The sequence below is a fragment of the Paenibacillus sp. T2-29 genome (assembly GCF_052921365.1).
The window spans coordinates 1-57,671 of sequence record NZ_JBREVE010000018.1 but is presented as its reverse complement, the minus strand read 5'-3'; the positions used below and the strand labels follow the sequence as shown (position 1 = coordinate 57,671).

At 48.0% G+C, this 57,671-nt stretch carries 32 protein-coding genes and 1 rRNA gene (1 of these 33 running past the window's edge); 32 read left to right on the top strand and 1 reads right to left on the bottom strand.

Going from position 1 to position 57,671, the window contains the following annotated elements; translation table 11 throughout:
- The 31 genes from spoIIE to ACU1JV_RS27205 all read left to right on the top strand — a co-directional run.
- Positions 1–887, top strand: the final stretch of a protein-coding gene (gene spoIIE, locus ACU1JV_RS27355) for a stage II sporulation protein E (RefSeq protein WP_165083893.1). Its footprint begins 1,621 nt before the window's first position; only the last 887 of its 2,508 coding nucleotides appear in the window; its start codon lies off the left edge, out of view; it ends in the stop codon at positions 885–887.
- Between the two features lie 126 nt (positions 888–1,013).
- A complete protein-coding gene (locus ACU1JV_RS27350; RefSeq protein ID WP_165083891.1) occupies positions 1,014–1,763 on the top strand; it encodes a vWA domain-containing protein in 750 nt (249 codons plus the stop codon).
- Positions 1,747–2,685: a protein kinase domain-containing protein gene (locus tag ACU1JV_RS27345; RefSeq protein ID WP_013368691.1), complete on the top strand. Its 939-nt coding sequence runs from the start codon at positions 1,747–1,749 to the stop codon at positions 2,683–2,685. Before ACU1JV_RS27350 ends, ACU1JV_RS27345 begins: the two co-directional genes overlap by 17 nt.
- A 66-nt stretch (positions 2,686–2,751) precedes the next feature.
- Positions 2,752–4,200, top strand: a complete 1,449-nt coding sequence (tilS, locus tag ACU1JV_RS27340) for a tRNA lysidine(34) synthetase TilS (protein WP_413987277.1) — start codon at positions 2,752–2,754, stop codon at positions 4,198–4,200.
- Between the two features lie 47 nt (positions 4,201–4,247).
- Positions 4,248–4,787: a hypoxanthine phosphoribosyltransferase gene (hpt, locus tag ACU1JV_RS27335; RefSeq protein WP_013368693.1), complete on the top strand. Its 540-nt coding sequence runs from the start codon at positions 4,248–4,250 to the stop codon at positions 4,785–4,787.
- A 97-nt stretch (positions 4,788–4,884) separates the two neighbouring features.
- Positions 4,885–6,924, top strand: coding sequence for an ATP-dependent zinc metalloprotease FtsH (gene ftsH / locus ACU1JV_RS27330; RefSeq protein ID WP_013368694.1), 2,040 nt, complete (start codon positions 4,885–4,887; stop codon positions 6,922–6,924).
- Between the two features lie 236 nt (positions 6,925–7,160).
- Positions 7,161–8,774, top strand: a complete 1,614-nt coding sequence (gene nadB, locus ACU1JV_RS27325; RefSeq protein ID WP_413987278.1) for an L-aspartate oxidase — start codon at positions 7,161–7,163, stop codon at positions 8,772–8,774.
- Positions 8,764–9,654 carry a carboxylating nicotinate-nucleotide diphosphorylase gene (nadC, locus tag ACU1JV_RS27320; protein WP_413987279.1) on the top strand — a complete coding sequence of 297 codons (891 nt, stop codon included), beginning with the start codon at positions 8,764–8,766 and terminating at the stop codon, positions 9,652–9,654. Before nadB ends, nadC begins: the two co-directional genes overlap by 11 nt.
- Positions 9,655–9,660: 6 nt before the next feature.
- On the top strand, positions 9,661–10,428 hold the full coding sequence (locus tag ACU1JV_RS27315; protein WP_413987280.1) for a type III pantothenate kinase: 768 nt from the start codon (positions 9,661–9,663) through the stop codon (positions 10,426–10,428).
- Positions 10,429–10,646: 218 nt separating this feature from the next.
- Positions 10,647–11,531: an Hsp33 family molecular chaperone HslO gene (hslO, locus tag ACU1JV_RS27310; protein WP_025674491.1), complete on the top strand. Its 885-nt coding sequence runs from the start codon at positions 10,647–10,649 to the stop codon at positions 11,529–11,531.
- Positions 11,532–11,551: 20 nt separating this feature from the next.
- Complete coding sequence (locus ACU1JV_RS27305) at positions 11,552–12,502, top strand: peptidyl-prolyl cis-trans isomerase (RefSeq protein WP_413987281.1); 951 nt, start codon at positions 11,552–11,554, stop codon at positions 12,500–12,502.
- Positions 12,503–12,743: 241 nt separating this feature from the next.
- The gene (gene cysK / locus ACU1JV_RS27300) at positions 12,744–13,682 is read left to right on the top strand and encodes a cysteine synthase A (RefSeq protein WP_016818901.1); all 939 of its coding nucleotides are present in this window, start codon (positions 12,744–12,746) and stop codon (positions 13,680–13,682) included.
- Positions 13,683–13,810: 128 nt separating this feature from the next.
- The gene (locus ACU1JV_RS27295) at positions 13,811–15,433 is read left to right on the top strand and encodes an anthranilate synthase component I family protein (RefSeq protein ID WP_413987282.1); all 1,623 of its coding nucleotides are present in this window, start codon (positions 13,811–13,813) and stop codon (positions 15,431–15,433) included.
- Positions 15,434–15,438: 5 nt separating this feature from the next.
- Entirely contained in the window at positions 15,439–16,014 is a 576-nt protein-coding gene (gene pabA, locus ACU1JV_RS27290; RefSeq protein WP_013368702.1) for an aminodeoxychorismate/anthranilate synthase component II, read from the top strand.
- 3 nt (positions 16,015–16,017) lie between these two features.
- Complete coding sequence (locus tag ACU1JV_RS27285) at positions 16,018–16,905, top strand: aminotransferase class IV (protein ID WP_413987283.1); 888 nt, start codon at positions 16,018–16,020, stop codon at positions 16,903–16,905.
- Positions 16,902–17,768 (top strand): dihydropteroate synthase, encoded by an 867-nt coding sequence (gene folP, locus ACU1JV_RS27280; RefSeq protein WP_129548507.1) that lies wholly within the window; start codon positions 16,902–16,904, stop codon positions 17,766–17,768. The genes ACU1JV_RS27285 and folP overlap by 4 nt, the downstream gene beginning before the upstream one ends.
- Positions 17,769–17,873: 105 nt before the next feature.
- The gene (folB, locus tag ACU1JV_RS27275; protein ID WP_013368705.1) at positions 17,874–18,236 is read left to right on the top strand and encodes a dihydroneopterin aldolase; all 363 of its coding nucleotides are present in this window, start codon (positions 17,874–17,876) and stop codon (positions 18,234–18,236) included.
- Between the two features lie 9 nt (positions 18,237–18,245).
- A complete protein-coding gene (gene folK, locus ACU1JV_RS27270; protein ID WP_013368706.1) occupies positions 18,246–18,794 on the top strand; it encodes a 2-amino-4-hydroxy-6-hydroxymethyldihydropteridine diphosphokinase in 549 nt (182 codons plus the stop codon).
- On the top strand, positions 18,746–18,946 hold the full coding sequence (locus ACU1JV_RS27265) for a helix-turn-helix domain-containing protein (protein WP_013368707.1): 201 nt from the start codon (positions 18,746–18,748) through the stop codon (positions 18,944–18,946). The genes folK and ACU1JV_RS27265 overlap by 49 nt, the downstream gene beginning before the upstream one ends.
- A gap of 45 nt (positions 18,947–18,991) precedes the next feature.
- Positions 18,992–20,020 (top strand): tRNA dihydrouridine synthase DusB, encoded by a 1,029-nt coding sequence (gene dusB / locus ACU1JV_RS27260; RefSeq protein WP_013368708.1) that lies wholly within the window; start codon positions 18,992–18,994, stop codon positions 20,018–20,020.
- A 214-nt stretch (positions 20,021–20,234) separates the two neighbouring features.
- Positions 20,235–20,711 (top strand): transcription elongation factor GreA, encoded by a 477-nt coding sequence (greA, locus tag ACU1JV_RS27255; RefSeq protein WP_013308160.1) that lies wholly within the window; start codon positions 20,235–20,237, stop codon positions 20,709–20,711.
- A gap of 112 nt (positions 20,712–20,823) precedes the next feature.
- Entirely contained in the window at positions 20,824–22,350 is a 1,527-nt protein-coding gene (lysS, locus tag ACU1JV_RS27250; protein ID WP_040102441.1) for a lysine--tRNA ligase, read from the top strand.
- A gap of 87 nt (positions 22,351–22,437) precedes the next feature.
- The gene (locus tag ACU1JV_RS27245) at positions 22,438–23,775 is read left to right on the top strand and encodes a TrkH family potassium uptake protein (protein WP_413987284.1); all 1,338 of its coding nucleotides are present in this window, start codon (positions 22,438–22,440) and stop codon (positions 23,773–23,775) included.
- Positions 23,776–24,063: 288 nt separating this feature from the next.
- Complete coding sequence (locus tag ACU1JV_RS27240; protein WP_013368711.1) at positions 24,064–24,597, top strand: hypothetical protein; 534 nt, start codon at positions 24,064–24,066, stop codon at positions 24,595–24,597.
- Positions 24,598–25,020: 423 nt separating this feature from the next.
- Positions 25,021–25,791, top strand: coding sequence for an enoyl-ACP reductase FabI (gene fabI, locus ACU1JV_RS27235; RefSeq protein WP_413987285.1), 771 nt, complete (start codon positions 25,021–25,023; stop codon positions 25,789–25,791).
- A 12-nt stretch (positions 25,792–25,803) separates the two neighbouring features.
- Positions 25,804–27,264, top strand: a complete 1,461-nt coding sequence (locus tag ACU1JV_RS27230; protein ID WP_013368714.1) for a class I adenylate-forming enzyme family protein — start codon at positions 25,804–25,806, stop codon at positions 27,262–27,264.
- A 44-nt stretch (positions 27,265–27,308) separates the two neighbouring features.
- Entirely contained in the window at positions 27,309–28,532 is a 1,224-nt protein-coding gene (locus tag ACU1JV_RS27225; RefSeq protein WP_413987286.1) for an aldehyde dehydrogenase family protein, read from the top strand.
- The gene (locus tag ACU1JV_RS27220) at positions 28,529–30,229 is read left to right on the top strand and encodes a thiamine pyrophosphate-binding protein (protein ID WP_058831386.1); all 1,701 of its coding nucleotides are present in this window, start codon (positions 28,529–28,531) and stop codon (positions 30,227–30,229) included. The genes ACU1JV_RS27225 and ACU1JV_RS27220 overlap by 4 nt, the downstream gene beginning before the upstream one ends.
- Before the next feature lie 20 nt (positions 30,230–30,249).
- On the top strand, positions 30,250–31,494 hold the full coding sequence (fabF, locus tag ACU1JV_RS27215; protein WP_013368717.1) for a beta-ketoacyl-ACP synthase II: 1,245 nt from the start codon (positions 30,250–30,252) through the stop codon (positions 31,492–31,494).
- Between the two features lie 4 nt (positions 31,495–31,498).
- On the top strand, positions 31,499–31,906 hold the full coding sequence (locus ACU1JV_RS27210; RefSeq protein ID WP_013368718.1) for a 3-hydroxyacyl-ACP dehydratase FabZ family protein: 408 nt from the start codon (positions 31,499–31,501) through the stop codon (positions 31,904–31,906).
- A gap of 95 nt (positions 31,907–32,001) precedes the next feature.
- Positions 32,002–55,731: a non-ribosomal peptide synthase/polyketide synthase gene (locus ACU1JV_RS27205; RefSeq protein ID WP_413987287.1), complete on the top strand. Its 23,730-nt coding sequence runs from the start codon at positions 32,002–32,004 to the stop codon at positions 55,729–55,731.
- Positions 55,732–55,845: 114 nt separating this feature from the next.
- On the opposite strand, the gene ACU1JV_RS27200 is transcribed toward ACU1JV_RS27205, so the two are convergent.
- On the bottom strand, positions 55,846–56,880 hold the full coding sequence (locus ACU1JV_RS27200; protein WP_058831385.1) for an alpha/beta hydrolase: 1,035 nt from the start codon (positions 56,878–56,880) through the stop codon (positions 55,846–55,848).
- A 611-nt stretch (positions 56,881–57,491) separates the two neighbouring features.
- Between ACU1JV_RS27200 and ACU1JV_RS27195 the strand changes: the two genes are divergently transcribed.
- A 16S ribosomal RNA gene (locus tag ACU1JV_RS27195) occupies positions 57,492–57,671 on the top strand; the annotation flags it as partial.

The following is a 57,671-nucleotide window of genomic DNA, read 5'->3' as shown; positions in this document are numbered from 1 at the left end:
TTGAAATTGAGATTGTCCACGCCTATACAAGGGGATTTGATGAATGTCGGAAAATTATTGCTCCACTGCTGTCGGACATACTAGACGAGCATATAGCTGTCATGCGCGAAACGGCGGCAGATCGCCGCCAAGGCTTGGCTACAGTCATGTTCGGCTCTGCCAAAACATATGAGATTGCTACAGGAGTAGCTAGTGCCGCCAAAGGAGGCGATTTCTTCTCAGGAGACAGCTACAGCATGATGGAGCTAGGGAATGGGACTTTCGCAGTCTCTTTAAGCGATGGTATGGGGAACGGAGAGCGTGCGCAGCAAGAGAGCAGTGCAGCACTTAACATTTTGGAAGAACTACTGCAATCGGGTATGGACGAAAAATTGGCGATCAAGTCGGTTAACTCTGTCCTGATGCTCCGATCACCTGAGGAAATGTATGCTACGGTGGATATGGCGCTGATTGATCAGTATACGGCCCGGACAACCTTTATGAAGATTGGATCTACACCGAGCTTTATTAAAAGAGGAGAGGAGGTCATTCCCGTATCTGCCAGCAATTTACCGATTGGCATTATACAGGATATCGAAGTTGATTTGGTTTCGCTGCAACTCCAGCCGGGGGATATTCTCATTATGATTACAGACGGTATATACGATTCACCGGGTTATGCAGTCAATAAAGAGATATGGATGAAACGCATGATTCAGGAAATTGAAAGTGAAGATCCACAGCAATTGGCTGACTGTTTGCTAGAACGGGTTATTCGATACCAACAAAATCAAATCTATGATGATATGACTGTAGTTGTTAGTAAAATAGATCATTTTCACCCAGAGTGGGCAACTCTCCATGTACCCGGCATGAGGTGGTTAGAACGTCCACGGACGGTGAGCTAGACTGACATTGCCCGGGAAATTCCTTATACATTTTTAAAAATCCGCATCCTTCGTTTGAATCGTTCCGGATTAGGCAAAGATAGAATCTATCGGAATAGATTAAGAGGAAGCGGAGGTCAAAAAGCGATGAAGCAAATTTTGATCATTACAGATGGATGCTCTAACGTAGGTGTTAGCCCAGTTATGGCGGCTGCCCAAGCTTTACGGGAGGGAATTACAGTGAACGTCGCTGGAGTCATAGACTACGGAACCATCGGCGAGCTTGGGAGCGTAGAGATTCAGGAAATTGCTAAAGCAGGGGGAGGGTTTAGCCAAATCGTCGGTACGAAGCAGTTAGCGCAAACCATGCAGATGATGACGCGCAAAACAGTGGTTCAAACGATTCAGCAGGCGGTTAATAGAGAGTTAACGCACATTTTGGGTGAGGGCGGTGCCCGGCATATCGGTGAACTGCCTCCGGCCAAACGAGCCCAGGTAGTTGAGGTAATGGATGAATTGACAGAAACAAGCCCTCTGGAAATTGCTTTACTCATTGATGCAAGTGCAAGCATGAAGCCCAAGCTACCTGCTGTAGAGGACAGTATCCGCGATTTGCTGCTCAGCTTACAGTCCAGAAGCGGACTCAGCCGTATATCTGTATTTCATTTCCCGGGCGGACGAATGGGAGAAGACGCAGTCATGGATATCGGGTGGACCTCTGAGCTTGACCAGATCAAATCGATATTCGGACGCTTGCGGATGAAAGGAGCGACACCGACAGGACCGGCCATTTTACAAGTGATTGATTATTACCGATATGTTACACTAGGGGAACAGAAAGATCTGGAAGAATCCTATAGCAAAGGAGAAGGGATGCTCGGTGACTACGTCGTCTGATCCCGTTCTTGCACCCGGAACGGTCATCAAGGGCAAGTGGAAGCGGAGTAGCTATGTCATCCAGCGCTTGCTGGGCCGGGGAGCGAACGGAACTGTATATTTGGTAAAAGAAGCACAGGCCGATCGGCAATTTGCTCTCAAAATGGGAAAGAACACGCTTGATCTGCAATCGGAGATTAATGTGCTGACCACATTACAGTCTCAAGGGACTCAGGCTGCCCTCCAGCGTAATGGAAATCCTTCCTTCTTGTTTGAGGTGGATGATGTAGTGTTACGTAGTGGGGAGATCCCCTTTTATGTTATGCGATACGTCAAAGGAGATCCGCTTCATAAATTTGTGGCAGCCAAAGGGTCTGAGTGGTATGGTGTGGCTGGAACTGGCATACTGAATCGTCTGGCCGATCTCCATCAGGCAGGATGGGTGTTTGGCGACCTGAAGCCTCAAAATATATTGGTCAATGCCTATGGAGAGGCTGAGTTGATTGATTATGGCGGGGTGTCCCTTGCAGGTCGGAGTGTTAAACAATTTACAGAATGGTACGACAGGGGATTCTGGAATGCTGGTAGCCGAAATGCTGATCCCCAGTATGACCTGTTTGCCTTTGCTCTTCTAACGATTCATATATTAGAGAGCGAATCGTTAAAGGCAGCTGCGAGCAGGCTACCACAGCTACGTAATACGGCAGAATTGACAGTCATCATTCGTCGCAGCCGTATATTGCGCCCCTACGCCGAATGGCTGCTGGGTGCAGTGCGCGGAGAATATTCCGATACTCGTGCAGCGGCCCGAGCTTGGTCGCGTCTGGCTTCCGCACATGTCAGGCAATCATCTGTCAAAAGAGGAAATCCACGCTGGCTGGGATATGCTTTTACGGTATCGCTTTTGCTGCTTGCCGGAGCGCTCTGGATTGCGTTAAGGTAGCAGCATGACTTACATAAGATAACAGAGGATCATCATTTTTACGGTCGGGAGAAAAGAGGGTCGTAAATGGGAACAACAAAACCGACCGGTGTTGTACAGGAAGTACTCGCTTTGGCGCGAGAACATTCACTGTGGAGCCCCGGAGACTGCATTGTGGTTGCTGTATCCGGTGGACCGGATTCGGTGGCCCTTTTGCACATTTTACATGAAATATCCGTTATACATATGCCATTACAACTCGTCTGCGCTCATGTTCATCATGGCTTCAGGCCAGAGGAATCGGATGCGGAGGCTGAAGAGGTACACAATATTGCCCGAAAGCTCAAGCTTCCATTTGAAATGATTCGGGTGGATGCACCCGCTTATATGAAGGAGAGCGGTAAGGGTCCACAGGAAGCCGCCCGTGAGCTACGGTACAGCTTTTTACATGATACGGCTACGAAGTGGGAGGCACAGCATATTGCTATGGCTCACCATGGCGATGATCAAGCGGAGACAGTTCTCTTGCACTTGCTGCGCGGTAGCGGACCAGCGGGTTTGGCGGGTATGCGTTTGGCACGCAATGAAAAAAATGTGCAACTCATTCGCCCGCTACTTCGTATGTACAAGACTGACTTGATTGCGTATTGCAACTTTTATGGTCTTTCCTATGTGACAGACAGCACTAATTTATCGTCTAAATACCGTCGTAATGCTATCCGCATGGATGTGCTCCCTTTTTTGGGGCAATATAATGAGCAACTGACACCGTCCCTGAATCGGCTGGCCGAAACGATGGCTGACGAAAATGATTTTATGGAGGCAGCTACACTGTCAGCATATGAGAAAATGGTGCACTTCAATAATGGCAGGTACATGTTTTCCATCGCTTCATATCGTAAGCTATCCGTTGCTTTACAACGGAGGTTGATTAAACTAATATTAAATTATCTGCCTTCGGGCAGTGAAAATTTTGATTTTCGTAAAATTGAGACCGTTCGACTAAGACTTCTCCAAGAGACATCCTCTACATGGAGCTTGGACTTGGGCGGCGGTGCGGTTGGAGTCCGCGAATATGACCAGGCGGTTTTGTTTGACCGTACGCAAGTCGTTATGGGTGAATGGAGCTATGGACTGAGCGTATTGCCTATTTCCGGTGAGCTGGAGTTGCCTGAAGCGGGTGGTATACTCCGGTGGCGAAGAGCTTCCTATTGGGATGGACACCATCCGGCGAATGAGGAAGAAGCATGGTTCGACGCAGACGAATTGACTTTGCCGTTGACTGTACGTTCGCGATTACCTGGAGATACCATGTATGTAATGGGATTAAACGGAAGAAAAAAGGTTAAAGATATTTTTATTGATGAAAAAATACCTCCTTTAATGCGTTCCGTTATTCCTATCGTCTGCGACCACTCTGGAGTTGTTCTCTGGATTCCGGGCGTACGACGTTCTGTACATGCTGCGGTGCAAAAGCACACGTCTTCGGTTATATATATGTCATGGCAAAGACGAGAGAGTCCGGGGCACCAGTAATTGCGCAGGAACGGCTTTCATAGTATAAACTTAGGAGGTTTACACCGTTGCAAAATGATATTCAGGAAGTATTGATCAGTGAAGAAGAGATTCAGAGTAAAATCAAGGAATTGGGCGCACAGCTTAGCGTGAAATATGAAGGAAAAAATCCATTGGTGATTTGCGTGCTGAAAGGTGCGTTTATCTTTATGGCAGATTTGGTTAAATCCATTACAGTGCCGTTGGAACTTGATTTCATGGCTGTATCTAGTTATGGAGTATCCACCAAATCATCGGGCGTTGTTAAAATCATTAAAGATTTGGACGCTTCAGTGGAAGGACGCGATGTTCTGATTGTCGAAGATATTATCGACAGTGGTCTGACGCTGACACATTTGATTGAATTGCTTAAGAATCGTAATGCAAATTCGGTATGTGTCGTAACTTTGTTCGACAAGCCTGCACGCCGGACCGTTAATCTTGAAGCTGATTACACCGGATTTACACTTCCGGATGCGTTTGTTGTCGGCTATGGTCTGGACTATGCCGAGCATTACCGGAACCTCCCATACATAGGGATTTTGAAGCCGGAAATCTACACCAGCTAATCTCAGCCTCCAGTCCTAGGACTAAATAGGGTCCTTTGTTGAGAAGGGCTTACAGGCTATGGTAAAATAACTTAAGTGTCTCGAGAGGAGGTAGGGGATGAATCGGTTCATCCGGAATTCTGGTTTTTATTTGATTCTTTTTTTAGTTGTGGTGGGTATCGTTCAGTTTGTTAGCAACAGTAACGAAGCCTCCGATCTCCCTAGATATGACCAATTACGGCAAGAGGTTAAAGCTAATAACATCTCTAAAGTAACGGTCCAATTTGACGGTTACGCCTATCTTGTAACCGGTGCATATAAGAAGCAGCCGGCTAATGCTAAATCAACCAATTTTTCCGTATACGTTCCGCCAACGGATCAAGCACTAAGTGAACTGGTGAATGCCAGCGAAACGAACGGGTTTGAATACGTGCAGAAGAAAATGGAAGGCGAAAGCATTTGGCTGACATTTTTGACTTCTATCATTCCTTTGGTGATCATGTTCCTGTTGTTCTTCTTCCTGTTTAATCAGGCACAGGGCGGTGGCGGCAAAGTAATGAACTTCGGCAAGAGCAAAGCCCGTCTGTATAACGAAGAGAAGAAGAAAGTTACCTTCGAAGACGTAGCAGGGGCTGACGAAGAGAAACAGGAGCTTGTCGAAGTCGTAGAATTCTTGAAGGACCCACGCAAGTTCGCAGCTGTGGGTGCTCGTATTCCAAAAGGGGTTCTGTTAGTGGGCCCTCCGGGTACGGGTAAAACACTCTTGGCGAGAGCTGTTGCAGGTGAGGCCGGAGTGCCATTTTTCAGCATCTCGGGTTCTGATTTTGTAGAAATGTTCGTCGGGGTCGGTGCTTCCCGTGTTCGTGACTTGTTCGAGAATGCGAAGAAGAACGCACCTTGTATCATTTTCATTGATGAAATTGATGCCGTTGGACGTCAACGTGGCGCCGGATTGGGTGGCGGACATGATGAACGTGAGCAAACGCTCAACCAATTGCTCGTAGAGATGGATGGATTCGGCGCAAACGAAGGCATCATTATCGTTGCTGCTACTAACCGTCCGGATATTCTAGATCCGGCCTTGCTTCGTCCAGGTCGGTTTGACCGTCAAATTACGGTTGACCGTCCAGATGTTAAAGGCCGCGAAGCAGTATTGCATGTACATGCACGCAACAAACCATTAACGAAGGATGTTAAATTGGACGTCATTGCGAAACGTACAACAGGCTTTACGGGCGCTGATCTGGAAAACCTGTTGAACGAAGCTGCCTTGCTGGCGGCTCGTCGCAACCGCAGAGATATTTCGATGCGAGAAGTAGATGAAGCGATCGACCGCGTTATCGTAGGTACTGAAAAACGCAGCCGCGTAATCAGTGACCGCGAGAAACGAATTGTAGCTTATCATGAAGCAGGGCATACGATTATCGGTTACTTCCTAGAGAATGCCGATATGGTTCACAAGGTAACTATTATTCCACGTGGACGTGCAGGCGGATATGTCATCATGCTTCCGAAGGAAGACCGCATGCTGACAACCAAGCAGGAATTGCTGGACAAAATCACTGGATTGCTGGGTGGACGTGTTTCCGAGGAGCTGTTTATTGGTGAGATCGGAACAGGGGCTTATAGTGACTTCCAGCAAGCGACAAGCATTGCGCGTAGTATGATCGTAGAATATGGTATGAGTGAGAAGCTCGGCCCGATGCAGTTTGGAACTTCCCAAGGTCAAGTATTCCTTGGACGCGATATCGGTCATGAGCAGAACTACAGTGATCAGATCGCTTATCAGATTGACCAGGAGATGAATCGCTTCATCACTGACTCTTATGAGCGTGCTAGAGAACTCTTGACGAAGTATTCCAAAGAGGTTCATTTGATCGCTCAAACATTGCTGGAAGAAGAAACTCTGGAACTTGAACAAATCAAACGTTTGATCGAGACAGGTTCTTTGGATGGCAATACGAATGAGGGAGAAGGAACACCAGAAAACGGTGAACCTGTGATCGATAATATCGGAGATGTTCGTGTACGTATTCAAGGTAAGGATGACGAACCTAAGAATACAACGGATCAACCAAACGATATCCCTAATCTGAAAAAGCCAGAGGATGATAACAATTCAGGCAATTCCGGTGGTACTCCACCGACAACAACCTGATCATCTGATGGATAGTTGAATAAGCATATATGTAAGCTTCGGGGAACCAGATCCTACTGGTTTTCCGGAGCTTTTTTAAATATGGAAGATTATTGCTAACGTGATTTGACAGACAAAGGAACGTTGTGTACATTTATTGTTAAATAAACGACTTACTATCATTTTGAACATATTCCGTGAGCGCATACTGTACAATCTATGGTGTGCGCTATTCTTCTGTGAAATCAGGTGAAGGCATGATTCCAAGATATCTAGTTGATTTTGATGTAGCGGAATTGACCCAATACGAAGCCGACGTCTTGATTATCGGCTCCGGCATTGCGGGCTTATATACGGCGATTAAGGCTGCGGAGAATCGGAAAGTGTTGCTGATTACCAAGAAAACTTTAATGGAAAGCAACACACGTTATGCTCAAGGCGGCATTGCTGCTGTCACATCGGACGAGGATACACCAGCTTATCACATGCAAGATACTCTGATTGCTGGTGCAGGTCTGTGTGAACCCGAGGCGGTCAGAACGCTTGTTCATGAAGGCCAAGACGGTATTAAAGAGTTAATACGATTGGGGACAGCCTTTGACCGTGTGGATGGTGAACTAGCACTGACCCGAGAAGGGGCGCATAGTCATCGTCGTATTTTGCATGCAAATGGAGATGCCACCGGTTATGAAATCGTGCGTGCCTTATCACAGCAGGTTGCAGCCCATCCCGGTATCGAGGTGTGGGAAGAGCGTATGGTCATTGACCTGCTGACTGAGCATGGTGAGTGTATTGGAGCCCTCGTCCAAATGCCAGATGGAGAAAGGTCGTATATCACTGCCAATGCAACCATTTTGTGTTCAGGAGGTAGCGGGCAATTATACCGTTATACGACTAACCCGGATATCGCAACTGGGGACGGTATTGCTATGGCATATCGTGCTGGGGCGGTTGTACGGGATATGGAGTTCGTACAGTTTCATCCTACGGCCTTGTGCCATCCGGGCGCTCCAAGGTTTCTAATTTCCGAAGCCGTACGGGGAGAAGGTGCCGTGTTACGCAACATTCATGGAGAACGCTTCATGGACAAGTATGATTCCCGGCAGGAGCTTGCGCCCAGAGATATCGTAGCTCGTGCGATCATCCATGAGATGGAACGCACCCAGGCTACGTTTGTATACCTGGATATTACACACGAGCCGCCTGAGCGGGTAAAGCAACGCTTTCCAACGATTTATCAGACATGTCTGTCATATGGTTTGGATATGACGACAGGCTGGATTCCAATTGCTCCTGCTGCCCATTATATGATGGGTGGTGTCCAGACTAATCTATACGGGGAAAGCTCCATTAGGCGTTTGTTCGCCTGTGGTGAGACCTCTTCCACAGGTGTTCACGGCGCTAATCGTCTGGCGAGCAATTCGTTATCTGAAGCTATTGTGTTCGCCAGCAGGATTATCGAGCGGCTGTATTCATTGCCACCGCTGGTTGGCCATACTTTGATATCTTACAATGATAACCGTGCAGAGTTTCAGGCTTCATCCGTCGCGGAACAGCGGTATAAGCTGCAAGAAACGATGGTTCATTATGCTGGAGTTCGTCGGCATAGTGAAGGGCTGCAAGCAGCATTAGAAGAGCTGCGCGGGCTAGTGACTGCTTTTCAGGCTGTGATCACCAGTCGGGAAGAGATCGAATTCGCCAATTTGCTCACCTGTGCTTTATTAGTAGCCGATGGTGCGTTGCTGCGTGAGGAGAGTCGGGGGGCACACTATCGTGAGGACTTCCCTGAGACAGATGATTGCAAGTGGCGAAAGCATGTTCAGCAGCGACGTGAGCAAGGCATAACGGAGGAGAGCGTTCATGACATCTAACAGCGAGCTTTATGGAGAGTTTAGCGGATATCAGGAAGAACTGACGGCACAAATTCGCAGCTGGCTGCGAGAAGATACAGGTTCTGGCGATGTGACCACACGTTGGACGATTGAGCCGGGCCACCAATCCAAGGCTGTCATTCATGCCAAGGAGAGCGGCGTGATTGCGGGTTTACCTGTGGCTGAAATTGTATTTCGAGTAGTGGACCCTTCCTTGTCGTTCACTCCGTTCGTGACCGATGGTCAGTGGATTGAAAAGGGGAGCGTTTTGGCAGAAGTGAGTGGAAGTACTCATGCGATTTTGACCGGGGAGCGATTGGCGTTAAATTTACTCCAGCGGATGTCCGGTATTGCAACGCGGACGCGAACTTTTATAGATCAATTGCACGGACTTTCCACGCGCTTGGTGGACACACGTAAAACAACACCAGGGCATCGACTGTTGGAGAAGTATGCTGTGCGTGTAGGTGGCGGCTCGAATCATCGCTTTGGTCTATACGATGCTGTTATGATTAAGGATAATCATATTAAGGGCGCGGGTGGGATTGCACAGGCGGTGAGCCGAGCGCGCGCGCACATACCGCATACAATGACGATTGAAGTAGAGACGGAAAACATGACGCAAGTCCGGGAAGCCCTGGAGGCTGGGGCGGATATTATTATGCTGGATAACATGTCCGTCCCAGATATGAAGGAAGCCGTTCGCTTCATTCGTGAACAGGCCCCACACGTCAAAACAGAAGCCTCAGGCAATGTATCGCTGGATACAGTGCGTGAGATGGCTGAGAGCGGCGTAGATGTGATTTCTGTAGGCAGGCTGACATACTCTTTTCATAATCTGGATATCAGCCTTGACCTTAACGCTAAGAAAGATAGGTGACACCCATTGATTCTTGTAGTGGATGTAGGTAATACCAATATTGTTCTGGGGATCTATGAAGGGCGCGAGCTGTTGCACCACTACCGGATCAGCACCTCCAGACAGGCAACCGCGGATGAATACGGCGTACTCATACATAATCTTTTTAGTATGGGCGGCGTATTAAAGGATGACATTCAGGGAGTTATTATTTCCTCTGTCGTTCCGCCGTTGATCCGTGTATTAGAGGAAATGTGCGATAAATATATAGGCAAAACGCCGTTAATCGTCGGACCGGGAATCAAGACCGGTCTTAACCTGCGTTACGAGAATCCGCGTGAAGTAGGTGCGGATCGGATCGTGAACGCTGTTGCGGCTGTAGAACGGTACGGCGGACCTCTCGTTGTGGTGGATTTTGGAACGGCGACGACGTTTGATTGTATTGACGATAAGGGAAACTATCTGGGTGGAGTCATTGTGCCGGGTATCGGCATTTCGACGGAAGCACTGTATCAACGGGCTTCCAAACTCCCTCGTATCGAGTTGGAGAAACCCAAAAAGGTTATTGGTCGGAATACAGTCCACGCCATGCAAGCTGGGATTATTTTCGGTTATGCTGGACAAGTGGATGGCATTGTGAGGCGCATTAAGGAAGAAATGCAGGCAGAACCCACGGTTATTGCTACCGGAGGTCTTGCAGAGCTAATCGCATCAGAGACAGAGAGCATTCAGAAAGTGTTGCCGATGTTGACGCTCGAAGGATTACGCATCATTTACCAACGTAACGCCGAATAAAAAGTGGATATAGGCTGCCGCTGAGCCAAGCCGATGATTTTATCGGTTTGGATTAGCGGCGTTTTTCGTCTATACTGAAATATGTTACGTTTTTGAACAATTCGCGTGATCTGTAGATGCAGGTTGTTTATATAGTAGGAAATGATGCTTCAAGGATGAGGGAATACTAACGAAAATAAGCAGCATGGCTGCCTTGGATAATAGGGGAGGATATCAATATGGAAAATAAACAGGATCGACTTATTCGCGGCACAGCCATGGATGGAAGGGTCAGAGCTTTTGCAGTTCGGACAACTCAATTGGTAGAGGAGTTGCGGAGAAGACATGATACTTATCCTACGGCAACCGCTGCTTTGGGACGAACCCTCACAGCGGGTGCAATTATGGGTTCTATGCTAAAAGGCAAAGAACGATTGACCATTCAAGTCAAAGGCGATGGACCGATTGGGCAAATTGTCGTTGATGCCAATGCTGTAGGAGAAGTGCGGGGTTATGTTACTGAACCACACGTGCATTTGCCGAGCAATAGTATGGGCAAACTGGATGTAGCGGGTGCCGTAGGTACAGAGGGATTCATTCATATTATCAAGGATTTGGGGTTAAAAGAACCGTACCGCGGTAGTATCCCGATTATTTCCGGTGAGCTCGGTGAGGACTTTACCTATTATTTTGCCAAATCCGAACAGACTCCGTCAGCGGTGGGTTTGGGTGTGCTGGTAGATACGGATAACTCCGTTATTGTGGCCGGCGGATTTATTATTCAGTTGCTTCCAGGTCTGAATGATGATGAGATTACTGCTATCGAAAATGCAGTTGGCTCAATTCCACCCGTTACCGCTCTGCTGGATCAAGGGCTGGAGCTTGATGAAATGCTGCGTTGGATGCTGCCGGACGTTAGAGTTCTGGATGAAATGGATATCCATTTTCAATGTGAGTGCTCACGCGAGCGCGTGGAAAAAACATTGATCAGTCTGGGAGAAAGTGAATTAAAGCAATTAATTGAGGAAGAAGGACAGGCTGAGGTCGTGTGTCACTTTTGTAATGAGGCTTATCAGTTTAATAAGGATGAATTGCAAAATCTGTTAGATCAAGCCAAGGCCTAACCGGATGGGCGGTGCAAGCGATGACTACACGGGAAAAGGGATTATGGACAGCTGTCATTATTCTGACCGTTAGCGTCGCCGCCTTGGGTGGTCTTATCATGCTTCGGGGGCTGTTAAAGCCGGGTGATGTAAGCAAGGATGACGGCGATCATACTGTGGCGGAGATCGGTCAGGAAGGCATATCGGAGGAACAGTGGGTAGCGGAACTGAAAAAGCGATATGGAACTAATACGCTGTTGCAAATGTTGAATCGTAAAGCCGTGCAGGCTGAAGCCAAGCGTCTCGGTATTAAGATCACCCAAGAGGATTTACAGCAAGTGCTGGAGCAGGATAGTAAAGGGTACGATTCAGAACATGCCTACTTTGAGGAAATGCAGCGACAGTTTGGCTTAAATCCGGTTGACTTGCGGAATGAAGCGGAGTACCGGATTGGCTTGGAGAAAATAGCCACCCAAGGTATTCAGGTTGAGGAAACGGAGATTGACGAGTATTGGGAACAGCACCCCGAAGAGTTTGCCGTTGGTAAGCAGATCAAACTTGCAGCTATTTATGTGGCTAAAGCAGAGGAAGCAGAGACGTTGCTCGATCGGGTCAAGCAAGGAGAAAGCTTCGACATGCTGCTTCGGGAGCATTCAGTCTCAGGTAACCCTCTTGGCGAGGATCACAGCGGACAGTTGGGATGGTTGGATGAATATGATCCATTTCAACCAGAGGCAGTCATGAAGGCGGCGAGAGAACTAAGCTCCGGGGATGTTGCAGGTCCCATCTCTGTTAATGATGGCTATGCGGTCATTTATGTACAGGATGTCAGACTAAAGAATTCTCCCGATAAGCAGCAAATTCGTCAGCAAATCCGCCGCTCTCTTGCGCTTGCACAAGCCGCTCCTTTGGACGAGGTCGAAAAGAGTCTGCGTGATAAATATGGAGCTCGTATTTTATCTGGGAAAGAGGCACCCTCTGCTTCTCTTTAGCATAGTGAAAGGATCTTGCTTTTGATGAAGATACGGTGCCGATAACGCGGGAGAACAGCCTATTGGCTTATTTACTTGTATTGACATTGGAATTGAAGATTGTTATGATTAGCGTATAAAACCAACTATTTTTATCGGAAATTAAATGAACGGCATAAAACTAAGATAGATTTACCTAGAATCATCTACAATATGTTTTCGCAATTTTTAATATATCATCTACAGTCAGGGAGGAATTATCATGGCTAAAGTTGTTAATAACATCACCGACCTTATCGGGGAGACTCCCCTCGTTCGCCTCAACCGGATCGTACCGGAAGATAGCGCCGAAATTTATTTGAAACTGGAATATCAGAACCCGGGCTCCAGTGTAAAAGACCGTATTGCGATTAGTATGGTGGAAGAAGCTGAGCGTGAAGGTCTGCTTAAGCCGGGCGGTACCATTATTGAAGCAACTAGCGGTAACACAGGAATCGGCCTGGCTATGGTTGCTGCTGCGAAGGGATATAAAGCAGTAATTGTTATGCCAGAAACGATGAGTATAGAGCGTCGTAATTTGTTGCGTGCTTATGGAGCCGAGCTTGTGTTAACACCTGGCTCAGAGGGTATGAACGGATCTGTTAAAAAAATGGAAGAGCTATTGAGCGAAAACCCGGATTATTTCGCTGCCGAGCAGTTCAAGAACAAAGCCAATATCAAAATTCACCGTGAAACGACGGGTCCTGAGATCGTAGAAGCGATTCGCTCCATTGGCGGCACGCTGGATGCTTTTATAGCAGGTATAGGGACTGGTGGAACCATTTCCGGTGCTGGAGAAGTGCTTAAAAAAGAATTCCCTGATATTAAAATCGTGGCTGTAGAGCCCGCTTCTTCCCCATTGCTAGCAGGCGGCAAGCCAGGACCTCACAAAATTCAAGGGCTGGGTGCAAACTTTATTCCTGAAATTCTAAATCGCGATATCTATGATGAAATTTTTCATGTAGAAAACGATGAAGCTTTCGAGGTAGCGCGTAGAGTGGCCAAGGAAGAGGGCATTTTGTCCGGTATTTCTTCTGGTGCGGCTGTTCATGCGGCCTTGAAGCTTGCTAAGCAATTGGGCAAGGGTAAGCGGATTGTTGTCATTATTCCAAGTAATGGCGAACGTTACCTGAGTACACCACTATACAATTTCGAGCTGTAATTATGTCGTAATTGTGTATACTATACGTAAGGAAACCCTCATTTCCCTGTAACCGGGGGGATGAGGGTTTCTTTGTAGGGAGAAAATGCAGACTTTTGGCATAGTAAGGGAAGGGGTAGCACACACAGATGAAATGGACAGCTAGAGTGACGGAGGCGCAGTGGCAAACCTGGCAGAAGGAAGGCTGGAATGTACTTCCCTATATTGCTGAGTACACTTTGCCCGTAGGCGGTTTACCTTCATCGTGGCGGAGGGCTTGGGAGGATTCGTCGCCATATGCCTTCTTGCTGGAGAGCGCTAAAGGTGGAAGGTATACCTATCTGGCCTTGAATCCAGTTGCTATATTGGAAGGCAAGGGAGAACAAGCAGTTTGGACTGATTTGCAAAGCGGGGAGCATGGTGATATACATGGACAACCTTTGACAGTCATGAACGATTGGATCGCTTCTTACCGTGCGCCGCGTGTGCCTGGCATGCCTTTTTTCTCTGGGGGATTTGCGGGTTATCTGGGCTACGATGTAGCTCGCTCGCTGGAGCGTTTGCCAACTCAAGCTGCAGACGACACGGATATACCTGATTATGTGTGGATGCGGGTGAATGAGCTATGGATTTATGATCACGAAACATCATGCCTATATTGTGCTGTTCATATGCTTAATCCTGCCCGCTCCGGTGAATTCAGTAGCCAGACTGATTTGGCGAATGAGCTTATGGTGGATGAGACCACATCCATACTTGGCAAGCTTTATGCGGAAGCGGTCCAACGTGCAGAACGCATGCTGACTCAGTGGAAGGACATCATACATGCGGGAGAGACTGATCCAGCTCATCCTCGTCGTTATGCTCGGCTGTCCGAAAAAGGATTAGAGGCTGCTCATCAAGAATCTGAAGGCTGGAAAATGGCATTCAGTCAACAAGATTTTGAACATGCCGTGAAACGTGTGCAGGAATATATTGCCCAAGGAGATGTATTTCAGGTTAACTTGTCGATTCGCCAGCAACGTACGCTTGCAGCCCTTCCTGAGAATATATATGAATGGCTTCGTCTGCTGAATCCATCCCCTTATATGGGGATGCTGCGTATGCCAGATTTACGGATCGTCAGTGGCTCACCGGAATTGCTGGTGAAGCTGGAGGATGGACGTGTGAGCGCTCGACCTATTGCGGGAACGAGAAGAAGGGGGCTAACACCTGATGAAGACGCCGCTATGGCTGCAGAGCTTCTATCAAGTGAAAAAGAACGCGCCGAGCATATTATGCTCGTTGATCTGGAGCGTAACGATATCGGACGAATTGCTGAATACGGATCGGTGCATGTTCCTGAATTGCTGACTGTCGAATACTATTCGCACGTTATGCATTTGGTTTCTCAGGTTGAGGGGAAGTTAGCCTCGGGTCGTACAGCTATAGACGTAATTGCTGCTACCTTCCCGGGCGGAACTATTACCGGAGCTCCTAAGGTGCGCACGATGGAAATTATTGAAGAATTGGAGCCCGTCCGTCGGGGGCCTTATACGGGGTCCCTTGGATGGATTGACTATAATGGTAATATGGAATTAAATATTATAATAAGAACACTAGCTGTTCAGGGCAATACCGCCTATTTACAGACAGGTGCGGGTATCGTCATTGATTCAGACCCGTACAGGGAATATCGGGAGTGTCGGAACAAGGCCAGAGCTGTCATGAAGGCGGTACAATGTGGGGAAGAAGAAGCCGCTTTGAACAGGAGCGGTATCACAGGAGGGTGAGTCAAATGATTTTGGTGATTGATAATTATGATTCATTTACGTACAATCTTGTTCAATATCTGGGTGAACTTGGCGAAGAAGTAACCGTAAAACGGAATGATGAGATTGATGTGAAAGGCATAGAAGAGCTGGCACCAGAGCATATTTTGATCTCGCCAGGTCCATGCACACCGAATGAAGCGGGAATATCGCTGGATGTAATCAGCCATTTCAAGGGCCGGATTCCGATTTTTGGCGTGTGTCTCGGTCACCAGGCTATCGGACAGGCTTTTGGGGGTAAGGTTATCCGCGCTGATCGGCTCATGCATGGTAAAACATCACCGATTCTCCATCACAATACCTCAGTATTCGAAGGCCTGCCTTCTCCGTTTACAGCCACCCGGTATCATTCATTGCTAGTAGAGCGCGAGAGCCTGCCTGAATGTCTAGAGATTACAGCTGAAACCGCAGAGGGTGAAATTATGGGTTTGCGGCATAAAGAGTTTGCCGTAGAAGGAGTTCAGTTCCATCCCGAATCCATTATTACGGACTACGGGCATCAACTATTGCGCAATTTCCTAAAACGCAAGGTGGGCGTCTGATTTATGAGATATATTGGAGTCAATGGCGTCCTCACGGAAGCCGCAAAAGCCGTGATTCACGTAAGTGATCACGGCTTTTTATACGGTATGGGCTTGTTTGAAACATTCCGAACTTATAAGGGTGTTCCATTTTTGCTTGATCGGCATCTGCATCGACTGAAGAAAGGCTGTCGAATGCTTGGCATTCCTTTTCAACCGGATGAAGAGCAGCTTACAAAACACATCCAGCATCTGATGGCGGCAAATGGATTGAATGAAGCCTATATCCGCTACACTGTATCCGCAGGTGAAGAGGCTCTGGGCTTGCCATCTGGTGACTACACGCGGCCCAACCATATTTTGTTCGCCAAGCCGTTGCCCTCTATAAATACACAACCCGGGCAATCCTCGGCACTTCAGCTGCTGCGAACCCCTAGAAACACTCCGGAGGGTGAGGTTCGATTAAAATCACTCCATTATATGAATAATATTCTTGCGAAGCGGGAACTTCAGCAATATGCCGAGGCTGTTCGTTATAAGGCTGAAGGAATAATGCTTACGGCCAACGGTTTTCTGGCAGAGGGAATAGTTAGCAATCTGTTTTTTGTGCGGAATAATACGCTGTATACCCCTGACTTGTCTACAGGAATTCTGCCGGGCATTACACGTGAGTTCATTTTGGAGTTGGCGGACTTGCGGGGCATTCCATGGGAGCAAGGGCTATACCACTGGGATGAGCTTAAACAGGCTGATGAAATTTTTATGACCAACTCTATACAAGAAATACGACCTGTGGATTTATTGTTGGAATCGGGAGGAGTAGCGAGCCATTTATCGGTTCCTTTGGCGCAGACCGAGTCCATAACAGCTTTGCTGTTGCACGATTATAGGCAGAAAGCAGGGATGAAGTGAATATACCAACTCTTTATCAACGTAGCTATCAAATGGGGGATGCCAAGCTTACACTCGGACACTCCACCCAGATTATGGGCATCCTCAATGTGACCCCGGATTCTTTTTCTGACGGAGGATTACATTATAATCCAGAGATAGCTGTTTTACATGCATTGAAACTAGTGGAGGATGGAGCGAATATTATTGACATTGGAGGGGAGTCTACTCGTCCGGGCCATGAACCAGTAGGTGTGGAAGAGGAACTGGCTCGGGTCATTCCGGTCGTCCAGGCGATCCATCGTATTGCACCGCACATCCCATTATCTGTGGATACTTACAAAGCAGAAGTAGCCAGGCAGGCGCTTGAAGCAGGCGCACACATCATTAATGATGTGTGGGGCTTTAAGGCAGATCCCGATATGGCACGTGTAGCTGCGGAATTCGATTGTCCGGTCATTTTGATGCATAATCGTCACGACCGTAACTATAGCGATTTGGTTTCTGATATGCTGTCCGATTTAAAAGAAAGTATCCAATTGGCGCTGGATGCAGGGGTCCGTAAGGAGCAGATCATTTTAGACCCAGGCATCGGTTTTGCGAAGGATTACGATGAAAATATCCATGCTATGACTTCTCTCGATACATTGAGTCAGCTGGGGTTTCCGCTGTTATTGGCTACATCGCGCAAAAGATTTATCCGTACAGCACTGGATTTGCCTGTGGATGATGTGGTGGAGGGAACTGCGGCTACCGTGGCCTTTGGCATTGCTCAAGGGTGCCAGATTGTGCGTGTGCACGATGTGGCACAGATCAAGCGCACCGTACGTATGTGTGATGCGATGGTGTACGGGGCTAAAAATCCACTGAGTTATGGTGGGTGAAGCCCGCTTCACGAATCCTTTGATTCTACGATCGCAGTGGCACGATATTGAACTTTTAAGTGGAGCTTATATAGATAAAATCAAAAAAAAGGGGACTTACCTACAATGGATAAAATGAAATTGCATCGCATGGAGTATTACGGATATCACGGTGTTTTTCCAGAGGAGCGTAAGCTGGGACAGCGTTACTATATTGATTTGGAACTGGAGCTTGATCTGCGTGAAGCAGGGGAGCAGGATGCTTTGGACAAAACGGTTAATTATGCTGAGGTGCATTACACCGTGAAAGATATCGTAGAAAAGGAATCTTACCAATTGATTGAAGCTTTGGGCGAACGTATTGCATCTTCCCTACTGGACACTTATACTAGTGTCAATGCACTGACTGTCAAAGTGACGAAGCCACATCCGCCGTTTGATATTCATTTTCAGGGTGTGACGGTTGAGCTTTATCGCGCAAGAAAGTAGGAACGATACATGAATGCACATTCGACCTCTGAGGCATCAGAGGCTTATATTGCTTTAGGGGCTAATTTGGGGGAGCGTGAGCATACCCTGTATGAAGCCATTACCGCACTGGACGAACATCCGGCGATACGAGTGGTGCGCTGCTCCAGTTTGTACGAAACAGAGCCTGTTGGATATCTGGATCAGCCTTCTTTTTTGAATATGACAGTAGCCGTCTCTACAACACTTGCTCCAGAGGAGCTTTTGTTTTATATGCTGGAGGTGGAGAGTCGTCTGGGGAGGGTAAGGCATATTCCTAACGGTCCACGAACCATTGATCTGGACTTGTTGTGGATGGAAGCGACACAACTGGCTACGCCAGATTTGGAACTTCCTCATCCTCGTATGCTGGAGCGTGCTTTTGTGCTGGTTCCTCTGGCTGACATTGTTCCGAGCCAAGATTCGTCCGGTCTGTACAGTATCGTGCATACAGCATTGAATTCTGTGGATGGAAAGGACGGCATACAGCTTTGGAAAACTTGCAGCTGGCGCAACGACTCCGCGCCTTTCGGAAGCTAAAAGGGTTCACCCAGCAGGAGTTGGCAAACCGAACCGGCATATCTTTGACTGTATTAGGTGCTGTGGAGCGAGGTAATCGTACAGTAGAAGCAGATATGCTGAACATCATCGCCCAAACGCTAGAAATTGAAGTCCGGGAATTGACGGATTGACGATAAGTATACGATATAAAAGAAGGAATAAAGGGGTGAACAGATATGTTGAAAATCGGCGATATTGAAATGAAAAACCAAGTCGTCTTGGCACCCATGGCAGGCGTGTGCAATCCTGCTTTTCGCTTGATCGCCAAGGAATTCGGTACAGGCTTGGTATGTGCAGAGATGGTTAGTGATAAAGCCATCATTCACGGCAACAAGCGTACACGTGAGATGCTGTTTGTAGATGAGCGCGAGAAGCCGCTTAGCTTGCAAATTTTTGGAGGCGATCGCGAATCTTTGGTGAAAGCGGCGAAAGTCGTAGACCAGGAAACGAATGCAGATATTATTGACATTAATATGGGCTGCCCGGTTCCCAAAGTGACCAAATGTGATGCAGGTGCTCGGTGGTTGCTTGATCCAAATAAGATTTATGAGATGGTATCGGCAGTAGTAGAATCGGTGAGCAAGCCAGTTACCGTGAAAATGCGTATCGGTTGGGATAGCGAGCATATTTACGCTGTAGAGAACGCTCGCGCTGTTGAACGTGCCGGAGGTCAGGCCGTCAGCGTACATGGCCGTACACGGGAGCAACTGTATACGGGGCATGCGAATTGGGATATTATAAAAGAAGTTAAAGAAGCAGTATCCATTCCTGTCATTGGAAATGGTGATGTTGTAACACCGGAAGATGCTCGGCGGATGTTGGATTTGACCCATTGTGATGGCGTTATGATTGGACGCGGCGCGCTGGGGAATCCATGGATGCTGTACCGTACGATTGAGTATTTGCAGACGGGTAAGCTGTTGCCTGATCCATCACCGGAGGAAAAAATCCGTATTGCCATTCTGCATATGGATCGGCTGGTGGCGCTGAAGGGCGAAGCAGTAGCTGTTCGTGAAATGCGCAAGCATCTGGCTTGGTACCTCAAGGGCCTTAAAGATTCTGCACGTATTAAGGATTTAATTATGGAAGAAACAAAGCGCGACGATATGGTACGTATTTTGGATCAATTTGTATCTCAATTGCACATGGTGGAAAACGAAGGGCCTTCTACAAACGCTGCTTCTCTTGCTACTGTTGCGCAATAAGGAAGCTGTTCCGGCCTGCGCACGCGATTGACTTTTCCAATTGCTTGCCCTATAATCGTTCAGTATAAAATCTTGATGTATACTACAAATTGTATGCAGCTCTCAAGACAACAGCAGGAAATGTTCTCATTCCCTCAGAGTGGCATATTATGTTTTGAAAGCGTGCATTCCGATGCACTTTTAAACTTTTCCCATGACAGGAGAATCGGTTGAGATGAGCGATAAAGAAGTCATTCTGACACAGGAAGGCCTTAGAAAGCTCGAAGATGAGCTTGAAAACTTAAAGTCTGTCAAACGCCGCGAAGTGGCTGAACGGATTAAAGTAGCCATCGGATACGGAGATATTAGTGAAAACTCCGAATACGAGGATGCGAAGAATGAGCAGGCCTTTATTGAAGGCCGTGTAATTACGCTGGAAAAGATGCTACGCAATGCCCGTATTATCAATAGTGATGAAATTGACACCGATGTTGTGGGAGTAGGGGCAACTGTAACCGTTGAAGACTTGGAATTCGGGGATATTACAGAGTATGCTATCGTAGGTTCTGCTGAATCCGACCCGCTCCAGAACAAGATCTCCAATGAAAGCCCGGTTGGCAAGGCCATTCTCGGTAAGAAAAAAGGAACTGTTGTAGATGTAACCGTTCCAGCAGGTGTTATTCAATATAAAATCGTGGATATCAAGAAATAAAAACACGGACTTAGGAATTTAATGTAAAAGCTTCCTTGTGGAAGCTTTTTTTCTCTACACCCGAGACGGACCCCGGCCCGTCCATTCATATTGAAGGAGCTGATTTAGCACCATGTCGGATGAAACTACTAACCAGGAATTACAAGAAAATCGCGAGGAATTAAGTGAATTATTGCAAATTCGTCGTGCCAAATTGGACGAGCTTCGCTCATTGGGCATTGATCCTTTTGGACGCAAATACATACGCACGGCTGAAGCGGGCGTACTACTGAGCAAGTATGACAGCTTGACCAAGGAAGAATTGGAAGAAAAGAATATTGAAGTTAGCATAGCAGGCCGCATTATGGCTAAACGAGTTATGGGGAAAGCCAGTTTTGCTCATATACAGGATCTTAGCGGACGGATCCAAATTTATGTTCGTCAAGACACTGTACCTGAAGCAAATTATAAAGCATTTGGTATTTTGGATCTCGGCGATATTGTTGGTGTTAAGGGTGTGCTCTTTAAAACCAAGACAGGCGAAACGACGATCAAAGTGTTGGATATTGAAGTTTTGTCCAAATCCTTGTACCCATTACCGGAGAAATATCACGGTCTGAAGGATGTTGAATTGCGCTACCGTCAGCGTTATGTCGATCTAGTTATGAACCCAGAAGTACAAAAGACGTTCATTACGCGGTCCCGTATTATTCAATCCATGCGTCGTTATCTGGATTCGCTCGGTTATTTGGAAGTTGAAACTCCAACGTTGCATGCCATTGCTGGCGGGGCGGCGGCGAAGCCATTTATTACGCACCATAATGCATTGGACACGCAGCTTTATATGCGTATTGCTATTGAACTTCATTTGAAACGACTAATTGTTGGCGGAATGGAGAAAGTATATGAGATCGGGCGTGTATACCGTAATGAAGGTGTTTCGACCCGTCATAACCCTGAGTTTACGTTGATTGAGCTGTATGAGGCGTATGCTGATTATAAAGATATCATGCAATTGACGGAAAACTTGATTGCACATATTGCGCAGGAAGTACTGGGCACACAGCACATTCAGTATCAAGGTCAGGAAGTGGATCTGACGCCGCAATGGCGCAGAGTTTCCATGGTCGATGCTGTTAAAGAAGTAACAGGTGTGGACTTTAGTGCGCAAATGAGTAATGAAGAAGCTCATCGCCTTGCGAAAGAGCATAAGGTTCCGGTTGAACCGCACATGACATTTGGTCATATCCTGAATGCATTCTTTGAGCATTTTGTAGAGGAAACGCTCATTCAGCCAACCTTTATTACAGGACATCCAGTTGAAATCTCGCCATTGGCTAAGAAAAACGAACAGGACCCGCGTTTTACGGATCGCTTCGAGCTGTTTGTGGTCGCTCGCGAGCATGCGAATGCGTTCACTGAGCTGAATGATCCAATTGACCAGCGTCAACGTTTTGAAGCACAATTGCTAGAACGTGAGCATGGTAATGATGAGGCTCATCAAATGGATGATGACTTTATCCGCGCCTTGGAATACGGTATGCCGCCAACAGGCGGGCTGGGCATCGGCATCGATCGTTTGGTGATGTTGCTGACAGATGCACCTTCCATTCGCGATGTGCTGCTTTTCCCGCATATGCGTAACCGTACCGTAGAATAACATAACATTATGAATATAGAGGATCAGCCGGGGTTCCCGTGTCTTGTTCCTCTTTTTCATAAGAACGGATGGAGAGGAATACTTCTGATGAAACGCAGCGTCAAGCTTAGTCGGTTCGCATCGCCTCCTTTTATATTGGTCATCGGATATGTATTGATTATTGCATTGGGTACTTTACTGCTGATGCTTCCTATTGCCAATCATGATGGACATGCTCCGCATTGGATTGATTCGCTTTTTACGTCCGTCTCTGCTGCTTGTGTCACAGGATTGGTCGTTGTTGACGTCGATTCGACCTATACGGTATTTGGAGAAACCGTCATTTTGGTGCTGATGCAGCTAGGCGGGTTGGGGTTTATGACCTTAGCGACCTTGTTTGCGCTGTTATTGGGACGACGACTATCGTTGAAGGATCGGCTACTGCTTAAGGAGGCGATCAACGCCGATAGCATGGAAGGGATCGTGCGCATTATTCGCAAGGTGCTGATCTTTTCTTTTACCATTGAAGCGATTGCGGCTGTCGTCTTAGCTTTGCGGTGGATGCGAGAGATGCCGGTCGGACAGGCGATATATTATGGAATTTTTCATTCCGTATCCCTCTTTAATAACGGGGGATTCGATCTGTTCGGAACCAGCTTCCAGCAATACGCAGGAGATTTTGTTTTCAATATGATTGCATCTGTGCTTGTAATTTCGGGAGGATTGGGTTTCCTTGTACTAAGCGATTTGTTCGACTTTCGTCGTGCCCGGAGACTGACTTTACACTCTAAAATGGTGCTAAGCGTGTCGGGAGCGCTCATTGTCATTGGTGCGCTGGTTATATTTATTTTTGAGTTTACCAATGCACGAACCTTGGGTGGACTGAACTGGGAAGGCAAAGTATATGCCGCTGTCTTTCAATCCGTCTCCACGAGATCATCGGGTACAAGCACAGTCGACATCAGCGGGTTAAGGCAGGCCAGTCAATTTTTTATTATGCTGCTGATGATTATCGGTGCTTCCCCAGGCTCTACTGGAGGAGGAATTAAAACAACTACGTTTCTGCTTATGGTAGGTGCGTTAATCGCCGTCATGCGAGGACAGAAGGAGATTGTGTTTTTCCGTCATAGGGTTCCTCAAGATATCATGATGCGGGCGTTGACCATCATTGTAATGGCGCTATTTATATTCTCGATTGTGGTTATACTGCTCTTAATGACAGAGGATGCTCCATTTCTCTCTCTTGCCTTTGAGGCGGCTTCTGCAATCGGAACGGTAGGGTTGTCTGTAGGAGTGACGCCAGGATTGTCTGACGCAGGCAAGCTGATTATTTGTGTGACCATGTTTATTGGTCGAATCGGTCCTCTTACGATCGCCTATGCCATTCGCCCACGTTCGACCAAGACGTTGTACCGTCGTCCTGAAGGACATATTGTAATTGGATAGCTTTTCTATATAAAAGATGCACCCGTGCTGATGACAGGGGTGCATCTTTTTTTATTGCACATATCATAATCCTTTATTTGCAGCATATTATGAAAAATGCCCAATTTGAGAATAAGAGGAAATGGACTAAATAACCAAAATTCTTTTGTAAAAAAACGGCTATTTGTTTCCTTTTATGTAATTATAGACAAAATACTAGGAATATTATGTATAATATTGTATGATAGTGGGCATGAAGGGGGGGACTTAGGGGAATACCAATTTCAAATTTGAAAGGAATCGTCCATTATGTATTTATTTATTATTAGTGCTGAGGTTTTGTTTTGGGTTTTTGTTGTTGCAGGGTTAGTCGCAAGGTATATGTTTGGGTTGAAGAAATTAGGGGGCCTTCTTTTACTCTTTACCCCAATTATCGATATCCTGTTACTGATTGCGGTGTTCATCACGGTGAGAAGTGGCATGGAGATTACGACTGCTACTGGCCTGGCAGCCTGTTATTTTGGTATTACCGTAGCGTTTGGTCATAGGTTAATTAAGTGGGCGGATGTACGGTTCTCTCATTGGTTTGGTAAAGGACCTAAGCCTGAACGCAAGTATGGTGCTGCGCATGCAAAAGAGGAACGGATAGGTTGGCTGCTTCACCTCTTGGGCTGGGCTATAGGCAACGCTTTGTTGCTCGCCATCATTGTATATGTAGGTGATCCGCAGCGTACGGCGGCATTGGAGGGCATTATGCAAACATGGGCGATCGTTCTGGCAATCGACTTTGTTGTCTCCTTTAGCTATACGGTAGCTCCTAAAAAACATAAACATAAGGCTTAGCGAAGAAGAATAGAGCCTCAAGCTTGAACCGAATCAGGCTGGTCACTCAGAATGTTCAAATCGGGAGAGTCATTGCTGGTGAAAATGAAGTGGTTACTTTCGATAATGGGATGAGTCTATTGCTGGAATGGAAATATTTATAATAGTATGATATTTTTATGTTAAAATCACTTTGACAGTCACCTTATTGTTGCCTCTCTACTTTTTTCACACGCATGGACTCCTTTCGATTTGGACACAGACCAATAAAAACAGCATTCACAATTTTTAAAATATTCTTGGCATCTGCCTAAAACGGCGCCTATATAAGTTTGGCAACTGACGAGATAATATTCCAGGAAAGATTATATATGTCTATATATGTAGACAAACGCAATTAAGTTGTTATTATGTTTAAAAATGTAAAAAAGAAAGGTGGTTTCTGTGGCAGTACTACTGAGTGGAAAAAACATTTTGATTATGGGTGTAGCTAATGACAGGAGTATTGCCTGGGGGACAGCCCAATCTTTAGCTGCGGAAGGAGCAAATCTCATTTTTACTTACGAAAATGAGAGGGTTGCAGAACGAGTGCTAAAGCTCGCTGAAACCATTCCGGGTTCCATTGTCTGTCCTTGCAATGTACAGAGCGATGAAGAATTAGACGCGCTGACGGATTTTCTTAAGGAGAAGGTAGGCGTCTTACACGGATATTTCCACAGTGTTGCGTTTGCTAAGGCTGAGGATTTGGAGGGCTTGTTCGTCGACACTTCTCGCGAGGGATTTGCAGTTGCTCAAGAAATCAGTGCCTATTCTCTGGCTGCTGTATCCCGCCGCGTATATCCGCTGATGACTGAGGGTGGAAGTATCGTCACCATGACGTATATCGGTGCAGAACGAGCCATCAAGAATTACAACATTATGGGTGTAGCAAAGGCTTCACTAGAAGCCAGCATGCGCTATCTGTCGAATGATCTGGGTACTTATGGCATTCGTGTAAATGCAATTTCGGCTGGTCCTATACGTACTTTGGCCGCCTATGGCATTAAAGATTTTAACACAATGCTAAAGCATATTGAAGAAACTACGCCCCTACGCAAGACGGTCGATACGTCCGAAGTCGGAGATACGGCGTTATTCCTATTTTCCCATTTATCGAGAGGCATTACGGGTGAAGTGATCCATGTAGATGCTGGATACCATATTACGGGGATGTAAGGAGGGAACGTTGTGCTTATTACGCATACGGATTGCCGTATTATCTCACCTGAAGGAATTATGAGCAGGGAGCGCCTGGAACGGGACGTGGCGATCTTCTCACGGATGTTGACTCTCAGAGGAATTCCTGAAGACGGTAGAGTGATTCTAAAAGCGGCCAATTCCTATTGGTTTGTTGTATCTCTGTTCTCCCTGTGTCATCTCGCAGTCTCGGTAACTGTGGTGGACGAGCAGACTGTAATTGATGAGGTGGCCCAAATCTATGATGAAGCGGGTGCCTGTTGCATCCTGACGGATTCCGATTTAGAACTTCCTCATGCTCTCGTTATTCTGATTCAAGATCTCATTCAAGAAGAAGCAGTACACCCGTATTGGGTGGGAGAGCCAAAGTCCGAAGCCCTCGACTTTAACAAGTGGTGCGAGAGATCTGATGCGCTCATTCTGTATTCTTCAGGTACGACGGGAAAACCCAAGGGAATCGTGAAAGCTGGTTCAGCTTTTATGGAGAATATCAGGCATTCTATACACGCTATGAACTACATACCGTCTGACCATATGCTCCCCGTGGTGCCTTTCTCTCATTTTTATGGAGTTTCACTTATCTTCTCCTGGTGGTTAACCTCATGTTCTCTCATCATCTGCAATCCAAAAAACCTCTGGAGCGTCATTGCAAGTATTACGAAAGACCGGGCGACGGTCGTAGACGCTAACCCCTCTGCTTTTTACACCTTGTTGCGTATGCTAAGCCGAAAACCCGAACAGCTGGAATTGATCAAGCAATCTCCAGTCCGCATGTGGTGCGTAGGCGGTTCTCCACTTACCCAAGACCTCGAAGAGAAATTTAACAACATATTTGGACAGCCCCTGCTGAATGGTTATGGCCTTTCTGAACTGGGCAACGTTACGCTGGGGACGCTGGATTGTCCGAAGGGTTGTGGCAAACCATTACCCGGGGTGGATTTGAAAATACTTGATTCTACAGGCAACCAGCAGGCAGACGGTATCGTAGGCGAAGTGTGGATACGAAGTGCCGGATGTATGGAAGGTTATCTGAATCGTCCAGACCTGACACAATCTGTTCTACAGGATGGCTGGTTCAAGACGGGAGATCTAGGCTATCTGGATGACGGAATGCTGTATGTTATTGGTCGTAGCGGTAAGACGGTCAATCGGATGGGCTACATGGTCTCTCCAGTCTATATCGAAGACCGGATTGGTTCGCTAGGTTACCGATCCTGCGTGATTACTTTGGAGGATGAGGCAAAAGGGACTTTGCTTGTTGCATTCATCGAAAGTGAATCCCCACAGGTCTTACCTGTGCTCCGCAAAGAGATGAATCGGGTGCTCCCTTCTTACATGTTTCCCGATCTTTTGCTTCCACTCGATCATTTTCCTTTAAATCGCAATGGAAAAGTAGATCGTCTGGAGATGGAGCGAACTGCTCTAGAGAAAGCTGCTTCTCGCAAAGCATAACAAAATATTTATCAAAATCGCATATAGGAAAGGGAGAATGTGCCATGAGTATAAATCCAGAAATGGCAGAAAACACGCTGTTTTTGAAAAGGCATGAATCTATTCTGAAATGCCTCAATTATTTGATTGAAAATCGGCAAGAAGTGATGGATATTCTCACGCAGTTTTCATGCTATCGGGCCGCCAATGCAGAAATTGACTCCACGATCCTCACACTTCAAGGTGCATTGCAAGAAGTGCAGACCCATCAGCCAAGCTGGCAACGATCTATGGCTGTATTCATGCCCTCCAACGTCATTTTGTACTCTTATGCATTATACCTCTTGATTCCATCCCTGTACGTTGAAAATATAGACTTTCGCCCTTCTTCTCACGTAAACGAGTACGTCAATATGCTGCATGAAAAGCTCCAGGCTGTACATGAGTTACCCATCTATATTCGTAAAGTTAGCCAGAAGGTGTTCATGGAAAACTCCGTGATGCCGGCTGATATTGTGGTGTTTACCGGAAGCTACACCAATGCGGAGAAGATCAAAAAGCAGATCCGCAAAGATCAGCTCTACATTTTTTATGGGCAAGGGATCAATCCTTTCATCATTGGGCCAGATGCCGATCTGGAGCTGGCGGTTACTGATGTGATCCGCATGAGATTGTTCAACTCTGGACAGGACTGCCTGGGACCTGACATCATCCTGGTACATCAAGAGGTGAGTGAGCCATTCAAAAACTTGCTGATTCAACGGCTTGACGAACTCGTATTTGGAGCCAACAATGACCCGAATGCGAACTACTCCCCTATATTCTATAAAGACACGCTATATTCGGTTTCTGAATATTTTAATACAAACGATAAGTTTATTATTTATGGCGGCGGCATTGATTTCCGTACGAAAAAGATGGAGCCAACGGTTGTATATAGCGAATTGGATCAGAACTTGGAGATTATTGAGTATTTTTCACCAGTGTTCAATGTAGTTAGCTACCAAGACGACGAGCAATTGATCAAACGCATTTCCTCCAGTTATTTCAGCGAACGGGCAATGGGTTGCAGCTTATACGGGTCGGAGCATCTGACTGATGTTCTACGAAAGAAGCACACATTGACCATTAATCAAACACTTGAGGATGTGGATCAAGGCAATAAGCCTTTTGGTGGCTATGGCACGATGTCGAACTACATTTTTTATGATTATAAGCTCGTTTCGAAGCCGATCTTGATCTCGGAAATTGTCGCAGAATATTTGTCAGAAAAGAGGAGTTTGGTATGACCGCAAGTATATCCCCCTGGGATGCCATCATTGGCTACTTACAGTCGGCTGGGGTTCAGCACCTCTTTGGATTACCAAGTGACGATCTCAATATCGTAGCGTCACTCCCCTCATCCGGTATGGATTTTATTCTCTGCAAAGATCAGCGTAATGCTGTATTTATGTCCGCAGGCTATGCGCTCACAACTAACCAGATGTCCGTGTGTGTTGTGGGGAAAGGCCCTGCGCTTAGCAATACACTTACGGGGCTGCTGGAAGCCAAGAACCTGGGTGCCCCGCTACTGCTTTTGGCGCTTGGCACCGGAGGAGACAAGCTGGGTACCCGATCCTTTCAGGAAGCCGATCAAATCTCACTCGTGAAGCCACTCGTAAAATGGGCTTACCGTGTCGAGCATGTGGATCGGCTTGTATGGGCAATGGAGCGGGCTGCCTTTTTGGCTATCAATGGAGCACCGGGACCTGTCTATATCGAACTACCCGAAAACCTGATGGACCAGCCTGTGCCAACAGAGCTTCAGTTTGCCCCGCCAGAAAAGCTGTCGTGCTCTCCATCACTTCGGGAGTTGGATGCTGCATGGAGCATTATTGAGACAGCCCGCAAGCCACTTATTCTAGTGGGAGGCGGAATGAAGTCAGGAACAGGTGATGTCATTGAGCGGTTCGCCAGCCAACATGGAGCAGCCTTGTTCGCGACTGCCTCGGGAAGAAGCGTAATTAATGAAGATCATGCACTTTTCTGTGGTGTTGCCGGGCTTTATACCGATCTGAGTCTGAGGCAAATCTGGAATGAATCTGATGTAGTTATTACCCTGGGCAGCCGATTGGAAGAAACGGCTACATTCGAGTGGGATATTTTGCTGCAGGATACGCCTTTGATTCAAGTCAATGTAGAGCTGGAGGATTTCGCTCACGAATTCAGGGGCATCAAGTTGCTTGGTGACGGATATGCGGCAGTGGAGCAATGGCTTGAACGACGCGGGCAAGAGCCTGATGAGGCATGGCTTGAAACGATCGGAAGATGCAAACAGAAGGCTTTTTCTCAGAGGGCTAATTATCTGGAAGAGCTGAAAAGGGCCCCCGGCATCCACGTTCCAGAGCTGTTGGACATGATTCAGGCAGAGTTCCCTGAAGACCTGGTGCTTTTACAAGAGAACGGATTGCAGGATATGTGGTCTTACTTTTATCCATATTTCCGTTTTGCCTCAGGCTCACTTTCGATTGTTCCCAGTGATCAAACGAGTCTCGGCTTCGGTGCGGCCGCTGCTCTGGGGGCAAGTGTGGCGACAGAACGCCCGGTAGTAGCGCTTGTAGGTGACGGTGCATTCAATCTATTTTGTTCAGATTTTATGACGGCGGTACAGTATCAAATACCAGTAATTTATCTTGTACTTAATAATGGCGGCTACGGTTGGCTGCAAAATCAGATGAATTATAAGCATATCTCAGGACAGGACTTCCCATTTGTTTCGGAGGCGGTCAAAACAGGAATCCAAATTCCCCAGTATGAGTTTGTCGAAAGTCTGGCGATCCGGAGCAAGGGGGAGGCTCGGGAACAGCTTCAGCTTGCTTGGCAAAAGTACAAGGAGAACAAGCTTGTGGTCGTCGAGGTATTTGCTGATCTTGCAGATGTGCATGAGAAAATTAGTCATGTATATGGCGACTTTCCTCTCTACGAGCAACAGGCTTCCAAGAATTAATTTCAGCGAAGGACGTGGGTATGGTGAGAAGACGTGTTGTAGTGACAGGACAGGGAGTCGTAACGCCGGTCGGGCTTCATCTTACAGATTTCTGGAATTCATTGCTGGAAGGAAAAAGTGGAATCGGACCTGTCACTGTTTTCGATACAGCAAATATACCAACAAAAATTGGTGCGCAGGTTACGGGCTTTGACCCGTTGGAGTATATGAGCAAAAAGGAAGCGCAAAAGGTTGCGCAGTTCACTCAATTTGCCTTGGCAGCTGCCCGCCAGGCAGTCGAGCAATCGAAGTTAGTCATTGATGAACGGAATGCAGGTCGTGTGGGTGTTATCGTCGGTTCTGGGGCAGGCGGTCTTGATGTCATAGAGGAGAACTACCGGAAACTAACAGAGCTGGGTCCTAAAAGGGTTTCGCCTTATTTTGTTTCCTCAATGATGATTAATTCTGCGCCTGGCGAAATCTCTATTGCTATTGGAGCAAAGGGACCCTCGTTTGCCGTAGTTACAGCTTGTGCTACAGGAAGCAATGCCATCGGCGAAGCATTACGTACGATCCAGTATGGCACGGCTGATGTCGTAGTAGCTGGAGGAGCAGAGGCCAACTTTAGTCAGCTCGATTTGGCATCTTTTGCGAATATTCACGCTCTCTCCAGACGTAATGAAGAGCCACAGAAGGCCAGTCGCCCGTTTGATACGGATCGCGATGGCTTTGTCATCGGTGGAGGAGCAGGGGTTCTAGTGTTGGAGGAGTTGGAACATGCCTTGAACCGGGGGGCCACCATTTTGGCTGAAGTGGCGGGTTACGGATGCACAACAGATGCGTATCATATCACGGCTCCAGATCCCTCGGGCTCCGGCCCGGCAGAAGCGATTAATATAGCACTGCAAGATGGCGGCTTGACACCGCAGGAGATTGACTATGTCAATGCCCACGGTACGAGTACGCCGTTTAATGACCGAATGGAGATTAACGCTATTCAAAAAGTATTTGGAGAGCATGCTCCCCGTTTGGCGATATCGTCTATTAAATCCATGACAGGCCATTTAATGGGCGGTGCAGGGGCAGTCGAATTAATTGCAACGGTACAGAGTATGATCCACAGCAAAGTACCACCGACACTCAATTGCGACAATCCCGAAGCCCCTGAACTGAATTTTGTACCGCATGTATATCAGGAACGTGAAGTCCGTGCGGCGATTAGTAACTCTTTTGGCTTTGGAGGGCACAACGTCTGTCTTGCCGTTCGTAAGTGGGAGGGGGTATAAGCCTGTGAGCGAAGAGCTAATCCGTATTGAGGATGTGCTTCCGCACAGGTACCCATTTCTTCTGCTCGATGGCGTGACCGGGTACGAAACGTCGCAATGGGCGAAGGGGTACAAGCTTGTTACCCGGAGTGAGTGGTTTATTACAGAGGCTAATCCATACATGCCTCCTATGCTGATCGTGGAGTCGCTTGCACAATTAGCGGCATTCGCTGCGATTGACAAAAGGGGTATTTCATATCTGACCAACCTCAATGGCGTTCGTTTCCATAGCTTCGCGAAGCCTGGGGACCGAATTGACCTCTATTTTGAAGTGGTCAAGCGTCGGCGTGGTTATATTCTCGGAAGTGGTCGGGCTACCGTAGGCGATCGACTGGTGGCTGAAGCGGAGGAAATTGTTTCACTTGATCAATGACGGAGTGGAAGCGCGCGTTAAACTGTCTTTTTGTCCTCCTGACTGCCAAGGTGCAGCGGGAGGATTTCACATCACGGATATAGGAGTGAAATGAGATGAATAACATGCAGTTATTTGATTTAACGAATGCGCAAAAGCGTATATGGTATACCGAATTACTCTACCCGGATACGTCCGTATCACAGCTATCTGGTACAGCCAAGATGAAGGGTCATATTCATATTGCTGCCTTCATGCAGTCCATCAATTTGATTATCAAACAGTATGATGCGTTTCGCATTCGTATTACCTCAGTGGATGGAGTACCTAAGCAGTATGTCGTTCCTTATGAAGAGAGACAGTTGGAGTGTCTGGATCTTACCCACATCGAAAGCATTTCCGAGGTCGAAGCCTTGCTTGAGCAGCACAAAAGCAAACCTTTGCCATTATTGGATTCTGAACTCTTCCAGTTTTTAATTGTAAAGATTAGTGAGGAAGAATATTGGATTAATATCAAAATGCACCATATCATTTCTGACGGGATTTCTATGGTGGTCTATGGCAATCAACTGGTAGCCTTTTATATGGATTTAATTCAAGGAAATGAACCTAAGCTGAGCGATGATTGCTCTTATATTGAATATATTGCAGATGAGAACGCCTATGAGCTTTCTGATAGATACCAGAAGGATAAAGCGTACTGGCTGGACAAATTTTCTGATTTGCCTGAACTGACAGGTTGGAAATCATATAATCCGTTATCGCTAAGTATCCAAGCTGTTCGGGAGCATTTTACTGTGCCAGAGGCGCTATATCGTGAGCTACAGGCATTTTGCCAGCAAAACAGGATTTCTCTGTTCCAATTCTTCATGGGTGCGATGTATATCTACATACACAAAGTGACGAATCAGCCGGATGTGGTGATCGGCACCTCGTTCGCTAACCGGGGGAACAAGAAAGAGAAGCAAAAGATCGGTATGTTTGTCAGCACGGCCGCAGCCAGAACATATGTTGACAAGGATGTAGAGGTGTTGAGCTTCCTGCAGGACGTAGCTAGGGATCAAATGTCAGTCTTGCGGCATCAGAAATATCCGTACAATCAGTTAATTCAGGATCTTAGAGAAATGCACGGCAACAAGGATATTCAGCGGCTTTTTGGTGTTTCCATGGAATACCGCCTTATCAACTGGGTCGATTTGGATGACGTGCGCATTTTGACGGATTATGATTTTTGCGGCGATGAAGTGAATGATTTTGTGCTTCATATCGTGGAGATCTTGGATGAAGGCGAGCTGGTACTGGATGTCGATTATCGGACGAAGCTGTTTGAGCGCAGTGAAGTAACGGACATGGTGTCCCAGCTGCTTACGATCGCCGAGCAGATCATTCATACACCGCAGCTTTCCATCGCAGAGGTAAACCTATTGGGAGAAGCAGAAGAGCAATCCATTCTGGCTCTTTCAGAAGGTGATGTAGTGGATTACCCGCGTGAGAAAACGATTCATGGCTTATTCGAGGAACAAGCCGAGCGCACGCCGGACCACGTAGCTGTTCAGATGGGCGAGCAGAGTATTACATACCTAGCTCTAAATGAGCAGGCTAACCAGCTTGCGAGATATTTACGCACCGAAGGTGTGGGTGCAGATGTACTCGTGGGGATTATGGCTGATCGTTCCCTAGAGATGGTCATCGGCATGTTGGCGGTTTTGAAGGCAGGAGGGGCCTATGTGCCAATTGATCCTGACTATCCTGAAGAACGTATTCGTTATATGCTCAAAGATTCAGGAGTCCGTCTGTTGCTCACCCAAAGCCATCTATGGGAGAGTACCACGTTTGACGGGAAGCTTGTGAGTCTGGACGAAGCCGCAACGTATACAGGAGATGCTTCCAATCTGGAGAGCATTTCGGGACCAAACCATTTGGCCTATGTTATTTACACATCGGGTACAACTGGCAAACCAAAGGGAACGCTGATCGAGCATAAAAATGTAGTTCGTCTGCTCTTTAACGATAGCAATTTATTTGATTTCAGTTCACAGGATACATGGACGCTGTTCCATTCGTTCTGCTTCGATTTCTCTGTATGGGAGATGTATGGAGCGCTTCTTTACGGAGGGAAACTGGTAATTGTCCCAGCCCTTACAGCCAAGAGCCCGGCAGCTTTCCTGGAGCTGTTGAAAGACAATCAAGTTACTATTTTGAATCAAACGCCGACCTATTTTTATCAGGTGATACAAGAAGAGTTAGCACACTCATCCACAGAGCTTAGCCTTAGAAAAATTATTTTTGGCGGAGAGGCCTTGAGTCCGTCTCTTCTGAAAAACTGGCGGGCAAAGTATCCTGGTGTGCAACTGATTAATATGTACGGAATCACGGAAACGACGGTCCATGTCACTTACAAGGAAATCACTGAACATGAGATCGAAGCGGGCAAAAGCAATATTGGTAGAACCATTCCAACGCTTAGCGCTTATATTTTTGATGAACACAGACGCCTGCAGCCTGTCGGAGTTCCAGGGGAGCTATACATCGCCGGGGACGGTCTGGCCCGTGGGTATTTGAACCGACCAGATTTGACGGCTGAAAAATTTGTAGAACATCCGTATCGGGCGGGTGAACGCTTGTATCGAACCGGGGACCTGGCTCGCTGGTTGCCTGACGGCAATATTGAATATTTGGGCCGGATCGACCATCAGGTTAAAATTCGCGGCTACCGGATTGAGCTGGGCGAGGTCGAAGCCCAAATTCTCAAGGCTCCGAACGTACGGGAAACGATTGTCCTCGCGCGGGACGACGAACAGGGACAAAAATTGCTGTGCGCCTACTATGTAGCCTCCAGCGATCTTTCGCCAGGGGAATTGCGGTCTCAGCTGGCAACGGAATTACCAGCTTACATGATTCCCACTTATTTTGTCCGGCTGGAGCAAATGCCGCTTACACCTAACGGCAAGCTGGATCGCCGTGCGTTGCCGGCTCCTGAGGGTAGCGTACAATCCGGCGAAGATTATCTGGCTCCAAGAACGGCAGTGGAAGCACAGCTGGTGCTCATCTGGCAGGATATCCTGGGAGTTGCCCGCGTGGGCGTCCGCGATAATTTCTTTGAGATCGGTGGTCACTCTTTGCGGGCGACATTGCTCGTTACGCGAATTCGCAAAGAGCTGGGATGCAGCATTTCGCTGCGTGAAGTATTCCAGTCGCCTACGGTTGAATCTCTGGCGCGACTGGTGAAAGAACGCATTCCAACCGTGTACGAGTCTATTCCACAGGCTGAGAAAAGCGAAGCATACCCAGTGTCCTCAGCGCAAAAGCGGTTATACGTGCTGAGACAGATGGACGGGGGAGAGCTCAGCTACAATATGCCGGGGGCCTTCACCGTGGACGGACCGTTGGATCGCGTGCGGCTGGAGTCTGCGTTCAAAGCACTGATCCAGCGTCATGAATCGCTGAGAACCGGCTTTTATATGCAGGATGGAGAGCTTGTTCAACGTGTGCATAAGAATGTTCCGTTTGCGTTGGACTACACAGAGGCGTCGGTGGAGGAAACGGATACGCTCATTCACAGCTTTACCCGTGCCTTTGATCTGAGTCAGGCTCCATTATTGCGTGTTGGCTTAGTGAAGCTGCAGGAGGAGCGTCATCTGTTGCTGTTTGATATGCATCATATCATTTCAGATGGTGTTTCCATTCAAATACTGGTGGAGGAACTCACGCAATTGTATCAAGGAGAACACCTACCAGAACTGCATATTCAATATAAGGATTATGCGGTATGGCAACGGGAACAGTCTGAGAGAGAGTGGCAAGACCTTGAAGCGTATTGGCTGCAAGCCTTTGAAGGAGAGTTGCCGGTATTGGAGTTGCCTACCGACTTCCAGCGCCCTTCGGTTCGGAGTTTCGAGGGAAGCCGAATTGATTTTACATTGGACGAGTCTGGCAATAAGGCGATACAAGAGCTTGCATCCCGTACAGGTACTACACTGTATATGGTATTGCTGGCGGCTTATTCGGTGCTGCTGCACAAATATACGGGGCAGAAGGACATCGTCGTAGGATCTCCAGTAGCCGGCAGACCACGGGCGGAGCTTGAGGGCATCATTGGGATGTTTGTCAATACACTGGCCTTGCGCAGTTACCCGGCAGGAGAGAAAACCTTTCAGGATTATCTTCTGGAAGTCAAGGAAACAGCACTCAAGGCGTTCGAGCATCAGGATTACCCTTTTGAAAAATTGGTCGAAAAACTGGGCGTAGGACGTGATGTGAGCCGCAATCCGATCTTTGACACCCTGTTGGTATTACAAAATACGGAGCAAGAAGAGCAGGACATGGATGGAGTGCACTTTACTCCTTACCCAATGGACACCGTCACAGCCAAGTTTGATTTGTCCCTTAATGTAGAGGAGAAGGGTGCTGAACTAGCCTTTGGCCTTGAGTATAGTACGGCTTTGTATCGGCGGGAAACTGTAGAGCGATTGGCAACGCACTTGCTTCGGGTTCTGCATGCAGTCGCGGCTAATCCTCAGTTGCAACTGGCCGAGATTGAGATGATCACACCAGAGGAGAAAGTACAGATCATTGAAGTATTCAACGCGACAGCTACTCCTTATCCAAGGGATAAGACTATTCATGAGTTGTTCGCTGAACAAGTCAAGCGTACACCGGAGCAGACGGCACTGGTATTCGGCGATGTCCGATTAACGTACCTTGAATTGGAAGATAAGGCACGCCGATTGGCCCAAACACTGCGTCGTTTGGGGACACTAAGGGAGCAACCAGTGGCTATTATGGGCGGACGGAGTATCGAGATGGTGGTTGGTATGCTCGCAGTGCTTCAGGCTGGTGGAGCCTATGTGCCGATCGATCCTGATTACCCGGAAGATCGGGTTCGTTATATGCTCGAAGATTCCGATGCCAAGCTACTACTGGTACAAAAGGGCGAGCTTATAAATGTAGACTACGGTCTACCGATTGTTGACCTCAGCAGTGCAGAGGCTTATGCGTCTGAGCCTGTCCAAGCTGAGGAGGTAGTTCAGGGACCACAGGGACTCGCTTATGTTATCTATACATCGGGTACGACAGGTAGACCGAAGGGCGTTATGGTTGAACACCGGAACGTGGTCCGTCTGGTCAAAGAAACCAATTATGTGGAACTAAACGAATCCACGCGAATTTTGCAGACAGGAGCCGTGGCCTTCGATGCCTCGACCTTTGAGATATGGGGGGCATTGCTTAACGGCGGACAGCTTTATTTTGTGGAGAACGATGACATCCTAATTGCCGATCGGCTTAAAGCAGCTATTGCCAAATACGGAATTACAACCATGTGGCTTACTTCACCGCTTTTTAATCAGCTTTCACTGCAGGATGAGTACCTGTTCAGAGGACTGAAAGCATTGCTGGTAGGTGGTGACGTACTGTCCATATCTCATATAAACCGTGTCATCGAGGCTAATCCTGATCTTGTCCCTATCAATGGCTATGGTCCGACAGAAAATACGACCTTCTCCACCACCTACAAGATTCCGGGTCGTGTTGAAGGGGGCGTGCCGATTGGTCGCCCGATTAGTAACTCGACCGCTTATGTAGTCAATGAATCGCTGCAATTACAGCCCATTGGTGCTTGGGGCGAGTTGATTGTCGGCGGTGAAGGTGTAGCGCGCGGATATCTCAATCGTCCTGACCTCACAGCAGAAAAATTTGTCCCTAGTCCTGTTAAGGAAGGGGAACGCTGCTACCGAACTGGTGATTTGGTTCGCTGGCTTCCAGATGGGAACCTGGAGTTTAAGGGAAGAATTGATGAGCAGGTCAAAATACGCGGTTACCGTATCGAACTCCCCGAAATCGAGGCTCAATTAGCCAAGGTGGAGTCAGTAGTTGAAGCCGTAGTCGTCGTTCGTGCAGATGAGCTTGGAGAGAAGCAGCTTTGCGCTTATTATGTGGCGGACCGTGCGCTCACGGCAGGCGAAGTACGCCTTGCCCTATCGCAGGTACTTCCGGGCTATATGATGCCATCCTACTTTATCCAGATGGATCGTATGCCATTAACATCAAACGGAAAAGTAGACCGCAGGTCTCTGCCAGCTCCGCAAGTAGGTGCGCATACAGGACGGAAGTATACAGCTCCTCGTACACCGGCTGAAGAAGCTTTGGCGTCTGTCTGGCAAGGGGTGCTGGGTGCTGAACAGGTGGGTATCCATGACAATTTCTTTGAATTGGGCGGAGATTCCATCAAGGCCATTCAGGTGTCGTCACGGTTACTGCAGGCTGGCTATCGGTTAGAGATGAAGCAACTGTTCAAATCCCCAACCATTGCCGAGCTAGGTGCAGAAATACAAACGGCTGTGCATATGGCTGAACAGGGAGTTGTGCGTGGAGCGGCTCGCTTGACTCCAGTCCAGCAGTGGTTCTTTGGGCGGAATCAGGCAGAGCCTCATCACTTTAATCAAGCGGTCATGCTGTATCGTGAACAGGGATTTGAGGAAAAGGCTTTGAATCATGTGCTGAGAAAATTGGCCGAGCACCATGACGCCCTTCGTATGGTTTTCCGTCAGACCGAGCATGGCTACGAGGCTTGGAACCGTGATCTTGAAGAAGGAGAGCTGTATAGTCTGTTCACTGCTGATTTACGGAACGAATCCAACCCAGTTGCAGCCATTACAACGCTGTCGGACGACATCCAGCGCAGCATCAATCTGGCAGAAGGTCCGCTGATGAAGTTAGGGCTTTTCCATTGTCAGGATGGCGACCACCTGCTGATTGTGATCCACCATTTGGTGGTGGACGGAGTATCCTGGCGGATTTTGTTTGAGGATATCGCAGCAGGCTATGAGCAGGTGATTCAAGGACAAGCACTGACATTCCCGCAGAAGACGGATTCCTTCCGTGACTGGGGAGATGCCCTTGCCCGTTATTCGGAAAGCCCAGAAATCGAGATTCATCGGGCGTATTGGAGAGAACTGGGGGATCAACCGCTCGAGCAGTTGCCGAAGGATGAGGCTGTGGAAAGCCTTTTACTGAAGGATAGCGAAATGGTGACAGCAGAGTGGACTGTGGAAGAAACCGATCAACTGTTGAGAAAAGCCCATCGTGCTTACCAAACGGAAACGAACGATCTGCTATTGGCCGCTCTGGGCATGGCGGTATCTAAGTGGTCTGGCATTGGCAAGATTGCTGTGAATCTTGAAGGGCATGGTCGTGAACCGATTGTGCCGAATATCGATATTACCCGTACTGTCGGCTGGTTTACAAGTCAGTACCCAGTCATTTTAGACATGGGAAATAATACTGAATTGTCAGCCTTGATCAAGTCTGTGAAAGAGGGGCTACGCCGTATTCCGAATAAAGGTATCGGGTATGGGTTGCTCAAAACGATGGCCAGTCAGGAGGACGCAGACAGTTTCAACTTGCAGCCTGAGATTTCTTTTAACTATCTGGGGCAGTTTGATCAGGATTTGCAAGGAAGCTCGTTGCAGGTTTCTCCTTATCCAACCGGAAGCGCGCAAAGCTTGCTGGGAGAGTCAGCCTATACGCTAGATATCAATGGTATGGTGACAGACGGAGCCTTGACTCTGACGATGAGTTATAACGGAAAACAGTATAAGTCATCCACAATGAAACAGCTCGCTGGATATATCGAAGAAAGCCTACGGCTGCTGCTTCAGCATTGTGTAACCCAGGAAAGAACTGTATTGACGCCAAGTGACGTGCTTGCCAAGGGACTGAGTATTGCTGATCTGGAGGAGCTTTCTAAGCAGACCAATCACATAGGCGATATTGAGAATGTATACAGTCTGACGCCGATGCAGAAGGGCATGCTGTTTCATGATATGTTCGAGCCGCATACAGGGGCTTATTTTGAACAGGCCGCCTTTGACTTTAAGGGTAGCTTTGATCCGACCGCTTTCGGACACAGTCTGGATGCAGTGGTGGAGCGCCATGCTATCCTGCGTACGAACTTCTACAGCGGATGGGGCGGTGAGCCTTTACAGGTTGTATTCCGGCATAGAGGCGCCAAATTGGTGTATGAAGACCTGCGTGAGATGAATGCATCGCAGCGTGAAGCTTACCTGAAGACATTTGCGGCTAAGGATAAAGCGCAGGGCTTCAACCTGGCTGAAGATGAGCTTCTGCGTGTATCGATTCTGCACACAGATGAAGAGAGCTTCCGTCTCTTGTGGAGCTTTCACCACATCGTCATGGATGGGTGGTGTGTTCCATTAATTACACAGGAGGTGTTTGAACACTATTTTGCCCTCCTGGAAGGAAGAGAGCCTCAGCTGGCAGAGGTTCAGCCGTATAGCCGGTATATTGAATGGCTGGAACAGCAGGATGAAGCAGCTGCGGCCGACTATTGGAGCAGATATCTGGCCGGTTACGAACAACAGACGCTTTTACCTCAAGTCGATGGAGCAGCTAAAGGAGAAGGCTATGTAGCAGAAAAGCTGAATTATCCTGTCAGCAGGGAATTGACTGAACGCTTGGAAAAGGTGGCCAGAGATGCTCATGTCACGATGAATATATTGCTGCAGTCCATCTGGGGCGTTGCGCTTCAACGCTATAATGGTAGTCGTGATGTTGTATACGGAAGTGTAGTATCAGGTAGACCGGCTGAAATTCCGGGAATTGACCGGATGATCGGTTTGTTCATTAATACCATTCCAGTTCGTGTGAAGACGGAAGAAAATCTCCCCTTCACAGTCCTGATGAAGCAACAGCAGGAGCAGTATATGGCTTCTCATATGTACGATACCTACCCGTTGTTTGAAATTCAGGCTCAGACGGACCAAAAGCAAGATCTCATCTCTCATATTATGGTATTTGAGAACTATCCTGTGGAAGAGGAAGTAGAACGTCTGGGAGGTGGCGAGGCTGCCTTTGAGATTGAGGAAGCGGAGCTTCTTGAACAAACGAATTACGATTTTAACTTAATTGTTCTACCGGGCAAAGAGATGAGATTGTTGTTCCAATATAATGCGCTCGTCTATAATCCAGCCACGATTGAGCAAATCAAGGGCCATTTGTTCCACCTGATGGAACAAATTGTGGAGAATCCTGCAATTTCCGTGGATGCTCTGGAATTGGTTACGCCACAGGAGAGAGAGCAGATTCTGAACGTATGGGGAGACACGGGGGCCAGTTCCAAACACCGTACTACGTTTCACGGGCTGTTGGAGGAGCAGGCAGGTCGAACGCCGGACGCCACGGCCATTGTATTTGAGAACGAGGTACTGACCTACGCCGAGCTGAACGCAAGAGCTAATGGATTGGCGAGAAGACTGCGTGCTGAGGGAATCAAGACGGGAGACCTGGTGGGGCTGATTGTTGAACGGTCAACCGATATGATCGTTGGGATGTACGGCATTATGAAAGCCGGGGGCGCCTACGTTCCTATTGATCCAGAGTATCCGAAAGAGCGGATCAACTACATGCTTGAGGATTCGGGGACGAAGATGATCCTTGCTCAAGCTCATCTGCTGGAGCATAGAGGCTGGACGGGGAATGTCCTGTTGCTGGATGAACCGTCGACCTATGATGCCGACACTTCGAATTTGAAGGATACGGCCGACCCTGATGATTTGGCTTACGTGATCTATACCTCAGGCACGACAGGTCGGCCTAAGGGCGTATTAGTGGAACACCGGGGACTACAAAATCTGTCGGACGTATACCGCGGACTCTTCGAAGTTACACCGCAGGATCGGATTGTTCAGTTTGCAAGCCTGTCGTTCGATGCATCGGTTTCGGAAATTTTAACGACATTGAGCCACGGAGCTACTCTGTGTATTCCTTCTACACAAGAGATTTTGGATCATGCTTTGTTCGAGCAGTTCATGAACGATAAGGGGATTACGGTAGCGACTTTGCCACCAGCCTACGCTATCCATCTCGAGCCAGAGCGTCTGCCGACACTGCGATGCCTGCTAACAGCTGGGTCAGCCACATCGGTCGAATTGATCGAAAAGTGGAGAAAGCATGTACAATACTTCAATGCATATGGTCCAACTGAGGACTCCGTATGCACTACCATATGGAATGCCCAGAACAGTGAAGAAACCGTAGGAATCGTATCCATTGGACAACCAATTGCCAACCATCGTGTGTATATCTTGGATGACCATTTCAGATTGCTGCCTGTCGGCGTAGCTGGAGAACTGTGCATTTCGGGTATCGGGTTAGCACGGGGGTACCATAACCGCCCTGAGTTAATGGATGAGAAATTTGTGGACAATCCGTATGCTCCAGGAGAGCGTATGTATCGGACGGGCGACCTGGTTCGCTGGTTACCGAATGGAACCATCGAGTACCTAGGTCGAATAGATCATCAAGTCAAAATTCGTGGCTATCGGATCGAGCTGGGCGAGGTCGAAGCACATATGCTCAGAGTGCCGTCCGTTCAGGAAGTCGTGGCTTTGGCTGTGGAGAGTGATGACGGCTACAAGGATCTAGTCGCTTACTTCGTAGCTGCTCAGAAACTTGAGGTATCCGAGCTCCGAGCAGATCTGTCGGAGATGCTGCCTGGATATATGATCCCTTCTCGCTTCATACAACTGGAGGACATGCCTCTAACGTCGAACGGAAAAATAGATCGAAAAGCGCTGCAAGGCGAGCGTGGATGGGCAGTTGCTTCATCTGAGGCTCCAAAGACACCTGTAGAAATCCAATTAGCCGAAATCTGGCAAGAGGTGCTGGGTGTAGAGAGCGCGGGAGTAAAGGATAATTTCTTCCATTTTGGAGGCCATTCACTGCGTGCAGCTTTGCTAGTCTCACGAATTCGTAAGGAGATGAATCGCGAGATTAGTCTAAGAGAAGTGTTCGAGTCGCCTACCATTGAAGGATTGGCTCGGGCCATTGAAGCCTATACACCGCTGAATTTCGAAGAAATTCCTTCAGCCGAAGCACGCGAGCACTATCCATTGTCCTCAGCCCAAAAACGGCTGTTTATCCTTAGTCAGCTGGAAGGTGGAGAGCTGAGCTACAATATGCCAGGTATCCTTACGGTTGAGGGAGACCTGGATCGGGAACGGCTAGAGCAGGCATTCCGTCGTCTGATTCGTCGTCATGGTTCGCTGCGCACCCGTTTTGTGACCGTTAACGGTGAACCTGTACAGCAAATCCTACCGGATGTTCCGTTTACGGTGGAATATGCGGAGTTGAGCGAGTCAGAGGCAGAAGCTACCCTTCAGCAATTTGTCCGTCCTTTCGATCTTGGTGAAGCTCCATTGCTGCGGGTGGGTCTGATTCGTATTGCACATGAGCGCCATTTACTATTGTTTGACATGCATCATATTGTCTCAGATGGGGTTTCTATGAATATTCTCATAGAGGAGTTTCTCCGTTTCTACCAAGAAGAGGACGTATTGCCTGCGCTACAAATCCAGTACGCGGATTATGCGGTATGGCAGCAAGAGCAGCTCGGAAGAGAGCGTCTCAAAGCCCAGGAAGCTTACTGGCTGGATGCATTCCGCGGGAGCTTGCCGGTGCTGGATTTGCCAGTGGACGAAGTTCGTCCTGCGGTACGAAGCTTTGCGGGAGATCGGATTGACTTCCAGATTGATGCTTCTCTGAGCGCTTCACTTCAGGAGCTGGCTACCCGAACAGGTTCTACGCTGTTTATGGTGCTGCTGGCAGCCTATACGACGCTCTTGCATAAGTACACGGGTCAGGAAGATGTCATTGTCGGTTCACCAGTGGCGGGAAGATCCCATGCCACACTCGAAGGTCTCATCGGTATGTTCGTAGGCACAGTGGCACTGCGTACTTATCCAGAGGGCGAAAAGTCCTTCGAGGCTTACTTGCAGGAAGTGAAGGAAACAGCCCTGCGGGCCTATGAAAACCAGGACTATCCGTTCGAGGAGCTGGTAGAGAAGCTGCAGCTTCAGCGTGACCTGAGTCGTAACCCACTATTTGATACTATGTTTGTTCTGCAAAATATCGAGCAGGGAGAACAAGAAATCGAGGGATTGCGTTTCACTCCTTACGATCATGTACATCCTGCTGCCAAGTTTGACCTCACACTGACGGTGAGCGAAGCGGATGGGACATTGAACTGCACGCTGGAATACGCGACTGCAATCTACAAGCGGGAGACCGCTGAGCGGATGGCAGGCCACTTTGTACAGCTTATTCAGGAAGCTATCGCCAATCCGGGATTGTCGTTGTCATCCCTTGATATCGTGACACCGCAGGAAAAATCGATGTTGATGAAAGATGCGGACGAAGCCAAAGCAGATTATCCTCGTGACAAAACGATTCATGCACTGTTCGAGGAACAGGCTGTTCGTAATCCGGATGCAATAGCAGTCGTATGTGAAGAGGCAACCCTGTCTTATAGCGAGCTGAATGAGCGGGCCAACGGACTTGCCAGAACACTGCGCGAGCGTGGTCTGCAACCAGATGGTCTGGTTGGAATCATGGCGGATCGTTCCCTTGAAATGGTCGTTGGGATTTTGGCCATCTTGAAGGCAGGCGGGGCTTATGTCCCTGTCGACCCTGAATATCCGGAGGACCGCATTCGCTTTATGCTTGAGGATTCGGGAGCCAAGCTGCTGCTGACACAAGCGCATCTGGAGACACGTATCTCCTTCACCGGGGACATCGTTAATCTGGACGAGGCGGCTTCCTACAAGGAAGATGTATCAAATCTGGAGCCTACGGCTGGACCGAATCATCTTGCCTACGTTATCTACACATCGGGTACGACAGGCAAGCCAAAGGGAACGCTGATCGAGCACAAAAATGTAGTCCGCTTGCTCTTTAATGATAAAAATATGTTTGATTTCGGTCCTCAGGATACGTGGACGCTGTTCCATTCGTTCTGTTTCGACTTCTCCGTATGGGAGATGTACGGGGCATTGCTGAACGGAGGTCGTCTAGTCATCGTTCCATCGCTTACTGCGAAGAGCCCAGAGCGTTTCTTGCAGTTGCTTAAGGACCAGAAGGTTACCGTGTTGAACCAGACGCCAACATACTTCTATCAGTTACTACAAGAAGAACTTAGTCATCGCGCGGCAGAATTGAGTCTTCGCATGATTATCTTCGGCGGGGAGGCATTAAGCCCGGCCTTGCTCAAGGACTGGAGAGCGAAATATCCGCAAGTGCAGCTCATCAACATGTATGGCATCACGGAAACGACCGTGCATGTAACGTATAAGGAAATTACGGAACTGGAAATTGGACAGGGCCGCAGCAATATCGGTATACCGATTCCGACACTACGTGCGTACATTCTGGATGAACAACGCCGTCCACAACCGATTGGCATTCCGGGTGAACTCTATGTGGCGGGCGAAGGCCTGGCGCGTGGCTACCTGAACCGACCGGAATTGACGGAAGAGAAGTTTGTAGCTCATCCGTTTGAAGCGGGCGAGCGTATGTACCGCTCAGGTGACTTGGCACGCTGGCTGCCGGATGGCAGCATGGAGTATCTCGGACGGATTGACCATCAGGTTAAAATTCGGGGTTACCGCATTGAGCTGGGCGAAGTGGAGGCGAAGCTGCTCCATGCTCCGTCTGTAAGGGAGGCCGTTGTGCTTGCCCGAGAGGATGGAATTGGACAAAAAGTGCTGGTCGGCTATTTTACTGCGGATCAGATGCTGACGGTAGGCGAATTGAGAAAAGCCTTGGCTGCTGAACTGCCGGCTTATATGATTCCATCTTACTTTATGCAATTGGAACAGATGCCGTTGACGCCAAATGGCAAGCTGGATCGCAAAGCGCTTCCGGCTCCAGAGGCCAATGTGCAGACTGGAGCGGTGTATGAAGCGCCGAGGAACGCAGCTGAGGAAGCTTTGGCTTCCGTATGGCAAGGTGTGCTGGGAGCACAGCAGATCGGTATCCATGATCATTTCTTCGATCTGGGTGGTGACTCTATTAAGGCGATTCAGGTATCCTCCAGATTGTTCCAGTCTGGATACAAATTAGAGATGAAGGATCTCTTCAAATATCCGACCATTGCCGAGCTAAGCCCGTATCTTCAAGTAGCTGGGCGCACAGCAGAGCAGGGTGAAATCAAAGGTGCAGCGGAGTTAATGCCAATTCAGCGCTGGTTCTTTGAACGCCACACAGCAGAGCCGCATCATTACAATCATGCTGTCATGCTCCATCGGAAAGACGGCTTTGATGAGGCTGCACTCCGGTTAACAATGGACCAAATTGCGATCCATCATGATGCGCTGCGTATGGTTTTCCGGCCTACAGAAGCTGGATACGCGGCCTGGAATCGGGGAATTGACGAAGGCGAACTTTACACATTGGACATCGCCGATATGCGACAGGCAGATGACGAGGCAGCTGCTGTTCAAGCCCAGGGCGATGCCATACAGGCAAGCTTCCACTTGGAAGCCGGCCCTCTGTTCAAGCTAGGCTTGTTCCATTGTAAGGATGGCGATCATTTGTTGATTGTCATTCATCACCTCTTGGTTGACGGCGTGTCCTGGCGCATCCTGTTTGAGGACATTGCAACAGGATACGAGCAGGCGTTGAACGGACAAGTGATTGTTCTTCCGCAAAAGACCGATTCGTATCTTGTATGGTCCGAGCAAGCGGCGAAGTATGCAGCAGGCCCTGCTCTGGACAAGGAACGTTCATACTGGCAGCAGATTGAGGAGACGATTCTGACTCCACTGCCAAAGGATCAGGATCAGGAGCCGGGCACCATTCGGGATACCGAGTCGGTTACGGTAACGTGGTCTGCTGAAGAAACCGACCTGCTGTTGCGACAAGCAAACCGGGCTTATCATACGGAGACGAATGATTTGCTCTTGACTGCTCTGGGAGCAGCTATTCAGCGCTGGACAGGCGTGGAGCAGGTTCTGGTTAACCTTGAAGGGCATGGCCGGGAAATGATCATACCAGATCTGGATATTACCCGTACCGTGGGCTGGTTCACAACTCAGTACCCTGTTCTGCTGAACCTGCAAGATGGGCAGGAAGTATCTACCCGAATCAAGCGCATCAAGGAGAATTTGCGAGAGGTTCCGCACAAAGGCATCGGCTACGGTCTGCTGAAGTATATGGCACCGGAAAATGGCGCTCGATTCAGCGTAGAACCGGAAGTTTCCTTCAACTACCTTGGACAGTTTGACCAGGACTTGGAGGGCAATGCTCTTAGCTTGTCTACACATTCAGTCGGTAAGGCGCTCAGCGATCACACACCACAGCAATATGCTCTGGATGTGAATGGCATGGTTGCCGAAGGCCAGCTATCACTGACGATTACGTATAGCAATAGGCAGTACCGTAAGGAGACGGTGAGTCATTTTGCTGAATTATTACAGTCAAGTCTTAGCGAGGTCATCCGGCATTGTGTGGTTCAGGAGCGTGCGCAGCTTACGCCAAGTGATGTTCTGTTCCAAGGACTGACACTGGAGCAGCTTGATCGACTCACAGCCCAGACGGCCCATATTGGAGAGATTGAGGATGTGTACAAGTTAACGGCAATGCAGAAAGGCATGCTCTTCCACAGCTTGCTGGAGCCGGACTCCTCTTCATACTTTGAGCAGGCAACGTTTGAGCTACGTGGCAGCTTCGATGTAGATATCTTCTTCGAGAGCTTCCAGGCTTTGGCGCAACGACATGCCATACTGCGTACCGGTTTTTACAACAATATTACTGATGTACCGCTGCAAGTTGTCTTTAAGCAACGGCCTATCCCTCTGAACTACGTAGATTTGCGTGCCGCTACGTTGGAGGAGCAAGAAGCCCAGATTCAGGCTTACACTACTGAAGATATGGCTAAGGGATTCAGCTTGTCAGAAGATCCGCTGATGCGAGTGACTGTCTTGCAAAAAGAACAAAGCCACCTTGTATTGTGGAGCTTCCATCATATTGTCATGGACGGCTGGTGCATCCCGATTATTACACAGGAGCTGTTCGATTATTATTCTGCCCTGCGTCAGCAAGTACAGCCTGTACTGCCGCCGGCTCAGCCCTACAGCCGTTATATTGAATGGCTTGATGCACAGGACGATCAAGAGGCTTCAACATATTGGAGTCAATATCTCGAAGACTATGACGGCAATACGGTATTGCCAGAAGCTAAAACGAAATCTCAAGCTAAAGAAGAGGGCTACGTTCTGAATGAGCATGTTCTCCATTTGGGTACAGCCTTGACCCGCAAAATGGACGTTGTCGCGAAGCGCAATCATGTGACGGTCAACACACTCATGCAGACAGCCTGGGGACTGATTCTCCAGCGTTACAATGCCAGCTCGGATGTGGTTTTCGGCGGTGTTGTATCGGGTAGACCTGCTGAGATTGCAGGGATCGAGAATATGGTGGGTCTGTTTATTAATACAGTACCTATTCGTGTACAGTCATCCAAAGACGAGGCCTTTGTCGATGTGATGAAACGTACACAGGCACATTCGTTGGCTGGTCGTGCCTACGACACCTATCCGCTGTATGAGATTCAGGGGAAAACAAGCCAAAAGCAAGACTTGATTTCTCATATTATGATCTTTGAAAATTATCCGCTTGACGAACAGGTAGAACAGTCGGGCAATCAAACAGAGGGAAATCTCGAAGTCGCCAACTTCGCCATGTTTGAGCAAACCAACTATGACTTTAACCTGGTTGTCATTCCAGGCGAGGACATTAAGGTCTGCATTCGCTACAATGCTTCGGTCTACGAGCAAGAAAGCATTGCGCGAATCGGAGGACATTTACTGCAAATGCTCGATCAGGTAGCTACTCGTCCGCAAGCGACGATACAGGAGCTGGAGATTGTAACACCAGAGGAACGGACAAACCTGCTCGACTGGGGTGGCAAGGCTCATGCTTATCCAAGTGATCAGGGCTTGCATACCTTGTTTGAGGAACAGGTGGCCCGTACGCCGGATAAGATCGCGGCAATAAGCGGCGACATCCAGATCACATATCGGGAGCTGAACGAGCAGGCGAACAGACTGGCTTCGACCTTGATAGCCCAAGGACTGCAGAGCGAACAAGTAGTGGGTCTATTGGCGGATCGATCAGTGGAACTGCTGGTTGCCATCATGGGGGTACTCAAAGCGGGCGGAGCCTATGTACCGATTGATCCTGAATATCCGCAGGAGCGGATACAGTATATTCTGAAGGACTCTGGCGCTGAGATTCTGCTCACCCAGAGCCACCTGACGAAGCTAGCGTCCTTTGAGGGAATGGTTATGGAATTGGATTCTCCGCACATCTACGGAACTGGAGTGAATAATCCTAATATTCCTGTGAGAGGAAACGATTTGGTGTATTTAATCTATACTTCGGGTACAACAGGAAATCCGAAGGGAACCATGATTAACCATAAAGGAATCGTGAACTACATCTGGTGGGCCAATAAAGTCTATTGTGCAGGGCAACCAACGGACTTCCCGCTGTATTCATCCATTTCGTTTGACTTGACGATGACATCAATGTTTACTCCGTTAATAAACGGAGGAATAGTACGGATTTATGATGGTATAGATAAAGCGGAGGTTGTTCAGCATATTTTGCGCGAAAATGCGGTCGATATTCTCAAGCTGACGCCGACACATCTCAGTCTCATAAAAGACATGACCATTCCAGCGGAAAGTCGCATTCAGCAGCTCATTGTGGGTGGAGAGAATCTGACCACGCATTTGTCAAAAACGATTACCGACCTCTTTGGTGGCAACATCAAGATTTACAATGAATACGGTCCAACCGAAACCGTCGTCGGCTGCATGATTCACCTGTACGATCCTGCGAAGGATACACGGGAATCCGTACCGATTGGATTGCCGTCCGATAACATATACATTCATATCTTGGATGAACAGCTTCGTCTCGTACCGTTAGGTGTGGAGGGCGAAATGTACATCGCCGGGGACGGAGTAGCCCGTGGATACCTGAACCGTCCGGATCTTACCGCTGAAAAATTCATTAGGAATCCGTTCGCCGCGGAAGGAAATATGTATCGGACCGGAGATTTAGCTCGTCGCCTTCCTAATGGAGAGATTGAGTACATTGGGCGTATTGACCATCAAGTCAAAATCCGGGGCTATCGTATTGAGCTTGGTGAGATTGAGGCCAAGTTGCTGGATATGCCACTTGTTGAGGAAGCTCTCGTTGTTGCGTGGGCAGATGCCAATGGACAGAAGTCTCTATGTGCTTACTTTGTAGCGGATCGGGAAATGTCTGTCAGCGAGCTGAGAAATGAACTGTCTGCTGAACTGCCTGCATATATGATTCCGTCTTACTTTGTCCAAATGGACGTAATGCCTTTGACACCGAATGGCAAGCTGGATCGCAAGGCACTGCCTGAACCAAACGTGGGTGTGAAGGCAGGAGCTGCCTTTGCTGCTCCCCGGACGGATGTGGAGAACATTTTGGCTTCGATTTGGCAAGGTGTGCTCGGCGTGCCGCTTGTTGGCATACATGATAATTTCTTTGAACTTGGAGGCGACTCGATCAAATCGATTCAGGTTTCATCAAGACTTCTCCACGCAGGCTACAAACTGGAAATGAAGAATTTGTTCAGCTATCCAACAATTGCGGAACTGGCTCAGCGCGTTAGCGCAGTCAGCCGAATTGCAGATCAGCGCGAGGTGCACGGAACGGTAAAATTGGGACCTGCCCAGCGCAGATTTTTCGAAGAGCAGTCAACGGATCTTCATCACTTTAATCAGTCGGTTATGCTGTACCGACGTGAAGGCTTTAATACCGATGCGCTCGCCAAGGTTATTCAAAAAATTGCAGAGCACCATGATGCGCTGCGACTGGTGTTCCGCCAAGGAGAGCAAGGAGTAGAAGCCTGGAACCGTAGCTTGGGCGAAGGTGAGCTGTATAGCCTCCAAATCCACGATTTGCGGGATGAAAAAGATCCGGCTTTGGCAATAGAAGCAGGTGCAGAAGCCATTCAGCGCAGCATCTCTCTGGAGGATGGACCTCTCTTTAGACTAGGTCTGTTCCGCTGTACGGAAGGCGAACATTTGTTGATCGTTATTCATCACTTGGCTGTGGATGGCGTATCCTGGCGTATTCTCTTTGAGGACCTACAGGAAGGCTACGAGCAGGCAGCACGTGGAGAAGCGGTCAAACTTCCACAGAAGACGGATTCGTACCGTGCATGGGTTGATGGAATCACGCAATACGCCAACAGCCCGGCGGCTGAACAAGAACGCAGCTTTTGGGCAGAGGTGGAAGGAGAGGGATTTGCCCTTCTTCCAAAAGACAAGGTGGACGGTACTCTTCTTATAAAAGACAGCGAGGCTGTTACGGTAACATGGTCGGCAGAAGAGACAGAGCAGTTCTTGAAAGAGGCGAATCGAACTTACAATACGGAAGTTAACGATCTGCTCTTGACGGCCCTCGGTATGGCGGTTCACGAGTGGACAGGGATCGAACGTATAGGCATTCTACTGGAAGGACATGGACGGGAGCCTGTAGTACCGGAATTGGATATCACTCGCACGATAGGCTGGTTTACAAGTCAGTATCCTGTCGCTCTTGAGATGGGAGGCGAATTGGAGATCGGCGCCAGAATCAAGCGTATTAAGGAAGATCTGCGTCGTATCCCGAACAAAGGTGTAGGATATGGTATTTTGAAATATTTGAGCGACGTATCGGTTGGCTCCTCCTTCTCGGCAGAACCGGAGATTATCTTCAACTACCTAGGGCAGTTTGACCAGGATCTTGCAGAGGGAACGATGGAGGTATCACCTTACTCGGCAGGATCTGAGGTCAGTGAGCAGATGGTGCAGCATCAGGCATTGAACATCAATGGGCTGATTACCGAAGGACAGCTTCAGCTTTCGGTCAGCTATAACCATCAGCAGTTCCATGCAGATTCGGTAGAGAAGTTTGTCGGTATCCTGAAGGAGCGTCTCAGTGAAGTTATTGGGCACTGTGTGCGCAAGGAAAGAACCGAACTTACACCAAGCGATGTACTCCTCAAAGATATCAGCTTGGAGGAAATCGAGGAGCTGGAAGAGCAGACACGGCACATCGGTAGCATTGAAAATATGTATAAACTTACACCAATGCAAAAGGGAATGTTGTTCCACAGCTTGCTGGAGCCTCATTCAGAGGTCTACTTTGAGCAGGCCACATTTGAAATTCAGGGAGTGTTCTATCCTGAGGATTTCAAACGCAGCTTACAGCATCTGATGAAACGGCATGCCATATTGAGAACGAATTTCCATGCCGGATGGGGCGATTTCCCTATACAGATTGTGTTCAAAGAAAGAGCATGCGATTTCGTGTACGAGGATTTGCATGAGCTGGAATCCAGTGAAATAGAAGCGTGTCTTGCAGCTTACATTGCCCAAGACAAAGCAAGAGGCTTTGATCTTGCGAATGAAGCCCTGCTGCGTGTTGCTATCCTACGTACTGCAAAAGAGCATTACCATCTGTTGTGGAGCTCTCATCACATCATTTTGGATGGCTGGTGTATGCCGCTTGTGCTCCAGGAAGTGTTTGAAACATACGGAGCTCTACGTGAGCAAAGGGAACCTGAGCTTCCTGCAGCAGCATCGTACAGCCAGTACATTCAATGGTTGGAGAAACAAGGCGAGGAAGAGGCATCCTCTTACTGGAGAGGATACCTGGAAGGCTACGAGCAGCAGACGAAGCTGCCACAGGCTATTACACAGCCATCGGCCAAAGCAGAAGCCTACTTGTCAGAGAAGCTGGTATTCACGTTGGATGCGGAATTGACCGAGTGCCTGGAACAAGTGGCCAAGCAGCACCAGGTGACGATGAACACACTGATGCAAGCAGCCTGGGGAATCGTGTTGCAACGCTATAATAGAAGCCAGGATGTCGTCTTCGGAAGTGTGGTATCAGGCAGACCTGCCGAGATTCCGAGTATCGAAAGCATGATAGGTCTCTTCATTAATACAGTTCCGGTTCGGGTTCAAGCCGAGGGAAGCGATTCGTTCTCTCAAGTAATGAAGAGACAGCAGGAATTATATTTGGCAGGACATGCTTATGATTCCTATCCGCTCTATGAGATTCAGGCACAGAGCGAACAAAAGCAAGATTTGATTTCCCATATCATGGTATTTGAAAATTACCCGGTAGAAGAGCATCTGGAAGAGAAAATTGCCAATGATGAGGCCGAATACAAAATTACGGATGTTCAGATGTTTGAACAGACAAATTATGACTTTAACCTCATTGTGCTGCCGGGACGTAGTCTAGAGTTCTTGTATCGTTATAATGCTCGTGTCTATGACCGGGAGAGCGTGGAACGGATTCAAGGACACTTAACGAAAATTCTGACAAGCGTATCTGTACAACCTGCTATCCGTATTGATGAGCTGGAGCTGATTACGCCAGAAGAGAAATCACAAATTATAGAGGTATGGGGAGACACAGCAGCTCCTTATCCGCGTGAGAAGACCCTTCACGGTATATTTGAGGAAAAAGCTGCGCTCACACCGGATCATACAGCACTTATTTTCGGCGAAACGGAGCTTACCTACGGAGAACTTCATCAGCAGGCCAACCGCCTCGCACGTACGCTGCGTGCGCAAGGGGTCAGACCAGATCAGCCAGTCGGCATCATGGTCGAGCGTTCGCTTGAGATGATCATAGGCATCCATGCCATTCTAAAAGCGGGCGGCGCTTATGTTCCGATTGATCCGGAATTCCCTGAGGATCGTATTCGCCACATGCTGGAGGATTCGGGAGCGAAGCTGCTGCTGACGAAGCGCCATCTCAAAGATCGTTTCCCATTCACTGGCACGATCCTGGCACTGGATGATCCGCAGGCGTATCATGCGGATGGCTCCAATCTGGAACCAATCGCGGGGCCAGAGCATCTGGCGTATATCATTTACACGTCGGGTTCAACTGGCAAGCCGAAAGGTGTAATGATTGAGCATCGCTCCGCCGTCCATACACTGAGTCAGTTGGAAGCTGAATATCCGATGTTGGCAGGTGATCGATTCCTGCTCAAAACGACATTCACCTTTGACTTCTCCGTGCCAGAGCTGTTCTGCTGGTTCTTTGGACAGGGGACGCTTGTGATCCTGCCGCAGGGCGTGGACAAAGACCCGGTGGCACTGCTGAAGGCTGTAGATACGAACCGAATCACGCATCTTAATTTGGTACCTTCGATGCTCAGCGTGCTCGTTCAATATTTGAAAGAAAGCAGTACCCAAGGATTCCTTACTCTGAAATATCTGTTTGCCTGCGGCGAGACGCTGCCTGCCAAACTTGTGGAAGAGTACTATAAAGTGTCTCCTTATGCAGTACTGGAGAACATCTACGGTCCTACGGAAGCGGCTGTATATGCGACTCGATATACAACGAGTCCTGAGACTGCTGCTCTAACGCATGTGCCTATCGGCAAACCGTACGCTAACGTCCAAGTATGGATGATGGATAGCGCTGCTCAATTATCACCAGTAGGTGTGCCGGGGGAACTCTGTATTGCAGGTGAAGGGGTAGCGAGAGGGTACTTCAACCAGCCGGACCTGACGGCAGAGAAGTTCATTCCTCATCCATACAAGCCAGGAGAACGGATTTACCGAACAGGCGATTTGGCCCGGTGGTTGCCAGACGGGAATATTGAGTATTTGGGACGGATCGATCACCAGGTAAAAATCCGCGGTTACCGCATTGAGTTGGGAGAAGTGGAAGCACAAATCCTGAAGGTGCCGTCGGTGCAGGAGGCAGTTGTTCTAGCACTGGCTGACTCCAGCGGAAGTACTCAGCTTTGCGCATACTTTGTGGCCGAGGAAGGGCTCGCAGCGGGCGTCCTACGCGAGGCACTGGCCAGCGAGCTGCCAAGCTACATGATTCCATCTGCTTTCATACAGCTGGGACAAATGCCACTGAATCCGAATGGCAAATTGGATCGCAAAGCGCTACCAGCACCGGAAACCCTTCTGCGGAGTACGGCGGAGTATATCGCGCCGCGTACGCAGACAGAAGTAGAGCTCGCTCAGATTTGGTCCGAGGTGCTCGGCGTACAGGAAATCGGAATCAGGGATCATTTCTTCGAGCTTGGGGGCCATTCCCTGAAAGTATTGGGCTTGATTCAAAGGATCTCGTCCAGTATGGGCGTCCATCTCCCACTCCAGGCCGTGTTTAATCTGCCGACTGTGGAAGAAATGGCGCATGAAATTTTCAAGCTGCAGGCAACAACTGCCGCGGATGAACAAGAAATGGAAATTATCCGCTTCCCAGGGAAAGGAACACTTAAAGTATTTTGCTTCCCTCCACGGGTAGGCCACTCTTTGGGGTACTATGAGATGGCCAAGGAGCTGGAAGGGCTTTGCGAGGTGTACGGGATGGAATTTATCGGCGATCGGTACCAGGGTCAGGATATGCTGGATCGATACATCGATGCCATCGTGGATATTCAAGCAGAAGGCCCATATGTATTCCTGGGATACTCACTTGGAGGAAATCTGGCCTTCGAGGTAGCTAAAGCCATGGAAATGCGAGGGTACCATGTTGGCGACATTATTATGGTAGATGCTATGAGAAAGATGTCCAAGGATGAATCGACACCGGAGGAGCTTGAAGAGATTGTCGAGACAGTGTTGGACAGCATTAGAGAGCAGTACAAAGCATTCCTCGCAGATCCAGCGGACAGGGAGCGAGTCATGGAAAAAATGCTAGTTTACTCCACCTACCGCGATGAACTTATTAACGCAGGTGAAGTTCGTGCAAATATCCATGCTCTGATTGCAGAGGATGATAGTATTGGACCGGATACATCATTAGATAAATTGTTATGGCAACAGGCAACACTTGGCCAATACAAAGAATACGAAGTCATCGGAACGCATGATGTGCTGCTTGATTCCGGTTTTGTCGGGGAAAATGCTAAAGTACTGAGACAAATACTTGGTAAAATTGCAGAAACCTCATCTAAAAACAAGCCTATTTTGTCCTAAGATCAAACAACGAGAATAGTAGTGAGCAGCAAAGACCCCGGGTTCCTTTATATAGGAGGGACCCGGGCGTCTTTTTTATTTTATGAAATCCTCAATATGCAGAGAGTAGTGCCTCTAATGATCAGTGTTTGTTTTAGCAACGGTTGACCGAGAATAATGGATATTGGAGATGAGCTCACGGATGACTTGAATGACGAGCTCTGGTTGATCATGAATAATCATATGCTCGCTCTTCTTGGCAACAATAAATTTACTATTGGTAGAGATATTGAGCATCTCGCGTTGCCCAATTTGCCAGCTTTGTTCGATCTGATCATTTCCACGCTTGCTAATACCAAACTGAGTCAAATCTTGCTGAATGCCTCGGGCTATCACACGCACAGGGAGGTTACCCAAATGCTGGCCGCGTATGGCATCTTCGGTAGTGCTCGCCAGATCACCCTCCTCGGCAACAGAGCGGAAGTACTTAGGGGAAGCAACAATATTCACAAAAGATTTTCTATCTCGATACTCCACCCGTCCGTTTAGCATAAAATTGGGAAACAGACGGAAAGCCCCTGCTTTTTCTAGGAGAATGGATATGAGTGGCGAGGGATTGCCCTTAGGTCGTTCTTTGGCATAGATCTTATTGGTCCGGCGAGCATCATTCTCAGGCCTAGCATCCACTAGAACCAGTCCTGCTACTTCGTTTCTGTATGTTTGTGCATAAAGCCTTGAGTACATCCCCCCGAGAGAATGACCTACAAAGATATAAGGAGGTTGGATGTCTGCATTCTTTAGAGCAGTATGAAGCTCCCGAACGATGTTTTCACCGGTGCGTGGTGTATTTGCCTCCTCGCTCCATGCATAGCCTGCCCGATCATAAGATACAACGGTGGCGAAGGATGACAGCTTCTCGGGAATATCCCTCCAGGACAGGCTACTTTCCCCGCTTCCTGATTCAAGCACGATCGTTGGAGAGCCGGTACCTATTTTATGAATATGGAGACGATAGCCTCCAGCGTCGACCATTCTCCCCAGAGGAGGATGTTGCGACTTATCATGTTTGGATGCAATCGACTCATACACAAATCCAGAGATAACGACAAGCAGTAAGCAAGAGATAACCCCAAATACGACTCTCGTCCAGGTTCGCCTTCGTTGTTTCATTTAAAATCTACTCCTCTATAATGTCATTATTTAATTAATCATCATCTATTTCAAATGAAGTAAAATGTCTTTGGTGTGATTTGGGCTTGATGAACATTTCATGCTTAACCATTAAATTGGAGTTCCGTAATATCCACCTATTTACTATTAAAGACAGGGGGGAATGGCGCGGGCGTTCCTTATTATTTATACCCATCCTTTCTTTGTCAAATCATCAATATTAAAGAAAAAAGAGTGTACAATTAAGAACCATTTGAACAAAAGCCCAGGATCTAGTTACAATCATAAACGTTGTAAAACAACTTAATAAAAAACCTTGCATTTAAAAATCCAGAATGATATACTCTAATTCCGGCCAAGAAGATGTGGTTGCGAGCGAGAGATACAAAAAAATGTTTTTTAAAAAAATGCTTGCAAAGTTGGTTCGGAAGTGATATGATATAAGAGTTGATGAGGTGATGAGCTGATTCAACAAAAGAAATGTTTGATCTTTGAAAACTGAACAACGAGTGAGTAAATGATTTTGTTCGCAAAATCAACAATGAGATATTTTATCTCGTCAGTTTCAAAATGAGCTAATCGCTCTTTCTATAACCAACTCTGGTTGGTCTTTAATGGAGAGTTTGATCCTGGCTCAGGACGAACGCTGGCGGCGTGCCTAATACATGCAAGTCGAGCGAGATTATTTAGAAGCTTGCTTCTAAATAATCTAGCGGCGGACGGGTGAGTAACACGTAGGCAACCTGCCCACAAGACAGGGATAACTACCGGAAACGGTAGCTAATACCCGA

Bases quoted from the DNA above. Each gene is read 5' to 3' on its own strand.
- pabA (WP_013368702.1), top strand. From the start codon at position 15,439: ATGATTTTGGTGATTGATAATTATGATTCATTTACGTACAATCTTGTT.
- greA (WP_013308160.1), top strand. From the start codon at position 20,235: ATGAGCGATAAAGAAGTCATTCTGACACAGGAAGGCCTTAGAAAGCTC.
- ACU1JV_RS27225 (WP_413987286.1), top strand. From the start codon at position 27,309: ATGAGTATAAATCCAGAAATGGCAGAAAACACGCTGTTTTTGAAAAGG.
- ACU1JV_RS27205 (WP_413987287.1), top strand. From the start codon at position 32,002: ATGAATAACATGCAGTTATTTGATTTAACGAATGCGCAAAAGCGTATA.
- tilS (WP_413987277.1), top strand. From the start codon at position 2,752: ATGGGAACAACAAAACCGACCGGTGTTGTACAGGAAGTACTCGCTTTG.
- nadC (WP_413987279.1), top strand. From the start codon at position 8,764: ATGACATCTAACAGCGAGCTTTATGGAGAGTTTAGCGGATATCAGGAA.
- nadB (WP_413987278.1), top strand. From the start codon at position 7,161: ATGATTCCAAGATATCTAGTTGATTTTGATGTAGCGGAATTGACCCAA.
- ACU1JV_RS27295 (WP_413987282.1), top strand. From the start codon at position 13,811: ATGAAATGGACAGCTAGAGTGACGGAGGCGCAGTGGCAAACCTGGCAG.
- ACU1JV_RS27245 (WP_413987284.1), top strand. From the start codon at position 22,438: ATGAAACGCAGCGTCAAGCTTAGTCGGTTCGCATCGCCTCCTTTTATA.
- ACU1JV_RS27200 (WP_058831385.1), bottom strand. From the start codon at position 56,880: ATGAAACAACGAAGGCGAACCTGGACGAGAGTCGTATTTGGGGTTATC.
- fabF (WP_013368717.1), top strand. From the start codon at position 30,250: ATGGTGAGAAGACGTGTTGTAGTGACAGGACAGGGAGTCGTAACGCCG.
- dusB (WP_013368708.1), top strand. From the start codon at position 18,992: ATGTTGAAAATCGGCGATATTGAAATGAAAAACCAAGTCGTCTTGGCA.
- hslO (WP_025674491.1), top strand. From the start codon at position 10,647: ATGGAAAATAAACAGGATCGACTTATTCGCGGCACAGCCATGGATGGA.
- cysK (WP_016818901.1), top strand. From the start codon at position 12,744: ATGGCTAAAGTTGTTAATAACATCACCGACCTTATCGGGGAGACTCCC.
- ACU1JV_RS27285 (WP_413987283.1), top strand. From the start codon at position 16,018: ATGAGATATATTGGAGTCAATGGCGTCCTCACGGAAGCCGCAAAAGCC.
- ACU1JV_RS27220 (WP_058831386.1), top strand. From the start codon at position 28,529: ATGACCGCAAGTATATCCCCCTGGGATGCCATCATTGGCTACTTACAG.
- folK (WP_013368706.1), top strand. From the start codon at position 18,246: ATGAATGCACATTCGACCTCTGAGGCATCAGAGGCTTATATTGCTTTA.
- ACU1JV_RS27305 (WP_413987281.1), top strand. From the start codon at position 11,552: ATGACTACACGGGAAAAGGGATTATGGACAGCTGTCATTATTCTGACC.
- folB (WP_013368705.1), top strand. From the start codon at position 17,874: ATGGATAAAATGAAATTGCATCGCATGGAGTATTACGGATATCACGGT.
- ftsH (WP_013368694.1), top strand. From the start codon at position 4,885: ATGAATCGGTTCATCCGGAATTCTGGTTTTTATTTGATTCTTTTTTTA.
- ACU1JV_RS27350 (WP_165083891.1), top strand. From the start codon at position 1,014: ATGAAGCAAATTTTGATCATTACAGATGGATGCTCTAACGTAGGTGTT.
- lysS (WP_040102441.1), top strand. From the start codon at position 20,824: ATGTCGGATGAAACTACTAACCAGGAATTACAAGAAAATCGCGAGGAA.
- ACU1JV_RS27240 (WP_013368711.1), top strand. From the start codon at position 24,064: ATGTATTTATTTATTATTAGTGCTGAGGTTTTGTTTTGGGTTTTTGTT.